The organism is Virgisporangium ochraceum (assembly GCF_016863655.1).
Classification (GTDB): Bacteria; Actinomycetota; Actinomycetes; order Mycobacteriales; family Micromonosporaceae; genus Virgisporangium; species Virgisporangium ochraceum.
On the sequence record NZ_BOPH01000007.1, the window covers coordinates 1 to 55,619 of the forward strand.

At 70.4% G+C, this 55,619-nt stretch carries 58 protein-coding genes, 2 tRNA genes and 1 other RNA gene; 32 read left to right on the forward strand and 29 right to left on the reverse strand.

The window, feature by feature from the left end:
- The first annotated feature begins 477 nt into the window (after positions 1-477).
- The 3 genes from Voc01_RS02620 (at position 478) to Voc01_RS02630 (ending at position 3,744) form a co-directional block, all read left to right on the forward strand.
- Positions 478-2,796 carry a helicase-associated domain-containing protein gene (locus Voc01_RS02620; protein WP_203925611.1) on the forward strand — a complete coding sequence of 773 codons (2,319 nt, stop codon included), beginning with the start codon at positions 478-480 and terminating at the stop codon, positions 2,794-2,796.
- A gap of 67 nt (positions 2,797-2,863) precedes the next feature.
- A complete protein-coding gene (locus tag Voc01_RS02625; protein WP_239159891.1) occupies positions 2,864-3,511 on the forward strand; it encodes an HNH endonuclease family protein in 648 nt (215 codons plus the stop codon).
- On the forward strand, positions 3,505-3,744 hold the full coding sequence (locus Voc01_RS02630; protein WP_203925612.1) for a hypothetical protein: 240 nt from the start codon (positions 3,505-3,507) through the stop codon (positions 3,742-3,744). Before Voc01_RS02625 ends, Voc01_RS02630 begins: the two co-directional genes overlap by 7 nt.
- On the opposite strand, the gene leuA is transcribed toward Voc01_RS02630, so the two are convergent.
- Both leuA and Voc01_RS02640 read right to left on the reverse strand, forming a co-directional pair.
- Entirely contained in the window at positions 3,725-5,455 is a 1,731-nt protein-coding gene (gene leuA / locus Voc01_RS02635; RefSeq protein ID WP_239159892.1) for a 2-isopropylmalate synthase, read from the reverse strand. The genes Voc01_RS02630 and leuA overlap by 20 nt on opposite strands.
- A gap of 188 nt (positions 5,456-5,643) precedes the next feature.
- Positions 5,644-6,381 carry a hypothetical protein gene (locus Voc01_RS02640; protein WP_203925614.1) on the reverse strand — a complete coding sequence of 246 codons (738 nt, stop codon included), beginning with the start codon at positions 6,379-6,381 and terminating at the stop codon, positions 5,644-5,646.
- A 196-nt stretch (positions 6,382-6,577) separates the two neighbouring features.
- Here Voc01_RS02640 and Voc01_RS02645 point away from each other — a divergent pair, with 196 nt between their 5' ends.
- The 3 genes from Voc01_RS02645 (at position 6,578) to Voc01_RS02655 (ending at position 10,048) form a co-directional block, all read left to right on the forward strand.
- Complete coding sequence (locus Voc01_RS02645; RefSeq protein WP_203925615.1) at positions 6,578-7,843, forward strand: aspartate kinase; 1,266 nt, start codon at positions 6,578-6,580, stop codon at positions 7,841-7,843.
- The gene (locus tag Voc01_RS02650) at positions 7,840-8,895 is read left to right on the forward strand and encodes an aspartate-semialdehyde dehydrogenase (protein WP_203925616.1); all 1,056 of its coding nucleotides are present in this window, start codon (positions 7,840-7,842) and stop codon (positions 8,893-8,895) included. Before Voc01_RS02645 ends, Voc01_RS02650 begins: the two co-directional genes overlap by 4 nt.
- A gap of 103 nt (positions 8,896-8,998) precedes the next feature.
- Positions 8,999-10,048, forward strand: coding sequence for a DUF5925 domain-containing protein (locus Voc01_RS02655; RefSeq protein ID WP_203925617.1), 1,050 nt, complete (start codon positions 8,999-9,001; stop codon positions 10,046-10,048).
- Here Voc01_RS02655 and Voc01_RS02660 read toward each other — a convergent pair.
- Genes Voc01_RS02660 through Voc01_RS02675 form a run of 4 tightly spaced genes read right to left on the reverse strand, consistent with a single transcriptional unit; the run spans position 10,005 to position 13,959 of the window.
- The gene (locus Voc01_RS02660) at positions 10,005-10,571 is read right to left on the reverse strand and encodes a hypothetical protein (RefSeq protein ID WP_203925618.1); all 567 of its coding nucleotides are present in this window, start codon (positions 10,569-10,571) and stop codon (positions 10,005-10,007) included. The two genes, Voc01_RS02655 and Voc01_RS02660, sit on opposite strands and share 44 nt — an antisense overlap.
- A gap of 52 nt (positions 10,572-10,623) precedes the next feature.
- On the reverse strand, positions 10,624-11,304 hold the full coding sequence (locus Voc01_RS02665) for a response regulator (RefSeq protein ID WP_203925619.1): 681 nt from the start codon (positions 11,302-11,304) through the stop codon (positions 10,624-10,626).
- The gene (locus Voc01_RS02670; protein ID WP_203925620.1) at positions 11,301-12,341 is read right to left on the reverse strand and encodes a sensor histidine kinase; all 1,041 of its coding nucleotides are present in this window, start codon (positions 12,339-12,341) and stop codon (positions 11,301-11,303) included. The genes Voc01_RS02665 and Voc01_RS02670 overlap by 4 nt, the downstream gene beginning before the upstream one ends.
- Positions 12,319-13,959 (reverse strand): DNA repair helicase XPB, encoded by a 1,641-nt coding sequence (locus Voc01_RS02675; RefSeq protein ID WP_203925621.1) that lies wholly within the window; start codon positions 13,957-13,959, stop codon positions 12,319-12,321. Before Voc01_RS02675 ends, Voc01_RS02670 begins: the two co-directional genes overlap by 23 nt.
- A gap of 71 nt (positions 13,960-14,030) precedes the next feature.
- On the opposite strand from Voc01_RS02675, the gene Voc01_RS02680 reads away from it, so the two are divergent.
- Positions 14,031-14,867: a L,D-transpeptidase family protein gene (locus Voc01_RS02680; RefSeq protein WP_203925622.1), complete on the forward strand. Its 837-nt coding sequence runs from the start codon at positions 14,031-14,033 to the stop codon at positions 14,865-14,867.
- 581 nt (positions 14,868-15,448) lie between these two features.
- On the opposite strand, the gene Voc01_RS02685 is transcribed toward Voc01_RS02680, so the two are convergent.
- The 12 genes from Voc01_RS02685 to ffs all read right to left on the reverse strand — a co-directional run bounded on the left by Voc01_RS02685 (position 15,449) and on the right by ffs (position 27,867).
- The gene (locus Voc01_RS02685; protein WP_203925623.1) at positions 15,449-15,916 is read right to left on the reverse strand and encodes a hypothetical protein; all 468 of its coding nucleotides are present in this window, start codon (positions 15,914-15,916) and stop codon (positions 15,449-15,451) included.
- Positions 15,917-15,999: 83 nt separating this feature from the next.
- Complete coding sequence (locus Voc01_RS02690; protein ID WP_203925680.1) at positions 16,000-17,097, reverse strand: ABC transporter ATP-binding protein; 1,098 nt, start codon at positions 17,095-17,097, stop codon at positions 16,000-16,002.
- Positions 17,098-17,150: 53 nt separating this feature from the next.
- Positions 17,151-18,140 (reverse strand): ABC transporter ATP-binding protein, encoded by a 990-nt coding sequence (locus Voc01_RS02695; protein WP_203925624.1) that lies wholly within the window; start codon positions 18,138-18,140, stop codon positions 17,151-17,153.
- Positions 18,141-18,150: 10 nt separating this feature from the next.
- Positions 18,151-19,116 (reverse strand): ABC transporter permease, encoded by a 966-nt coding sequence (locus tag Voc01_RS02700; protein WP_203925625.1) that lies wholly within the window; start codon positions 19,114-19,116, stop codon positions 18,151-18,153.
- Positions 19,113-20,117: an ABC transporter permease gene (locus tag Voc01_RS02705; RefSeq protein WP_203925626.1), complete on the reverse strand. Its 1,005-nt coding sequence runs from the start codon at positions 20,115-20,117 to the stop codon at positions 19,113-19,115. The genes Voc01_RS02700 and Voc01_RS02705 overlap by 4 nt, the downstream gene beginning before the upstream one ends.
- An 88-nt stretch (positions 20,118-20,205) precedes the next feature.
- Complete coding sequence (locus Voc01_RS02710) at positions 20,206-21,876, reverse strand: ABC transporter substrate-binding protein (protein WP_203925627.1); 1,671 nt, start codon at positions 21,874-21,876, stop codon at positions 20,206-20,208.
- A 107-nt stretch (positions 21,877-21,983) separates the two neighbouring features.
- Positions 21,984-23,375 (reverse strand): xylulokinase, encoded by a 1,392-nt coding sequence (locus tag Voc01_RS02715; RefSeq protein ID WP_275423680.1) that lies wholly within the window; start codon positions 23,373-23,375, stop codon positions 21,984-21,986.
- The gene (locus Voc01_RS02720) at positions 23,330-23,941 is read right to left on the reverse strand and encodes a Uma2 family endonuclease (protein WP_203925629.1); all 612 of its coding nucleotides are present in this window, start codon (positions 23,939-23,941) and stop codon (positions 23,330-23,332) included. The genes Voc01_RS02715 and Voc01_RS02720 overlap by 46 nt, the downstream gene beginning before the upstream one ends.
- 39 nt (positions 23,942-23,980) lie before the next feature.
- On the reverse strand, positions 23,981-24,574 hold the full coding sequence (gene recR, locus Voc01_RS02725; protein ID WP_203925630.1) for a recombination mediator RecR: 594 nt from the start codon (positions 24,572-24,574) through the stop codon (positions 23,981-23,983).
- A 6-nt stretch (positions 24,575-24,580) separates the two neighbouring features.
- Positions 24,581-24,916: a YbaB/EbfC family nucleoid-associated protein gene (locus tag Voc01_RS02730; RefSeq protein ID WP_203925631.1), complete on the reverse strand. Its 336-nt coding sequence runs from the start codon at positions 24,914-24,916 to the stop codon at positions 24,581-24,583.
- 40 nt (positions 24,917-24,956) lie between these two features.
- Positions 24,957-27,617: a DNA polymerase III subunit gamma and tau gene (locus Voc01_RS02735; RefSeq protein WP_239159893.1), complete on the reverse strand. Its 2,661-nt coding sequence runs from the start codon at positions 27,615-27,617 to the stop codon at positions 24,957-24,959.
- A 157-nt stretch (positions 27,618-27,774) separates the two neighbouring features.
- An RNA gene (gene ffs / locus Voc01_RS02740) (signal recognition particle sRNA small type) lies at positions 27,775-27,867 on the reverse strand.
- Between the two features lie 54 nt (positions 27,868-27,921).
- On the opposite strand from ffs, the gene Voc01_RS02745 reads away from it, so the two are divergent.
- Positions 27,922-28,009, forward strand: a tRNA-Ser gene (locus tag Voc01_RS02745).
- A gap of 30 nt (positions 28,010-28,039) precedes the next feature.
- Here the strand turns inward: Voc01_RS02745 and Voc01_RS02750 are convergent.
- Positions 28,040-28,621: a class I SAM-dependent methyltransferase gene (locus tag Voc01_RS02750; protein WP_203925632.1), complete on the reverse strand. Its 582-nt coding sequence runs from the start codon at positions 28,619-28,621 to the stop codon at positions 28,040-28,042.
- Positions 28,622-29,013: 392 nt separating this feature from the next.
- On the opposite strand from Voc01_RS02750, the gene Voc01_RS02755 reads away from it, so the two are divergent.
- The 3 genes from Voc01_RS02755 (at position 29,014) to Voc01_RS02765 (ending at position 31,269) form a co-directional block, all read left to right on the forward strand.
- Complete coding sequence (locus Voc01_RS02755; RefSeq protein WP_203925633.1) at positions 29,014-29,292, forward strand: hypothetical protein; 279 nt, start codon at positions 29,014-29,016, stop codon at positions 29,290-29,292.
- 78 nt (positions 29,293-29,370) lie between these two features.
- Positions 29,371-29,865, forward strand: coding sequence for a nucleoside-diphosphate kinase (locus Voc01_RS02760; RefSeq protein ID WP_203925634.1), 495 nt, complete (start codon positions 29,371-29,373; stop codon positions 29,863-29,865).
- Between the two features lie 216 nt (positions 29,866-30,081).
- On the forward strand, positions 30,082-31,269 hold the full coding sequence (locus Voc01_RS02765; RefSeq protein WP_203925635.1) for an aminotransferase-like domain-containing protein: 1,188 nt from the start codon (positions 30,082-30,084) through the stop codon (positions 31,267-31,269).
- Here Voc01_RS02765 and Voc01_RS02770 read toward each other — a convergent pair.
- The gene (locus Voc01_RS02770) at positions 31,250-31,705 is read right to left on the reverse strand and encodes a hypothetical protein (protein WP_203925636.1); all 456 of its coding nucleotides are present in this window, start codon (positions 31,703-31,705) and stop codon (positions 31,250-31,252) included. The genes Voc01_RS02765 and Voc01_RS02770 overlap by 20 nt on opposite strands.
- Before the next feature lie 62 nt (positions 31,706-31,767).
- On the opposite strand from Voc01_RS02770, the gene Voc01_RS02775 reads away from it, so the two are divergent.
- Positions 31,768-32,733, forward strand: a complete 966-nt coding sequence (locus Voc01_RS02775) for a helix-turn-helix transcriptional regulator (protein ID WP_203925637.1) — start codon at positions 31,768-31,770, stop codon at positions 32,731-32,733.
- A 220-nt stretch (positions 32,734-32,953) separates the two neighbouring features.
- Here the strand turns inward: Voc01_RS02775 and Voc01_RS02780 are convergent, their stop codons facing one another.
- Both Voc01_RS02780 and Voc01_RS02785 read right to left on the reverse strand, forming a co-directional pair.
- On the reverse strand, positions 32,954-33,571 hold the full coding sequence (locus tag Voc01_RS02780) for a hypothetical protein (RefSeq protein WP_203925638.1): 618 nt from the start codon (positions 33,569-33,571) through the stop codon (positions 32,954-32,956).
- Between the two features lie 13 nt (positions 33,572-33,584).
- Entirely contained in the window at positions 33,585-34,523 is a 939-nt protein-coding gene (locus Voc01_RS02785; RefSeq protein ID WP_203925639.1) for a hypothetical protein, read from the reverse strand.
- Between the two features lie 283 nt (positions 34,524-34,806).
- On the opposite strand from Voc01_RS02785, the gene Voc01_RS02790 reads away from it, so the two are divergent.
- A complete protein-coding gene (locus tag Voc01_RS02790; RefSeq protein WP_203925640.1) occupies positions 34,807-35,034 on the forward strand; it encodes a winged helix-turn-helix domain-containing protein in 228 nt (75 codons plus the stop codon).
- Complete coding sequence (locus tag Voc01_RS02795) at positions 35,031-35,594, forward strand: NUDIX domain-containing protein (RefSeq protein WP_239159894.1); 564 nt, start codon at positions 35,031-35,033, stop codon at positions 35,592-35,594. The genes Voc01_RS02790 and Voc01_RS02795 overlap by 4 nt, the downstream gene beginning before the upstream one ends.
- Here Voc01_RS02795 and Voc01_RS02800 read toward each other — a convergent pair.
- Positions 35,591-36,676, reverse strand: coding sequence for an NsdA family TPR-like regulatory protein (locus tag Voc01_RS02800; RefSeq protein WP_239159895.1), 1,086 nt, complete (start codon positions 36,674-36,676; stop codon positions 35,591-35,593). The two genes, Voc01_RS02795 and Voc01_RS02800, sit on opposite strands and share 4 nt — an antisense overlap.
- A gap of 866 nt (positions 36,677-37,542) precedes the next feature.
- Here Voc01_RS02800 and Voc01_RS02805 point away from each other — a divergent pair.
- From Voc01_RS02805 to Voc01_RS02860, 13 genes are all read left to right on the forward strand, one after another.
- On the forward strand, positions 37,543-37,815 hold the full coding sequence (locus tag Voc01_RS02805) for a DUF6284 family protein (RefSeq protein WP_203925642.1): 273 nt from the start codon (positions 37,543-37,545) through the stop codon (positions 37,813-37,815).
- Positions 37,812-38,162, forward strand: a complete 351-nt coding sequence (locus tag Voc01_RS02810; protein ID WP_203925643.1) for a hypothetical protein — start codon at positions 37,812-37,814, stop codon at positions 38,160-38,162. The genes Voc01_RS02805 and Voc01_RS02810 overlap by 4 nt, the downstream gene beginning before the upstream one ends.
- Before the next feature lie 47 nt (positions 38,163-38,209).
- The gene (locus Voc01_RS02815; RefSeq protein WP_203925644.1) at positions 38,210-38,371 is read left to right on the forward strand and encodes a hypothetical protein; all 162 of its coding nucleotides are present in this window, start codon (positions 38,210-38,212) and stop codon (positions 38,369-38,371) included.
- Positions 38,372-38,391: 20 nt separating this feature from the next.
- Positions 38,392-39,174, forward strand: a complete 783-nt coding sequence (locus tag Voc01_RS52760; protein ID WP_239159896.1) for a hypothetical protein — start codon at positions 38,392-38,394, stop codon at positions 39,172-39,174.
- Between the two features lie 77 nt (positions 39,175-39,251).
- Complete coding sequence (locus tag Voc01_RS53965; protein ID WP_275423681.1) at positions 39,252-39,383, forward strand: hypothetical protein; 132 nt, start codon at positions 39,252-39,254, stop codon at positions 39,381-39,383.
- A 100-nt stretch (positions 39,384-39,483) separates the two neighbouring features.
- A complete protein-coding gene (locus Voc01_RS02825) occupies positions 39,484-41,691 on the forward strand; it encodes a P-loop NTPase family protein (protein WP_203925645.1) in 2,208 nt (735 codons plus the stop codon).
- A gap of 143 nt (positions 41,692-41,834) precedes the next feature.
- The gene (locus Voc01_RS02830; protein ID WP_307781553.1) at positions 41,835-42,134 is read left to right on the forward strand and encodes a hypothetical protein; all 300 of its coding nucleotides are present in this window, start codon (positions 41,835-41,837) and stop codon (positions 42,132-42,134) included.
- Entirely contained in the window at positions 42,131-42,418 is a 288-nt protein-coding gene (locus tag Voc01_RS02835) for a hypothetical protein (protein WP_203925646.1), read from the forward strand. The genes Voc01_RS02830 and Voc01_RS02835 overlap by 4 nt, the downstream gene beginning before the upstream one ends.
- Positions 42,396-43,565, forward strand: a complete 1,170-nt coding sequence (locus Voc01_RS02840; RefSeq protein WP_203925647.1) for a bifunctional DNA primase/polymerase — start codon at positions 42,396-42,398, stop codon at positions 43,563-43,565. The genes Voc01_RS02835 and Voc01_RS02840 overlap by 23 nt, the downstream gene beginning before the upstream one ends.
- Positions 43,562-45,124, forward strand: coding sequence for a hypothetical protein (locus Voc01_RS02845; protein WP_203925648.1), 1,563 nt, complete (start codon positions 43,562-43,564; stop codon positions 45,122-45,124). Before Voc01_RS02840 ends, Voc01_RS02845 begins: the two co-directional genes overlap by 4 nt.
- 456 nt (positions 45,125-45,580) lie before the next feature.
- Entirely contained in the window at positions 45,581-45,724 is a 144-nt protein-coding gene (locus Voc01_RS02850) for a hypothetical protein (protein ID WP_203925687.1), read from the forward strand.
- Positions 45,721-45,945: a helix-turn-helix domain-containing protein gene (locus Voc01_RS02855; protein WP_203925649.1), complete on the forward strand. Its 225-nt coding sequence runs from the start codon at positions 45,721-45,723 to the stop codon at positions 45,943-45,945. Before Voc01_RS02850 ends, Voc01_RS02855 begins: the two co-directional genes overlap by 4 nt.
- 11 nt (positions 45,946-45,956) lie before the next feature.
- On the forward strand, positions 45,957-47,207 hold the full coding sequence (locus Voc01_RS02860) for a tyrosine-type recombinase/integrase (RefSeq protein ID WP_203925650.1): 1,251 nt from the start codon (positions 45,957-45,959) through the stop codon (positions 47,205-47,207).
- Positions 47,208-47,292: 85 nt separating this feature from the next.
- Here the strand turns inward: Voc01_RS02860 and Voc01_RS02865 are convergent.
- Positions 47,293-47,379, reverse strand: a tRNA-Ser gene (locus Voc01_RS02865).
- 60 nt (positions 47,380-47,439) lie between these two features.
- On the opposite strand from Voc01_RS02865, the gene deoD reads away from it, so the two are divergent.
- Complete coding sequence (gene deoD, locus Voc01_RS02870) at positions 47,440-48,147, forward strand: purine-nucleoside phosphorylase (protein ID WP_203925651.1); 708 nt, start codon at positions 47,440-47,442, stop codon at positions 48,145-48,147.
- A gap of 4 nt (positions 48,148-48,151) precedes the next feature.
- Here the strand turns inward: deoD and Voc01_RS02875 are convergent, their stop codons facing one another.
- The 5 genes from Voc01_RS02875 to Voc01_RS54405 form a co-directional block, all read right to left on the reverse strand.
- Complete coding sequence (locus Voc01_RS02875; RefSeq protein WP_373873779.1) at positions 48,152-49,333, reverse strand: ABC transporter permease; 1,182 nt, start codon at positions 49,331-49,333, stop codon at positions 48,152-48,154.
- Positions 49,330-49,980 (reverse strand): ABC transporter ATP-binding protein, encoded by a 651-nt coding sequence (locus tag Voc01_RS02880; protein ID WP_203925652.1) that lies wholly within the window; start codon positions 49,978-49,980, stop codon positions 49,330-49,332. Before Voc01_RS02880 ends, Voc01_RS02875 begins: the two co-directional genes overlap by 4 nt.
- Positions 49,977-51,020, reverse strand: a complete 1,044-nt coding sequence (locus Voc01_RS02885) for an efflux RND transporter periplasmic adaptor subunit (RefSeq protein WP_203925653.1) — start codon at positions 51,018-51,020, stop codon at positions 49,977-49,979. The genes Voc01_RS02880 and Voc01_RS02885 overlap by 4 nt, the downstream gene beginning before the upstream one ends.
- Before the next feature lie 11 nt (positions 51,021-51,031).
- On the reverse strand, positions 51,032-51,604 hold the full coding sequence (locus Voc01_RS02890; RefSeq protein WP_203925654.1) for a hypothetical protein: 573 nt from the start codon (positions 51,602-51,604) through the stop codon (positions 51,032-51,034).
- 145 nt (positions 51,605-51,749) lie between these two features.
- Positions 51,750-52,145, reverse strand: coding sequence for a DUF397 domain-containing protein (locus Voc01_RS54405; RefSeq protein WP_203925655.1), 396 nt, complete (start codon positions 52,143-52,145; stop codon positions 51,750-51,752).
- Positions 52,146-52,346: 201 nt separating this feature from the next.
- Here Voc01_RS54405 and Voc01_RS54555 point away from each other — a divergent pair, with 201 nt between their 5' ends.
- From Voc01_RS54555 to Voc01_RS02910, 4 genes are all read left to right on the forward strand, one after another.
- Positions 52,347-52,772, forward strand: coding sequence for a DUF6232 family protein (locus Voc01_RS54555; protein ID WP_373873780.1), 426 nt, complete (start codon positions 52,347-52,349; stop codon positions 52,770-52,772).
- Between the two features lie 87 nt (positions 52,773-52,859).
- Positions 52,860-53,738, forward strand: a complete 879-nt coding sequence (locus Voc01_RS02900) for a helix-turn-helix domain-containing protein (protein WP_275423682.1) — start codon at positions 52,860-52,862, stop codon at positions 53,736-53,738.
- A 42-nt stretch (positions 53,739-53,780) separates the two neighbouring features.
- Entirely contained in the window at positions 53,781-54,437 is a 657-nt protein-coding gene (locus Voc01_RS02905) for a response regulator transcription factor (RefSeq protein ID WP_203925657.1), read from the forward strand.
- Positions 54,438-54,535: 98 nt separating this feature from the next.
- A complete protein-coding gene (locus tag Voc01_RS02910; RefSeq protein ID WP_373873781.1) occupies positions 54,536-55,591 on the forward strand; it encodes a sensor histidine kinase in 1,056 nt (351 codons plus the stop codon).
- Positions 55,592-55,619: the final 28 nt, after the last annotated feature.

Here is a 55,619-nt window from a genome sequence, read left to right on the forward strand (position 1 = left end):
CGCCGCCATGGCCGCCGCCGCTACCGCCGCCATGGCCGCCGCCGCTACCGCCGCCATGGCCGCCGCCGCTACCGCCGCCATGGCCGCCGCCGCTGCCTCCACCGCCGCCGAAGGGGCCTTCGCCGCCACCGTCGCCGCTGTCGTTCGAGCGGCGCGGGCGCGTCTGGTTGCGGATGTCGCGGGCGTTGCTGTACCGGTCGTACCAGGTCCGGGCCCGGCCGAACCACCCGCGACGCGGAGGTTGCCGCCGGGGGTTCTGCCGGCGGGGGTCCTGCTGGTTCGGATCCGGCCCGGGCGGATACGGACCCGGTGGGAACGGGTTCGGTTGGAACGGGTTCTGCTGGAACGGGTTCTGCTGGAAAGGGTTCGGCTGCTGGGGATTGTGAGGGGGTTGCTGGTGCGGATCGCCACCAGGGCCGAATGGGTTCACGCGAACATCATCCGCGATCGGCGCCAGCGGTACCTTGGAAGGTCGAGATGGCGACGCTAACTGATCATTTACGCGGGCTCAGTGACGAGCGACTGGCCGCGCTCGTCAGGCTGCGCCCTGACCTGGTGGTTCCGGTACCGGGCGACCTGACGGCGCTGGCCGTGCGGGCACAGTCACGGCTGTCGGTCGCGCGTGCGCTCGACTCGCTCGACCGGTTCACGTTGGAGGTCCTCGACGCGGTGCGGTTCCTGCCCGCCCCGGTGTCGGTGGAGGCGGTGCTCGCGATCGCGTCGCAGTGCGGCGCCGAGCCGGCCGTCACCAGGCCGGCGCTGGCGGCGCTGTGCGACCGCGCGCTGGTCTACGGCCCCGACCACGACCTCGCGGTGGTGCCCGCTGTCACCGAGGTCAGCCCGTACCCGGCCGGGCTCGGGCGCCCGGCCGCCGACCTCGACCCGTCGGCCGCGGCGCTGGCCGCCGATCCGGCCGGGCTGCGCCGCACGCTGCTGAGCGCGCCGCAGCCGGCGCGGGCCGCGCTCGACCGGCTCACCGACGGGCCGCCGCTCGGCGTGATCGTGCCACCGCTGGCCGCCGACTCGCCCATCCGGTGGCTGCTCGACCACCACCTCCTGGTGCAGATCAACGACGACACCGTGGAGCTGCCCCGGGAGGTGGCGCTGCTGCTGCGTCGCGACGCCGGTCCGCTCGGCCGGCTGCACCCGGTGCCGCCCGTCGTGTCGCCGCGGCGTGCTTCGGGCGCCGACCGGGCCGGTGCCGGACAGGCGCTGGAGGTCGTGCGGTGGGCGGAGGCGGTGCTGGAGGCGCTGTCGGCCGAGCCGGCCGCGGTACTGCGGGCGGGCGGGTTCGGGGTCCGCGACCTGAAGCGGGTCGCCCGCGTGGCCGGGGTCAGCGAGGCCGACGCGGCGCTGCTGCTCGAGGTCGCGTACGCGGCCGGCCTGCTCGGCGACGACGACGCCGGGTTCCTGCCGACGGCCGCCTACGACGGCTGGCAGGTCTCGCCGCTGGCGCAGCGCTGGCGCACCCTGGCCGCCGCCTGGCTGACGATGCCACGCAGTGCGGCGCTGGTCGGCCAGCGCGACGACCGCGACCGTCCCATCGCCGCCCTGTCCGCGGAGGCCGAACGGCTGGGCGCGCCGGCGGGCCGCCGGGCGGTGCTCGACGTGCTGGCCGGGCTGCCGAAGAACGCCGCGCCGAAGGTCGACGACGTCGCCGAGATCCTGGCCTGGCAGGCGCCCCGTCGCACCACCCGCAGCCGCGCGGTGCCGGCCGAGACGGTGCTGGCCGAGGCCGCCACGCTCGGTCTCACCGGCCTGGGCGCGCTGACCGGCTACGCGCGCGCCCTGCTGCGCGAGCTCGACGGTCCGCTCGACTCCGACGACCCGCTCGGCGTGCGCGGCGACCGGCCGGTCCCCGACGCGGCGGCGGCGCTGGCCGCGCTGCTGCCCGCACCCGTCGACACCGTGGTGCTGCAGGGCGACCTGTCGGTGATCGTCCCCGGTCCCGCCGAGCCGACGCTCGCCGCGGAGCTGGCCCTGGTCGCCGACGCCGAGTCGGCGTCGATGCTGCGGGTGACGCCGGCGTCCGTGCGGCGCGCCCTCGACACCGGCTACTCGGCCAGCGACCTGCACACGCTGTTCAAGCGCCGGTCGAGCACCGCGGTGCCGCAGGCGCTCACCTACCTGATCGACGACGTCGCCCGCAAGCACGGCGGCCTGCGTGCCGGCACGGCCGGCGCCTACCTGCGCAGCGAGGACGAGGCACTGGTGACCGAGGTCCACGCCGACAAGCGGCTGGCGACGCTCGGGTTCCGCCGGCTCGCCTCCACGGTGCTGGTGACCCCGGCCGCACCCGGCCGGCTGCTCGACGTCCTCCGGGCCGCGGGCTACGCCCCGGTCCGCGAGGACGCCACGGGTGCGGCGGTGCTGTCCCGCCCCCGCTCGCGGCGGGCGCCCGGCCGCCCCGTCCCGCCGGCGCGACGCGACGACCCGCTGGCGATGCCGGAGCTCCGGCCGGCGCAGCTGGCCGGGGTGGTCGAGCAGATCCGGCGCGGCGACGCGGCGGCCCGGGCGCTGCGCCGGGCACCCGAGAGCGTGCGTACCGCCCCGGGCACCGGCGCTGCCGGCAACGGCGCCCACGCCACGGCGATGCAGGTTCTGCAGCAGGCGCTGCGCGACAGGTCACTGGTCTGGGTCGGGTACGTCGACGCCCACGGCTCCCCGACGAGCCGGCTGGTCCGTCCGGTGTCGATGGCCGCCGGTTACCTGCGGGCCGAGGACGAGCGCACCGAGACCCTGCACACGCTGGCCCTGTACCGGATCACCGCCGCGGAGCTGGCCACCTCGACGTGAGGTCCAAGATCGACCCTCGACGGCGCGTTGAGTAGCCAATGGTCGATGTATCGGTCATTGTGGGCTTGTGCGTCTCGTGGTCGGTGTTCTCGCTTTGGTTCTGGTTGCCGGGTGTACGCCGATCGACGGGGAGCAGCCCGGTGCCGGCAGCAGTGGCGGGGGTCCCGCCGGCAACGCGGCACCGCCGCCGGGCGACGTCAACGCCCAGCTGGCCGCGCTCACCGTCGCCTCGTCGAAGTCGATGAGCGGCTACTCGCGCGAGAAGTTCCCGCACTGGCGCCGCGTCGACGAGAACTGCGACGTTCGCGACACCGTGCTCAAGCGCGACGGCACCGGGGTCGAGGCCACCGCCACCTGCAAGATCACAAAGGGGACGTGGAAGAGCGTCTACGACGGCAAGTCGTTCACCGATCCGCAGGACGTCGACATCGACCACATGGTGCCGCTGGCGAACGCGTGGCGGTCCGGCGCCGGCAAGTGGACCGAGGAGCAGCGCACCGAGTTCGCCAACGACCTCACGCGTCCGCAGCTGATGGCGGTGTCGGCCGCGTCGAACCGGTCGAAGGGCGACCAGGACCCGTCGCAGTGGAAGCCGCCGCAGAGGGACTACTGGTGCGAGTACGCCCGCCGGTGGATCGCGGTGAAGAGCTTCTACGCGCTCACCATCACCGAGCGCGAGAAGTCGGCCCTGCAGGACATGCTGGGCTCATGCTGACCGCCGACATCGTCGCCGGACCGGGCGGCGTCATGACCGACGAGGTGGGCGTCGTCACCGGCGACCTCACCTTGCGCAGCGACGTCGTCGACGGCTCCTACGTGCTGAAGGTGCGGTACAAGGACGCCGAGGAGTGGTACACCGTCACCGGTGCCACGACCAGGGCGCGCAGGGACGCGCTCGACGCCCTGCACACCCTGGCCGTGGCGCTGCTCAACCGACCTGACGGTTGACCGCGCTGGCGATCGCGCGCAGCGACGCGGTCACGATGTTCTCGTCGACGCCCACGCCCCAGCGGGCGTCGCCGCCGCCGACCGAGCACTCCACGTAGGCCGCGGCCCGCGCGTTCTCACCCGAGGTCAGGGCGTGCTCGGCGTAGTCGAGCACCCGCACGTCGACGTCCACCGTGGACAGCGCGTTCACGAACGCGTCGATCGGGCCGTTGCCGATGCCGGTCAGCGACCGCTCCACGCCGTCGACGGTGACGTCGACCGCGAGCGACACGCCGGCCGCGCCCGTCGAGGCGGTGTACCCGCGCAGCGCCAGGCGCCGCTCGGTGAGGTACTCGCCGGCGAAGATGTCCCACATGCGTCCGGGAGCGACCTCGCCGCCCTCGTCGTCGGTGTGCCGCTGTACGACGCCGGAGAACTCGATCTGCAGACGGCGCGGCAGGTCGAGGTGGTGCTCGGACTTCATGATGTAGGCGACGCCGCCCTTGCCGCTCTGCGAGTTCACGCGGATCACGGCCTCGTACGACCGGCCCACGTCGCGCGGGTCGATCGGCAGGTACGGCACGCCCCACGCGAAGTCGTCGACCTCGACGCCCGCGGCGTCGGCATCCTTCGCCAGGAACTCGAAGCCCTTCTTGATCGCGTCCTGATGCGAACCGGAGAACGCGGTGTACACCAGGTCGCCGGCGTACGGGTGGCGCTCATGCACCGGCAGCTGGTTGCAGTACTCGACGGTCCGCTTGATCTCGTCGATGTCGCTGAAGTCGATCTGCGGATCGACGCCCTGGCTGAACAGGTTCAGGCCCAGCGTCACCAGGTCGACGTTGCCGGTGCGCTCGCCGTTGCCGAACAGGCACCCCTCGACCCGGTCGGCGCCGGCCAGCATGCCCAGCTCGGCGGCGGCCACGGCCGTCCCCCGGTCGTTGTGCGGGTGCAGGCTCAGGATCACCGACTGGCGCCGCGGCAGGTTGCGGTGCATCCACTCGATCGAGTCGGCGTACACGTTCGGCGTGGCCATCTCGACGGTCGCCGGCAGGTTGATGATCAGGGGCCGGTCGGGCGTCGGGTCGATCACGTCGATCACCGCCGAGCAGACCTCCAGCGCGTACTCCAGCTCCGTGCCGGTGTACGACTCGGGCGAGTACTCGTAGAAGATCTCGGTGTCCGGGGTGATCGCCGAGGCGTTCTTCAGGCACAGCCGCGCGGCGCTCGTCGCGATGTCGGTGATGCCGTCCTTGTCCAGGCCGAACACGACCCGGCGCTGCAGCGTCGAGGTCGAGTTGTAGAAGTGGACGATCGCCCGCTTGGCCCCGCGCAGCGACTCGAACGTCCGCTCGATCAGGTGGTCGCGGCACTGCGTGAGGACCTGGATCGTCACGTCATCGGGGATCATGTCGTGCTCGATCAGCGTGCGGACGAAGTCGAAGTCGGTCTGGCTCGCGCTCGGGAAGCCGACCTCGATCTCCTTGTAGCCCATCTGCACCAGCAACTGGAACATCCGCCGCTTGCGTTCGACCGACATCGGGTCGATCAGGGCCTGGTTGCCGTCACGCAGGTCGACCGCGCACCAGCGCGGCGCTTTTCCGATCGTGCGCGACGGCCATTGCCGGTCGGGCAGGGATACGGAATAGGGCGCCGCGTACGCGGCGTAACGATGGACGGGCATCCGGCTGGCGTTCTGCCGGGCGATGGGATCTGCGGTGGCTGCCGACATATCGGTCATGGTGGTCAAACTCCAACGGCTAGGAAGGCAAATCAGGAGATTGACCGGCGAGCGCCGAGCGACAGCAGGCGCCTACTCCGCGACGAGGTGCCGGCCGGATGGGGCCTCGTCGCGGCAGCCAAGAAGGAGTAGCGCCGTCCACATGACCCGTAGGACGCTACGTGATCCACAACAGATCTTCAACCGCGACGAGAGGATGACGCCGACGGGCGACCGGTGTTCGACGGCACCGGCGGCGCCGACGTGTTGAGCGGCGTCCCGTTCGACACCGGGCCGGCCAGGTCGGCGGTCGGCGGTGCCGGACCGGGCGCGCCGGCCAGCGTCAGCGTGCCGAACTTCGTCTTGAAGCCGGTCGGCATGCCGTCGTCGCCGTAGCAGAAGATGCCGGGCTCGATCGGCGGCGCGATCGACACCGTGGTCGGCTCCACCGAGAAGCAGGCGCCCGAGACTCCCGGCAGCGCCTGGGCGTTGGCGACCGACAGGGCCGAGTTCGGGTCGGCCAGCGCGGCCGCCCAGTCGGTGAACGGGTGGTGGACCTTCGGGTCGACGGCCGCCGGGACGGTGCCCGCCGCCCGGGCCACCCGGACGCAGCCGCCACCCGCCGAGCACTGGTAGACGCCCTCGGCGCGCCCGACCATCGACACGCTCGTCCGGCCGCTCTGCGCACCCCCGGGCACGTCGACCCGCCACGTCCCGTCGGCCGCCAGCGTCACGGTCACCGTGCGTTGCGCGCCTGCGCCGGTCCACGTGTACGCCGCCGTGAAACGGCGGTCCTTCGACGCGGCGACGCGGCGGGTGAGGTCGCCGCGCGGCCCGACCGCGGCGGCGACCGCCGACGCCTGCGAGGCGTCGGGATCGGGCGGCGGCGCCCCATCGGAACCGCAGCCGGCCAGGCCAAAGGCCGTGATGAGCGCCACGACGGGCACAGTTTTCACGGGAAACCGCGCACGCGACGCGAGAAACCACGCGCCAAACCGGACGAGACGGGCGTTCACCCGGCAATTGTCGGGCACGAGCGGGTCGGATCGTGGGACCGCCACTCCCTGCTCGTCCCGACCGCCGGTACGCTCGGTGCCGCGCTCCGGGACGGTCAGCGATATCTAGTGAGGTGACATGGCGCTCATCGTGCAGAAGTACGGCGGGTCTTCCGTTGCTGACGCCGAACGCATCAAGCGGGTCGCCGAGCGGATCGTCACCGCGCGGAAGGCCGGCCACGAGGTGGTCGTCGTCGTGTCGGCGATGGGCGACACCACCGACGAGCTGCTCGACCTCGCCTCGCAAGTGAGCCCGGTGCCGCCCGGTCGCGAGCTCGACATGCTGCTCACGAGCGGTGAACGCATCTCGATGGCGCTGCTGGCGATCGCGATCCACAACCTCGGCTACGAGGCCCGGTCCTACACCGGCTCGCAGGCCGGCGTGATCACCACGTCGGTGCACGGCAAGGCGCGGATCATCGACGTCACGCCGGGTCGGCTGCGCAACGCGCTCGACGAGGGCGCCATCGCGATCGTCGCCGGGTTCCAGGGCGTCGCGCAGGACACCAAGGACATCACCACGCTCGGACGCGGCGGCTCCGACACCACGGCCGTGGCGTTGGCGGCCGCGCTGCACGCCGACGTCTGCGAGATCTACACCGACGTCGACGGCGTTTTCACCGCCGACCCGCGCATCGTGCCGAACGCGCGGCACATCAAGAACGTGACCTACGAGGAGATGTTGGAGCTCGCGGCGTGCGGGGCGAAGGTCCTCATGCTTCGATGCGTCGAGTACGCCCGGCGGTTCTCGTTGCCGATCCACGTGCGTTCGTCGTACACCAACAAAGAGGGCACGATCGTCACCGGAGCGATGGAGGATCTTCCGTTGGAGCAGGCACTCATTACCGGGGTCGCGCACGACCGCAGCGAAGCGAAGATCACGATCGTCGGCGTTCCCGACGAGCCGGGCATCGCGGCGCAGATCTTCGGCACCGTCGCCAACGCCGAGGTCAACATCGACATGATCGTGCAGAACGTGTCGACCGAGGGCACCGGCGCCACCGACATCTCCTTCACGCTGCCGAAGGACGATGGCCCCAACGCGATGGCCGCGCTCAACAAGATCCGCGAGGACATCAAGTTCAAGACGCTGCTGTACGACGACCACATCGGCAAGGTGTCCCTGATCGGCGCCGGCATGCGGTCGCACCCCGGTGTCGCGGCAAAGTTCTTCGCCGCGCTCGGCGCCGCCGGCCTCAACATCGAGATGATCTCCACCTCGGAGATCCGGGTTTCGGTGATCTGCCGCGACACCGATCTCGACGCCGCCGTGCGCGCGGTGCACGACGCGTTCGACCTGGGCGGTGACGAGGAAGCGGTCGTCTACGCGGGAACAGGGCGGTGACCACCCTGCCGTCGCTCGCCGTGGTTGGGGCGACGGGCGCGGTCGGCACGGTCCTCTGCGACCTGCTGTCGTCACGGCGCAATGTCTGGGGTGACGTGCGGCTGGTCGCGTCGCGGCGGTCGGCGGGACGCCGGTGCGTGGTGCGCGGCGAGGAACTGACCGTCCAGGAGCTCAGCCCGGGCGTGTTCGACGGCGTCGACGTGGCGATGTTCGATGTGCCCGACGAGGTCGCGGCCGACTGGGCGCCGATCGCGGTCAAGCACGGCGCCGTGGCCGTCGACAACTCCACCGCGTTCCGGCTCGACCGCGACGTGCCGCTCGTGGTGCCCGAGATCAACCCCGAGCAGGTGCGCAACCGGCCGCGTGGCATCATCGCCAGCGCCAACTGCACCACGGTCGCCATGATCGTGGCGATCGCGCCGCTGCACTACGAGTACGGGCTGCGTGAGCTGGTCCTCGCCAGCTACCAGTCGGTGTCGGGCACCGGCAAGGCCGGCGTCGACACGCTGCTCGACCAGCTCGGCCGGGTCACGGGCGACCGCGACCTCGGCTCGCGCAGCGGGAACGTCCGTCGCGCGGTCGGCGACGACCTCGGCCCGTTCCCGGCGCCGATGGCGCTCAACGTGGTGCCGTGGGCGGGCGGCCTGCGCGATGCCGGGTGGTCGTCGGAGGAGCTGAAGCTGCGCAACGAGACCCGCAAGATCCTCGGCCTGCCCGACCTGAAGGTCTCGGCGACGTGCGTGCGCGTGCCCGTGATCACCGGGCACTCGGTGGCCGTGCACGCCGTGTTCGGCACCGAGGTCGACGCCGAGGGCGCCCGTGAAGTGCTGCGGGGCGCTCCGGGGGTCATCCTGGTCGACGACCCGGCGAACGCCGAGTTCCCGATGCCGATCGACGCGGTGGGCACCGACCCGTCGTGGGTCGGCCGCATCCGCCGGTCGCTCGACGACCCGCGCGCGCTCGACTTCTTCGTGACCGGCGACAACCTACGCAAGGGCGCCGCGCTGAACACCGCGCAGATCGCGGAACTGCTGGCCGAGGAGCTCAGCTAAAACCGGTCGCACCACGGCGGGTGATCACCCCATCCTGGTGCGTGTGACCATCCTGGATCTCACCGCTCGTAGGGAAGCGGCTCTGAGGCCTGCCGTTCCCCCGATGTCGCGGAACATTGACGGCACCGACTCGCCGGTCAGCGTCATCGACCTGCTCTTCCTCGACGAGTTCACCCGGGGCACCCAGCCGTACGCGCGGCACCGGCACCTGTCGCGTCCCAAGCCGAAGGCGCCGCTGTGCCCCGAGGGCGCGAACCTGGTCCGCATGGCCACGTGGGGCCGGCGCACCGTGTGGCTCTACACCGGCGACGGCTGGACGCTGCGCGTCTCGCGCTGGCGCGCCAGCACCGCCGAGCTGACGGTCACCGCCGCCACCGCCGACCTGGCGAAGGCCGTCCTCAAGGACGCCACCCGCGACGCCGAGCTTCCGGAGCCGCCCAAGGACGACGCGGTGAAGATCGGCTTCTGGCACTTCAACGAGGGCTACACCCGCCGCGAGCGGTTCATCACCGCCCAGCCGTGGAAGGCGGTGCGGCCCAACTACGCCGACGAAGCCGCCACCGCGCTCGACCGGTTGATGGACCTCACCGCCGACGAGATCAAGGGCCGGCTCCTGCTGCTCTACGGGCCTCCGGGCACCGGGAAGACCACCGCGCTGCGCACCCTCGCCGCGCGCTGGCGCTCATGGTGCCAGGTCGAGGTCGTCCTCGACCCGGAGCGGCTGTTCTCCGACCCCGGCTACCTGGTCGAGGTCGCCGTCGGCGAGGACGTCGACGACCGCCGCTGGCGCCTGCTCCTGCTGGAGGACTGCGACGAGCTGATCGGCGGCGGGGCCCGGCACGCGTCCGGGCAGGCCCTGTCGCGGCTGCTCAACCTCACCGACGGCATGCTCGGACAGGGCCGCGACGTGCTCGTGGCGATCACCACCAACGAGGACGTGTCGCGGCTGCACCCGGCGGTCGTGCGGCCGGGCCGCTGCCTGGCCCGCATCGAGCTGGGCGCCCTGCCCTACGCGCAGGCGACGGAGTGGCTGGGCCGCACCGACGGCGTGCAGCCCGAGGGCGCCACGCTGGCCGAGCTGTACGCGCTGCATGACGGCACCGAGCCGGTCACCGCCGAGGCACCGCGACCGGTGAGCGGGCAGTACCTGTAACCATCGGCGCCAGGGCCGCGAGCAGGAGCAGGCCGGCGACCGGCAGCAGGTCGAGCGTGGCCAGGATCGTGCCGAACCCGGCGAGCGCGACCACCGGGCTCCACCACGGCAGGCGCCCGCCGGCCGCCAGCACGACCAGCAGCACGACGAGGCCGAGCGGGAACAGGATCCCGCCGGCCTCGTCGAGCACGTCGCTACCGGGGAACTCGTACGTCGCGTAGTTACGGTCCATCTCGGCCCGGTCGGCGGCCCCCCGGGCGACGAGGATGTCGACGGCCACCACCCGGGCCATCGCCACCGCTCCGAACACGCCGCCGACCGTCGCCACGGTGGTCAGCCAGGTCCGGCGCTCGGCGCGGAGGCCCACCATGGCGACCGCCAGCAGCACCAGCGCGCCGAGGAAGAACAGGTGCCCGACGGTCCAGGCGGGTCCGGGTCCCTTGCTGCCGTCGATGCCGTCGAGCAGCCGGGTGAGGCCGTAGGCCGTCACCAGCAGCGGCCCGCCGAGGTACGCGAGTCTCATGGGGGAATCGTCGGGCGGCCAGGCCGGAAGCGGATCCGGCGCGGGAGCGACCTTAGTTGATCTTCTCCCCCTCGCGGGGGACCTCGCGTGGTACCACGAGACCGGTCTCGTACGCGGCGATGACCGCCTGCACCCGGTCCCGGAGATGCAGTTTCCCCAGCACGTTGCTCACGTGGGTCTTGACGGTGTGCTCGCTCACCACCAACGCGGCGGCGATCTCCGCGTTCGACAGCCCCCGCCCGAGCAGCCGCAGCACGTCGCGTTCGCGGGCGGTCAGCCCGTCGAGCCGCTCCGGGGGCCCACCGCGGGGCCGCGAGCGCACGAGCTCGTCGATGACCCGCCGCGTCGCCGTGGGAGCGAGCAGCGACGAGCCGGCCGCGACCACGCGTACGGCGTGCACCAGGTCGTCGCGCCGCACGCTCTTCAGCAGGAAGCCGCTGGCGCCCGCGTACAGCGCGTCGTAGAGGTAGTCGTCGCGGTCGTAGGTGGTGAGCATGACGACCCGGCAGTCGGTCTCGGCGCAGATGACGCGGGCGGCGGCCAGTCCGTCCAGTTCGGGCATCCGGACGTCGAGCAGCGCGACGTCCGGACGGTGCTCGCGCACCAACGCGACCGCGGCGAGACCGTCGGCGGCCTCGCCCACGACGGCGATGTCGGGCTGCGCGCCGAGGATCATGGCGAACCCGCTGCGCACCAGCTCCTGGTCGTCGGCCAGCACCACGCGGATGGTCACGGGATCGGCAGCCTGGCGTGCACCCGGAACCCGTCCGGGGTCGGACCGGCGTTGGCGCGGCCACCGCAGGCGGCGGCGCGCTCCCGGATCCCGATGAGCCCCCGGCCGGTGCCGGACCCTGGGCTGAGTCCCCGAGAGGTCACCGTGATCGCCAGGTCGTCGCCCCAGTCCAGCGACACCGACGCCGGTCCCGACGCGTGCTTCAACGAGTTCGTCAGTGCCTCCTGCACGATCCGGAACGCCGCGACGTCGGCGTCGACCGGCAGCGCCCGGGCGGCACCGGAGACCCGCAGGTCGACCGCCAGGCCCGCCCGCCGCACCCGGTCGACCAGGGACGGGATCGCCCCGGCCGTGGGAGGCGGGTCCCCTTTCAACACCCCCAGAACGCCGGACAGCTGGACCTCGGCCAACCGCCCCGTGTCGGCGATGGTGTCGAACGCGCGGGTGGCCGCGGCCGGATCGCGACCCACCACCGCCGCGCCCGCCTCGGCCTGCACGATCATGACGCTCACCGCGTGTGCGAGCACGTCGTGCATGTCACGCGCGATGCGGTTGCGCTCCTCGGCGGCCGCGCGCGACGCGTCGGCGAGCGCGCGCGACCGGTTCGACCGCGCCAGCGTCCCGAGCAGGTACGCCGCCAGCGGCAGCCCGACCGTGAACATGAACTCGGCCGCGTCGTTCTTCTTGAGGATCAGCGACGCCGGCGGGAACGTCAGGATGATCGCCCACAGGAACGCCAGCCGCTGCCACCGCTTGCCGAGGTCGGCCACGGTGTAGATCGCCACCAGCGCGCTGTACTGCAGCATCTGTCCCGGCCGGTGGTGCAGCGACACGAGCGTGGCGAACAGCGCCACGGTCACCGCGACGCCGAACGGCCACCGGCGCCGCCAGATCAGCGGCACCACCGCGCCGACGTTGAACAGGCAGCCCCACACCGTGACGTGGCCGGGCGGTGACGTGAAGAACGGCACCGACATCGGCACGGCCACCGCGAGGGTGATCGCGACGTCGCGCCTAGCTGAGGACGTCGTCAGCATCGACGATCGTGTACGCGTAGCCCTGTTCGGCGAGGAACCGCTGGCGGTGCGCCGCGTAGTCGGCGTCGATCGTGTCGCGCGAGACGACGGTGTAGAAGTGCGCCTGGCGTCCGTCGGCCTTCGGCCGCAGCACCCGGCCGAGCCGCTGCGCCTCCTCCTGCCGCGAGCCGAACGTCCCCGACACCTGGATCGCCACGGCCGCCTCGGGCAGGTCGATCGAGAAGTTGCCGACCCGCGAGATCACCAGGGTCTTCAGTTCGCCGGTGCGGAACGCGTCGAACAGGCGCTCCCGCTCCTTGTTCGTCGTCGACCCCTGCACGATCGGCGCGTCGAGGAACTCGCCGATCTCGTGCAGCTGGTCGAGGTACGCGCCGATCACCAGGATCTGCTCGCCGGGGTGCTTCTCGACGAGCGCCTTCACCACCGGCAGCTTCGACGGCACCGTGGCCGCGGCCCGGTACTTCTCCTCCTGCTCGGTCACCGCGATCGCCATCCGCTCCTCCTCGCTGAGCGTGACGCGCACCTCGATGCACTCGGCCGGCGCGATCCAGCCCTGCGACTCGATGTCCTTCCAGGGCGCGTCGTACCGCTTCGGTCCGATGAGCGAGAACACGTCGCCCTCACGCCCGTCCTCACGCACCAGCGTGGCGGTGAGGCCGAGCCGGCGGCGGGCCTGGAGATCGGCGGTGAACCGGAAGATCGGCGCCGGGAGCAGGTGCACCTCGTCGTAGATGATCAGGCCCCAGTCGCGGGCGCCGAACAGGTCGAGGTGGGTGAACACGCCGTTGCGCCGCGTGGTGAGCACCTGGTACGTGGCGATCGTGACCGGACGGATCTCCTTGCGCTCGCCGGAGTACTCGCCGATCTCGTCCTCGGTGAGGCTCGTGCGGGCGACGAGTTCGCGCTTCCACTGCCGGCCGGCGACGGTGTTGGTCACGAGGATGAGCGTCGTCGCTTTCGCCACACCCATCGCCGCGGCGCCGACCAGCGTCTTCCCGGCGCCGCAGGGCAGCACCACGACCCCGCTGCCGCCGGCCCAGAAGCCGTCGACCGCCTCCTGCTGGTAGGTGCGCAGCGTCCAGCCGTCCTGGGCCAGTTCGATCGGGTGCTTCTCGCCGTCGACGTAGCCGGCCAGGTCCTCGGCGGGCCAGCCGACCTTGAGCAGCGCCTGCTTGAGCCGTCCGCGCTCGGACGGATGCACCGCGATCAGGTCGTCCTCGACCCGGTCGCCGAGCATGCCGGCGAGCTTCTTGTTCTTGGCGACCTCGACCAGCACGGCCTTGTCGAGCCCGCGGAGCGCGAGCCCGTGCGTGGGGTGCTTGACGAGCTGCAGCCGGCCGTACCGGTCCATCGTCTCCGCGACGTCGACCAGCAGGGAATGCGGCACCGGATACTTCGAAAACCGCAGCAGCGCATCGACTACGCTCTCTGCATCGTGGCCGGCCGCACGTGCGTTCCACAGCCCGAGCGGGGTCAGCCGGTACATGTGCACGTGCTCGGGCGACCGCTCCAACTCGGCGAACGGCGCGATCGCCATCCGGCAGGCGAGCGCGTCCGGGTGGTTCACCTCGAGGAACAGGGACTTGTCGGACTGCACGATCAGGGGGCCGTCGTTCACCGGACAAGTGTGCCGCACCGCGGAACCTTGTACGGGGTGTCACACGTCCTAACGGGTGAGGAGGTGCGTCGATGCGTCGTTGGTTGATCGCCGCCGCCGTCGCGGCGGCCGTTCTGTCCGGAGGCGCGGCCTACGCCGTGGCCGGGCCCGGCGGCGCCCCGCAGGGCCGTGTCATGTCGTATGAGACGCCCACCGCCGCGTCCGTGGCAACCACAGCTTCGCCCTCTGGCGCGCCGCCTCCTTCATCTGCTCCCCCGGTGGTGGTGGCCGCGTCGTCCGCTTCCACGAAGCCCGCGGCCGGCTGTCCGGTGGGCGAAAAGCAGCGCGAGGTCGAGGTCTCGCTCGCCGCGATCGGCAAGTACGGGCCCGTGGTGGTCGACGGCCAGCAGACCCCGGCCGACTGCGCGACGATCGTGGCGTTCCAGAAGCGCTTCGGTATCAGCCCGTCCAACGGCCGCGCCGGTCCCACCACGTCCGACGTGGCAAGGCGGATCGCCGCCAGCCTGACCCCGGCCGAGCGCGCGAAGTGCCAGCCGGCCGCCAGCGGCCTGACCGCCTGCGTCAACCTGACCCTCCAGACCACCTGGGTGATCAGGTCCGACGGCACGGTCGCCTGGGGTCCGACGGTCGTCCGCACCGGCTACAAGGGCTACGCCACCAGGGTCGGCCGGTACACAATCAACGAGCGCACCCTGAAGGAGTGGTCGATCCCGTACAAGGTGTGGCTCCCGTACTGGCAGCACTTCACCGCCGGCCAGGGCTTCCACGAGACCACCACATACCTGCACAACATGGGCAACGGCTCCCACGGTTGCGTCAACCTCTTGAGGTCCGACGCCAAGGAACTGTGGAACCTCCTCCAGTACAACTCCACCGTCCACACCTTCGGCCGCCGCGCCGGCACCTGACCCCGCCCGCGCCCCCTGACGCCCGGCCACCCCGAACGTGTGGCCCGCTACGGCCGTGAATCCCTGGTGTCCGAACCCCTGCCGTGACCCCTCATTCCACCGGCCCACCCCGGAGCCGCCTCCTACCTCGCCGCCAGGCTCTCCCGCAGCGGCACCCGCCCGACCCCGGTCCACGGTGCCCGCCCGACACCCCGCGCCGCCCGCCCGCCCCTTCGCGTCGCCCGCCCGACCCCGTCGCGCCGCCCGCCCTGCCCCTTCGCGTCGATCTTGCAGGTATGGCCCCTGACAAACCACTCGATATACGGGCGTAAGGGCGGCCACAACTGCAAGATCGACGCGAAGGGGGTCGGGCGCGCGAGCAGCCCGGCGCGTGGCCGGCCCGGCGCGTGGCCGGCCCGGCACGCGGCCAGCCCGGCACGCGGCCAGCCCGACACGCGGCCAGCCCGACACGCGGCCAGCCCGACACGCGGCCAGCCCGACACGCGGCCAGCCCGGCACGCGGCCGGTCGGGTGGGCCTTGCGCGGTCGTGGACTCCCGTACGCGGCCGGGCGGGTGCGGGAGTCCACGGAGCGCTACGGGGTCAGCGGCCGCCGCGGTGGGGGCCGCCGAAGCCGGGACCGCCGCCGCCACCCGGCAGGGTGCCGTTCTCGGCGGCCTTGTAGATCGCGTCGGCTTCGGCCTGGGTCAGCTTGCCGTCCTTGACGGCCTGGTCGAGGCGGGTCTTCAGGGCCGCCAGCCGGTCGGCCTTGTTGGCGGCCTGCTCCTCCGTCTGGATCTTCTCCAGCGCGGCCTTGACCTTGGCCTGGTCGACGCCCAGTTCCTTGGCGAGCTTCTCGGCCAGCTCGTTCTGACGGGCCTCTCGGTCGGCCTGGCCGCGGCCGGGCTTGCCTGCGTCCGCGGACGACGAGGCCGACGGAGAGGCCGAGCCGGACGGCGACGGATCGGCGAGAGCCGCGTTCGGGCCGGCCAGCGCGAACGCCAGCAGCGCACCGGCACCGGCGACGCCGAGACCGGCGAACGTGACCTTGCGGCGGATGGAACGGGTCATGGTGAATGCCTCCCAACAGGTGATCCGCACTGGACTATCCGGTGCGAACCTGTCGGGAGGCTGTGCTGAGCTTATGAATGTGGCTACATGTGCGGGTCGAAGTTCGACAGGTCCAGTTTGTCCGGCATCACGATCTCGTCGTCGCCGGCCGGCCTGACCACGTCGGCGCGTACCTCGTGGGGCTTCAGCACGCCGCTGCGGATGTCCTCCGCCCAGTGGCACGCGACCCGGTGGGTACCGACGTCGCCGATCGCACGCAGCGCCGGACGCTCGTCGGCGCACCTGGTGGGCTGGGCCCACGGGCAGCGGGTGTGGAAGCGGCAGCCCTTCGGCGGGTTCGCCGGCGAGGGCAGGTCGCCGGCCAGCAGGATGCGTTCCCGCTGGTCTTCGACGTCGGGATCCGGCACCGGCACAGCCGACATCAGCGCCCGGGTGTACGGGTGCAGCGGCTCGGCGTACAGCTCGTCGCTCGACGCCTCCTCGACCAGCGCACCCAGGTACATCACGCCCACCACGTCGGCGATATGCCGCACGACGGCCAGGTCGTGGGCGATCACCAGGTAGGTGAGGTTCAGCTGGTCCTGCAGGTCCTCCAGCAGGTTGATGACCTGGGCCTGGATCGACACGTCCAGCGCCGAGACGGGCTCGTCGGCCACGATCAGGTCGGGACCGAGCACCAGCGCCCGGGCGATGCCGATGCGCTGCCGCTGTCCACCGGAGAACTCGTGCGGATACCGCGACAGCGCCCAGCGGGGCAGGCCCACGGCGTCGAGCGTCTCGGCGACGCGCTGCCGACGGTCGTCGCGGCCCTTTCCGATCCCGTGCGCGGCGAGCCCTTCGATCAGGATCGACTCGACGTTCTGGCGCGGGTCGAGGCTCGACAGCGGATCCTGGAAGATCATCTGCATCCGACGCCGCATCGCGCGGAGCTTGACCGGGCCGATCCCGGTGATCTGCGTCCCGTCGAACGTGACGGTGCCGCCGGTCGACGGGGTCAGCTGCAGCAGCGCCCGGCCCAGCGTCGACTTGCCGCAGCCGGACTCGCCGACCAGCCCGTAGGTCTTGCCGCGGGGAATGGACAGGTCGACGCCGTCGACGGCCTTGACGAAGCCGACCACCCTGTCGAAGATCACGCCGCGCGTGATCGGGAAGTGCACCTTGAGGTCCTTGACCTCCACCAGCGGGGTCTCAGGGGTCGTCGGGGCGTCGTCGGAGGCGTCCTTCGAGAGCGAGGTCACTTCGCTGCCACCTCCCGCTCGCGGACCGGGTTGACGCACCGGAACGCGTGCGTCGACGTCTCGTGGAGCAGCGCCGGCGGTTCGCCGACACACGCGTCGACCGCGTTGAAGCAGCGCGGCGTGAACGCGCACCCCTCCGACCACGGCAGCACGTCGCGCATCGAGCCGGTGATCGGGGTCAGCCGCTCGCCGCGGGGCGAGTCGAGCCGCGGGATCGAGCCGAGCAGCCCCACCGTGTACGGGTGCTTGTGCTCGCGGAACAGCACCCGGCGGGGCGCGGTCTCGACCACCCGGCCGGCGTAGAGGACGTTGATCGTCTCGCACATGCCCGCCACCACGCCGAGGTCGTGCGTGATCATCAGAAGCGCTGTCCCCGAGTCCCGGACAAGCTCTTTGAGCAGTTCGAGGATCTGCGCCTGAATGGTGACGTCGAGAGCGGTGGTGGGCTCGTCGGCGATCAGGAGCCGCGGCGCGCACGCCACCGCCATCGCGATCAGGGCGCGCTGGCGCATCCCGCCGGAGAGCTGGTGGGGGTACTCCTTGAGCCGCCGGTTCGGGTCGGGGATGCCCACGCGGTCCAGAAGCGAAGCGGCCTCCCGGCGCGCCAGTTCGCCCTTCATGCCGCGGTGCCGTTCGAGCACCTCGGTGACCTGGACCCCGATCGGAACCACCGGGTTCAGCGACGACAACGGGTCCTGGAAGATCATCGCGACGTCACGGCCGCGGATGTCGCGCAGGCTGGTCTGGTCGAGCTCCAGCAGGTTCATGCCGTCGAACTCGGCCCGGCCACCGATCCGCACGCCGCGCGGCGGTAGCAGCCCCATGATCGCGAGTGACGTGACGCTCTTGCCGCATCCCGACTCGCCCACCAGACCGACCACCTCACCGGCGTCGATCGAGAACGACACTCCGTCGACCGCGTTCACCGGCCGCTCGCCCTTGCGGGCGAACACGACCGACAGGTCGCTCACCTCCAACAACGCCACGCGGACTGCCTCACTTTCGCAGCTTGGGGTCGAGCGCCTCACGCATCGCCTCGCCGAGGAGCGTGAAGCCGAGAGCGGTGATGATGATGCCGAAGGCGGGATACAGGGCCAGGCCGATGCGGATGTCGAGGTACGGCTGGGCGTCGGCGAGCATCACGCCCCATTCGGGCGCGGCCGAGTCGGGGTTGCCGAGGCCGAGGAACGACAGCGCCGCCGCCTCGATGATCGCCGTCGCCAGGGTCAGCGTGCCCTGGACGAGCACCGGCGCCAGCGAGTTCGGCATCAGGTGCGAGATGGCGATCTTGTTGCGCTTCACACCCAGCGCCGTCGACGCGAGCACGTAGTCGCTGTTCGCCTGCGCGATCATCGACCCGCGCAGCAGCCGGGCGAAGATCGGCACCGAGATCGTGCCGACCGCGATCATCACGGTGAGCAGGCTCGGGCCGAGGATCGCCGCGATGGTGACCGCGAGCAGCAGGCTCGGCAGCGCCAGGAAGATGTCGACGACCCGCATGAGGAAGCCGTCGAGCCGCTTGCCCCACTTGCCGCCGAGGGCGAACGACGCGCCGGCCAACCCGCCGATGAGCGATCCGACCACGAGACCGAAGATCGTCGCGACCACGCCGACCCAGAGCGTCTGCCGGGCGCCGACGATCATCCGGCTGAACTCGTCGCGGCCCTGGTGGTCGTAGCCGAGCCAGTGCTCGGCCGACGGGCCGGGGATCACGCCACGCCCGCTGGACACCTCGCCGTTGGCGATGCCGATCGGGTCGGTGGGGCTGTACGGAACGAAGAACGGGCCGATCAGCGCGATGAGCACGAACAGCAGCAGGATCCCGGCGCCGATGAGCGCGGCCGGGTTGCGGCGCACCCGACGCAGCGCCTCCTGCCACAGGCTGCGGCCCTGCTCCTCGGGCGCGCCGGCGAGCTCGCTGAGCCGGTCGATGCGCTCCTTCTTGCGGCCTACCAGGGTCATCGCACCCTCACTCTCGGGTCGATGATCGTGTACGAGACGTCGACTATGAGGTTGATCAGGACGTACACCACCGCGATCAGCATGATGAAGCCCATGAGCACCGGATAGTCGCGCCGGTCGATCGCCTCCACGATGAACGAGCCGATGCCGCTGAACGCGAATACCGTCTCGGTGAGCACGGCGCCGGAGAGCAGGCTGCCGGTGAGAAGTCCGATCGTGGTCGCGACCGGCAGCATCGCGTTGCGCATGATGTGCCGGCCCCGGACCACCTTGCGGGTGAGGCCCTTGGCCTCGGCGGTGCGCACGAAGTCCTCCTGCAGCACCTCCAGGACACTGGCCCGGGTGATCCGCACGATCACCGCGAGCGGGATCGACGCGAGCGTCAGGGCGGGCAGGATCAGATGCATGAGGGCGTCGACGGAGGCGTCCCATTCACGGGTCAGGAGACCGTCGAGCACGAAGAACCCGGTGACGCGCGTGGCGTCGATCGTGACGTCCTGCCGGCCGGTGGTCGGGAACCAGCCGAGGTTGACGGCGAACACCTGCTTGAAGATGTAGCCGAGGAAGAACACCGGCGTGCAGATGCCGAGCAGGCCCACGCCGACGGTGACGCTGTCGAGCCATGATCCGCGGCGCCGGGCGGCGAGGTAGCCGAGCGGGATGCCCAACCCGATCGCGAAGATCAGCGCGACGATCGTGAGCTCGATCGTGCCCGGGAACCGCTCGAGGAACTCGGTGGTCACCGGCCGCTTCGTCGCGATCGACGTGCCCAGGTCGCCGGTGAGCAGACGCTTCATGAACCGGCCGTACTGCACCCACAGCGGCTGGTCGAGACCCATGTCGTGCCGGATCCTGGCGCGCAGCTCGGGAGTGCCGCGTTCGCCGAGGATCGCCGTCTCCGGGCCCCCGGGCAGCCGGTGCAGCCACAGGAACAGCAGCAGCGACAACCCGAACAACGTCGGTATCAGCTGCAACAGCCGCCGGACGATGAAGCGGAACATGTCACCTACTCACTGGGAACCGGGGCATTCGCGGAACTTGGGCTGCCGTCCCGAGGGACGACAGCCCAAGACCTATATGTGGTGTTGCCTACTTGACTTCGGCTCCGACGAACCGCTCGTCCGTCAGCGGACTCGGCTTGACGCCCGTGACGTTCTTCGCCATCACCAGCGACGGCGGACCGTGCGCGACCGGAACACCCGGAACGAAGTCCGAGATCTGCTTGTTCAGGTCCTTGTACATCCCGAACCGCTTCTGGGCGTCGGCTTCCTTGTCGGCCGCGGCGAATGCCTCGAACAGCGCCGGGTTGTTGAAGCCCCACTCCTGGGTGGCGTGGTCGAAGAACGTACCCAGGAAGTTGTAGGCGTCGCCGTAGTCACCGGTCCACCCGAGCAGGTGGATGTCGTGGTCGGTGGTCGCCTGCACGCCGTTGAGGTAGTCCGGGCTCCACTTGGCCGGAACCAGCTGCACCGTGATGCCCACCTTCTGCAGGTCGGCGGTGATCAGCTCCTGGATGCCCTTGGGGTCCGGCATGTACGGCCGGGTGACCTCGGTGGGGTACCAGAACTTCAGCGTCAGGTTCGGCACGCCGGCCTCGGCGAGCAGCTGCTTCGCCTTGTCGACGCTGTACTCGTACTTGGTGACGTTCTCGTTGTAGCCCTCGAGGCCCGGCGGCATGAACTGCGTCGCCGCGGTGGAGCCCTCCGGGTACTTCGCCTTGACCAGCGCCTCACGGTTGATCGCGTGGGTGATCGCCTGGCGGACCTTGACGTTCGCCAGCGCGCCCTTCTGCGGGCCGTTCTGGTTGATCGCCAGGTACAGGATGTTGAACGCCGGGCGGGTCAGGACGTTGAAGCCCTCGCTCTTCAGCGCGGCCACGTCGGCCGGAGCCACCAGGTCGTAGCCCTGGATCTCGTTGTTGCGCAGCGCCTGCTTGCGGGCGTTGAGGTCCGAGATCGTCTTGAAGATCAGGGTCTTGATCTTCGCCTTGTCGCCCCAGTAGTTCTCGTTGCGCTCCAGCGTGACCGTCTTGTTCGCGGTGTCCCACTTGACGAACTTGAACGGGCCGGTGCCGGTCGGGTGCTCCATCGCGTACGGCGGGTACTTGATGTCGTCGGCCGAACCGGTGATCTGGTTGGCGTTGTACTGCTGCAGCGCCTTCGGGCTGGAGATGGAGAACGCCGGCAGCGCGAGCGCCGACGGGAACTTGCTCGTGACCTTCGTCGTCTCGATGACCGCGGTGTCGTCACCCTGCGCGGTGCACGACTTGAAGAGGCTCGTGGTGAGGTCGGCGCTCTCGTTCTTCTCGTAGCCACCCATGATCGTCTGCCAGTAGTAGGTGACGTCGGGGTTCTGCATGAGACCGGTCGACTTGTACCAGCGGTCGAAGTTGTAGCAGACCGCGGCGGCGTTGAACGCCTCGCCATCCTGGAACTTGATGTTCTTGCGGAGCTTGAAGGTCCACTTCAGACCGGACGAGTCCGGCTCGAAGCTCTCCGCCAGGCCAGGCACGATCTTGGCGCCGCCCTCTTCCGGCCGCACCAGCGTCTCGTAGATCTGCCGGGTCACCCGGAACGACTCACCGTCGCTCGTCAGGGCCGGGTCGAGAGCCTTGGCGTCGCCCGCCACGCCGAAAACGAGCGTCTTGTCGCTGGAGCTGCTGCTGCCATCGTCCTCGCGGTCGCTTTCGGCGCACCCCGCGAGGACGAGGGTTACGGCCGCCGCGACCGCGATCCCCGCCCGCAGTCTTCGTGCACGCATCGAGTTTCACCTCTGCTATTCATCGTGACTGTCCCCGATGGGGGCACCTTAATCCGCGTTCGGTGCTGCGGAGAACGGCGCCCGGGCGCCTGGTATCAACTCGTGTCCTAAAGTGTGGGCTCCTCAGGCACACCCTCCGTAACGACCGTCTCCGCGAGCACTGCTGCACCGGCCAGGGTCGCCTCGGGCACCGGGCGCCGCGTCCAGTCGCCGCCGTCGGGCGGCGCCGGCCAGTCGCGGTACATCACGTCGGCGGCGGCTCCGCCGGTCACAAATACCTGTGGACGCGGTGCGCGCACCGCCGTGAGCAGCGGGACCCGGGCGGCGCTCGCCGCGGCCAGACCGTCGACGACGGCGGTGAGCAGGTGCTCGCGGGTGGTGGCGAGCGTCAACCCGGAGAACCCGCCGCGGGGCTGGTTCAACGTGGTGCGGTCACCGGCCAGGTACGGCCGGAAGCGGACCCCGCCAGTGTCACTCTCCGTGCCTAGTTGCTCAATCAAGGCGTGGAAGTCGGCCGATTCGAGGTCGGGGAACAGCGTGCGCTGCGCCCACGCGAACGTGGTGCCGACGCTGGCCAGCGTGGCGACCGCGACCCAGCGCCGGCCGACCCCGAGCGCCCGGGTGAGCAGGCGGGGCATCGGGCGCGGTTCGTCGATCAGCATCGCGAGGACGTCGGTCGAGCCGACGGAGTTGACCAGCAGCCCGGGCTCGTCGCTGTCGCACTCGGACATCGCCGCGAGCATCACAGCGCTGCCGTCGAGGCAGCCCGCCTGCATCGGGACGCCCGCCGGCAGCCCGAGTTCGGCCGCCGCCTCCGTGCGCAGCCGGCCGACGACCCGGTTCGCCTCGTGCACCTCGGGTAGCTGGCCCGCGTTTCCACCGGCGGCTTCGACCAGATCGGGCTCCCAGCCGTCGAGCGTGGTGGTGCGGTAGACGCCCATGAACGACGCCTGTGACGGGTCGATCACCCGCTCGCCGGTCATGCGCCGGTGCAGCCAGGTGGTGAGTGCTCCGACGAGGTCGGCCTCCTTGAGCCGCTCGGGCTCCCGGTCGGCGTACCAGCGCCAGGTCGTGGACGCGATGCCGCCCGGGTACGGACGGTTTCCGGTGACGTCGAGCAGCCGCTGCCGCCCGATCTCACGTTCGAGGTGGCGCGCCTGCTCGACGCTGCGCCGGTCGGCATGTGTCACCAGCGGGGTGAGCGGCTCTCCGGCCTTGTCCATCGCGATGAACGCGGGCCCGAGCGTGGTGAGCCCGATCAGGTCGAGGCTGTCGGGCGCCAGTTCCTTGACGGCCGCGACGATGCCACCCCAGACCGCCTCCGGGTCGATCTCGACCCGCACCCCGTCAAGGGTGGTCTCGTACTTGTGCCGCACCGGCCCGCCGGTGACGGCGCCGTCGGTGAGGACCGCCGCCTTCACCGACGACGACCCGACGTCGAGCGCGAGAACCTTCAGAGCGTGTCCAGGGTGGCCGGGTCGAGGGTGACGTCGACCCACGTGTCGGGCCCGACGGCGAGCGGGAACGTGTGCTCCGCGCCGGCGGCGCCCTCGACCATGCGCACGCTGCCGTCCTTCTCCAGCACCTGCACGATGATCAGCGGGAACGGGCCGTCGTGCCGGCGTGACCGCTTGAGCTCGACCCGCCAGTAGCACGGGATGCCGGCGTCGGCGTACAGGTCGGGCTTCGCACTCCGGTCGAGCAGCGCCGTCGACGGCGAGACGACCTCGATCGCGGTGAGGACCGCGGCGACCGGCACCGCCCCGGTGAGGCCGCGTAGCTCGGCGGCGTCGACGACGACGATGTCGGGCACCGGGCCGTCCTTGTCGGTGACGCGTACGGCGAGCGTGGCGAGCGCCCGCGCGCGGTGCGGCTCGACCAGTGGGTCGAGCACCTTCTGCAGCTCGTAGGCCACGATCTGGTGCAGTGGCGCCGGTGCCGGCGACATCACGAGAGAACCCCCGAAGACCTGGTAGCGGTTACCGTTCTCGGGGAGCGTGAAAAGGTCGTCGACCGTGTAGGACGGCATGGTTTCCGGTATCGGCTCGATCAGCTGTGCGGTCATGGTGAACCCTCCCCAGGGACTGGGGACTCGTCTCACGCATCAGATCTGGCGGCGGCCCTCGAAGGCCCGGCCGAGCGTGATCTCGTCGGCGTACTCCAGGTCGCCGCCGACCGGGAGACCGCTGGCCAGCCGGGTGACCTGAAGGCCCATCGGCTTGCACAGGATCGCCAGGTAGGTGGCGGTGGCCTCGCCCTCGGTGTTCGGGTCGGTGGCCAGGATCAGCTCCTTGACCTCGCCGGTCTGCAGGCGGGTCATCAGTTCCCGGATGCGCAGGTTGTCAGGGCCGATGCCCTCCAGCGGGTTGATCGCCCCGCCGAGCACGTGATAGCGGCCCCGGAACTCGCCGGTCTTCTCGATCGCGACGACGTCCTTGGACTCCTCGACCACGCAGATGGCCTCGTCGTGCCGGCGCGGGTCGCGGCAGATGCGGCACTGTTCACTCTCGGCCACGTTGAAGCACGTGGTGCAGAACCGCACCTGGTCCTTGACCCGCTGCAACGCCATCGCGAGCCGCTTGACGTCGACGGGGTCGGCCGACAGCACGTGGAACGCGATGCGTTGCGCGCTCTTCGGTCCGACCCCGGGCAGCCGCCCAAGCTCGTCGATCAGGTCCTGGATGGCGCCTTCGTACACTCCGCCCTACATCCCGGGCAGGCCGAGACCGCCCATACCCTGTGCGAGCGGACCCATCTTCTCCTCGGCCAGCTTGCGCATGTTCGCCGATGCCGCGCTGAACGCCGCCACGACGAGGTCCTCCAGCGACTCGAGGTCGTCGGTGTCGACCGCCTTCGGGTCGATGCTGACCGCGGTGACCTCGCCGCCACCGGTCATGGTGACGCTCACCAGGCCGCCGCCGGCCGTGCCGGTGACCACTGCCTCGGCAAGCGCCGCCTGTGCCTCGGCAAGCTGCTGCTGCATCTTCTGGGCCTGCTGCATGAGCTGCTGCAGGTTCGGTGCTCCACCGCCGGGTTGCACAGGGGGTCTCCTTCGATCAGCGCTTTCCGTCGAGGGTAGTTCAGTCGATGCGCTCGGCACCGAGGTGCTCCCGCAGGAGCCGCAACGCCTGCTCCTCGCTGGTTTCGCGCACCACCGGCCCGTCTTCGTCGACCGGCTCGTCGCCGGGGTCGAACCCGTAGTCGGACTCGTACACAGGCGGTTCCTCGCCCCAGGCCGCCGGCGCCGTCTGGCGCGCCCCGGGCGCGGGACGGCCGGGCGCCGGAGGCGCCTGGCGGGTCGCGGTGGCAACCGGTGCCGGCTGGGCCTGCGGCGCCTGCCGCTGCGGCGCCCGCGCCCGTGCCGCCTGCGCCGCGGACTGCGCGGCCGACTGGGCGGGTGACCGGGCGGCTTGGGCCGCCTGTGCCCCCGACTGGGTCGCCGATTGGGCCGGTGCTTCCTGCTGGGCGGGTGCCGTTCGGGTCGCGGTTGCGGGTGCCTGGGTCATCGCGGCAGTCGCGGCATGGCCGCCGCCGGGCACGGTCGCGGCATGGCCGCCGCCGGGCACGGCCGCCGTCGGCCAGCCGTCGTCGCCGGTGGGTGCGCCAGCGGTGGGACGTGGTGTGCCTGCCCGGTCAACGGGCGCCGCCTGGGCATGCGGCGGCCCGGACGGCTGGGACGGCGCCGGCCGGGCATACGAGGACTGGGCGTACGGGGACTGGCCCTCGGGCTGGGCGTGCATGGGTTGGCCGTGCGCGGCCTCGGATTGCGTGCCCTGGGTTGGCATCGGCTGGGCCTGCGCGGGCGGTGGGGCCTGCGCGGGCGGTGGGGCGGGCTGGGCCGGTTGCCCCGACAGGGCCGGGGACTGGCCGGCGATCTCGCACCGGATCGACCACCGTCCACCGATCATGTCCGCCACCGCGTCGGTGAGGGTTTTCGGGCTGCTCGACAGCATGTTGGCGTGGACCTGGTGCTGGAACAGCAGAACCAGCGTGCTGCCCTCGACGTCGCGGACGGTCGCCTCGCGGGCAACGGCCCACTCGCGGACGCTCTTGCGCCGGACGGCGGTGAGCACCTCGTCCCAGACGCGCCGGACGGCTGCGGCGTCGAGGCCGCCGCTCTCCGCCGGGGCGGGCTGTTCCTGGACCTGTGGGGGCTGCGCGTGGGTCTGGGGCTGGCCCTGGGGCGGCCCCTGCCGCGGGTCGGGCCGGGCTTGGGGCTGGGGTTGCGGCTGGGGTTCGGACTGCTGCTGCCACGGGTCCGGCTGGGTTCGCGGTTGGGCTTGCGGCTGGGCCGGGGTTTGGGGTGGCCGGGGCTGGGACCGGGTTTGCGGCTGGGGTGGGGACTGCGCCTGCCACGGGTCGGGCTGGGTTTGCGGCTGCACCTGCGTCTGCTGGGCCGGCGGTGGTGGAGTGGCCGGCTGGGCGGGCGGTGGTGCGCTCCGGGGAGACGCGTCAGCCGTGGACTGGCTCGGGTCCCCGTACGAGGACGTGGTGGTCGCTCGGGAATCGGCCGTCGCCCGTCTCATATCCTCCGCGACGGCGGCCGCAGCGGCCGGCGGACCGTCGCCATCGGCGCTGGCCGCGCCCAGGCGGCGTTCGAGGCGCTCCATGCGCTGGAGGAGGGCGCCCACGGAGTCGTCGGCGCCGGGGAGGAGCATGCGGGCGACGAGGATCTCGAGGAGGAGACGCGGGGCGGTGGTGCCGCGCATCTCGGTGAGACCGTCGTGGACGATGCCGGCGCACCGGGTGAGCGTGGCGAGGCCGAGGCGGCTGGCCTGCGCGGTGAGGCGCTCGAGCTGGTCGGCCGGGTAGTCGAGCAGGCCCTTGCTGGCGGCGTCGCGCACCTGCTGCAACACGATGAGGTCGCGGAGGCGTTCGAGCAGGTCGCTGGCGAAGCGGCGCGGGTCGTGGCCGGCCTCCATGACGCGGTCGATCGCGCAGTACGCCGCCGACCCGTCGGTGGCGGCGAGGGCGTCGCACATCTCGTCGAGCAGGGCGGCGTCGGTGACCCCGAGCAGCGCCACGGCGCGGCTGTAGGTGACACCCTCCGGACCGGCGCCGGCGATGAGCTGGTCGAGGACGCTGAGCGAGTCACGCGCGCTGCCGCCGCCGGCGCGTACCACCAGCGGGAACACCGGCGGTTCGATGCTGATGCCCTCTCTGCCCGCCAGCTCCTCGAGATAGGGGCGCAGCGTACCGGGGGGAATCAGCCGGAAGGGGTAATGGTGCGTGCGGGACTTGATCGTGCCGAGCACCTTCTCCGGCTCGGTGGTGGCGAAGACGAACTTCACGTATTCCGGCGGCTCCTCGACGAGCTTCAGCAGAGCATTGAAACCCGCCGACGAGACCATGTGCGCCTCGTCGATGACGTACACCTTGAACCGGCTGCTCACCGGCGCGAAGAACGCCTTCTCCCGCAGCTCGCGGGCATCGTCGACACCGCCGTGGCTGGCCGCGTCGATCTCGATGACGTCGATGGAGCCGGCCCCGTCGGGCGCGAGGGCCACGCAGCTGTCGCAGACCCCGCAGGGCTCCGGCGTGGGGCCCTTCTCGCAGTTCAGGCTGCGCGCGAGGATGCGGGCACTGGACGTCTTGCCGCAGCCGCGCGGTCCACTGAACAGGTAGGCGTGGTTGAGACGGCCGCTGCGCAGCGCCTGCATCAGCGGCTCGGTGACGTGCTCCTGCCCGATGACCTCGGCAAACGTCCGCGGCCGGTACTTGCGGTAGAGCGCCAGTGCCACCTCAGGCCCTCCTTCGCGCGCGGGATGCGGCAATGCCCGCCGGCTACGGTACCGCTCGGGTCGGACAGTCCTGAGGGGTGGCGGTGCGCCCCGGCCCGTGCCAACAGCCTGGGCCCGGCCCGGCCGCCCTGGGCGGCCTCGGGATGCCGCAGGCATGAAAAGGCCTCCCGTGCACCCGACAGAGCCCGGGTACCCTTGCTGCCTTCCGGCCCTGGGGGAGTTTGCGGGATGAACGTCGCACAGGAGGTTGGGTCGAAGTATACCCGCTTCGCACGACGGTCTGCCGACCGGTATCCTTCTCGACGGAGGATTCGCCTAGAGGCCTAGGGCGCACGCTTGGAAAGCGTGTTGGGTTCACACCCTCACGAGTTCGAATCTCGTATCCTCCGCCATTTCACCGCTCCCGGTGGGTTACCGGTGAGCTACCGGTAGACGGCGATCGTCAGGTCGCCGCGGTCCGGGTGGTACGAGTGGTCCAGCACCCAGGTTCCGGAGAGCGACGACGCCAGGTCGGCCGCCTGCCCCGGTGTCAGGTACAGCTCGTCCGGGTCGCGGGCCGACCCGTCCCGCAGGGCGCTGAGGAAGGTCACCGCCAGCGCCACCCGGCAGCGCTCGTACAGCGCTTCGGCCAGCCGGCGGTAGTAGAGCGGGTCGTCCGGGTCGGCGAACTGGAAGATGCCGCTGGCGAATACGTAGTCGGCCACCGGGAAGTCGACGGCGTCGGGGGCTATGACGCGGAACTCGTCGCCGGCGGGGAGAAGGTCCCCGTTCATGTCGAGGCCCAAATACGTGAAGGGCGGATCGAGCGAGGCCAGGAAATCGCGGAGCGCCCCCGTTCCGCAGCCGAAGTCGACAACCGAGCCACCCCGGTACCGGGACGAGCGCACCAGCGCCTCGAACCGGACGCGTTGGCCTTCGGCGCTGCCCCATCCGTCGCGCCAGTAGGGCTCCTGACCGGCCGACAGTTCACGGTGGAATGACGTGATGGCGCCGATCCGGGTCATGGCGGAAGTCTGCCCGACCCGCTCGTGCCGCGCCGGCACAGGGCGGCCCTATACTCGGCGACGCTTTCGCCGATCGCACCACCCCGCGGTCGAGCAGCGTCAATGCGCGACCCCGCACGGATCGGTCCGTGACCGGCCGCGTTCCAGCCACCACCACTTCATGGGGCGTCATTGCCATGTCCGGAAGACTTCTCCTCCTCATTCCTCTCATTGCCCTGCTGACCGCGTGTTCGTCGCCGGAAAAGACCGCGGGCCCCGCGAGTCCGACGACTTCCGGGAGCGCCGGGGTCGACAACAGGTCCGTGCCTCCGACGGCATCGGCCACCACAAAGCCGGCCACCACAAAGCCGGCCGGCACCTCGACGCCGACCGCGGTGGACGACGGTTGCCCGGTGTCGGCGAGCACCCTTCTCGCCGCTTTCACGAAGGTCAAGAACGAGTACGCGGCCACGACCGGGTTCACCGACCTGCGGTGCCACGGCGGTTTCGCCACCGCCCTGCAGAAACTGAAGACCGAGGGCGAGGCGGAACCGGCCACGTTTCTCTTCCGGTACACGCGGGCCACGAAGACGTGGGCCGTCGTCACGGCCGGATCGAGCGACATCTGCGACGGCGTCGAGATGCCCGCGGAGACCCGCAGAAAGTTCCCCATCTGCGACTCCGGCTCCTGAACCCACCCGCGATCTTGGGCGCACGTGCACGCTATAGCGTGTACGTGAGTCCAAGGTCCGAGATATCAGGGAGCCAGTGTGACCACCGTCGAACGAACCCTTGTCCTTCTCAAGCCCGACGCCGTGATGCGTGGGCTCGCGGGCCGGGTGCTCCAGCGTTTCGAGGATGCCGGATTCAAGATTGTCGGCGCCAAGATGAAGCAGATGGACGCCGACATGGCCCGCAAGCACTACTTCGACCTGGAGGAGCGCTTCGGCAAGTCGGTCTTCGACGTCACCGCGGGCTTCATGCAGCAGGGTCCGGTCATCGCGCTCGTGCTCGAGGGGGTCGAGGCGGTCGCCACGGTGCGCAAGCTGGTCGGCTCCACGTTCCCTAACCAGGCCCCGCCCGGCACCATCCGCGGCGACTTCGCCCACACGTCGAAGGGCTACACCGAGGCCCAGCACAAGGTGGCCGCGAACCTCATCCACGCCTCCGGCAACGTCGAGGAGGCCAAGTACGAGGTCGAGCTGTGGTTCAGCGCCGACGAGCTGCACGACTACCAGACCGTCGCGGAGAAGTACACGTTCTGAACGCGGGCCCACCGGTACGTCGGCCCGGAGGACATCCCGGCCGGGTCCACCGCGCGCCCGCCGGGAGCCACTTCCGACCAATTGGAGCGTGTGGCAGGTCCTTAACGGACGCTAAGGTGGGCTCGGCTCCTCGATCAGGCAGCCGCCGTGAATGCGCCAGCGCCAGACCCCGCGCGCGCTGAAAAGCCGAAACACCGCGCCTGATGGAGTTGTGCCATGTTGTCCGCCCCGGCCCGTCCCGCTCAGCGTCTGCAGGGTGTCGCCAGTTCGCCGGTCCGCGACCTGCTCGCGCTCATCAACCGGCCCGAGGTGATCTCGTTCGCCGGTGGCCTGCCCGCACCCGAGCTGTTCGACGTCGACGGGATGCGGGCGGCGTTCGACCGGGTGCTGTCGGGTCCGCACGCCCGCCGCCACCTGCAGTACGCGCCGACGGAGGGCAACCCCGACCTGCGCGCGCTGGTCGCCGCCCGGATGTCGGCCCGCGGCCTTCCCACCGAGGCCCGCGATCTGCTCGTCACCACGGGCTCGCAGCAGGCGCTCACCCTGATCGCGACGGCGTTGTTGGACCCGGGTGCGACGGTCGCGGTGGAGCAGCCGACCTACCTGGCCGCGCTGCAGTGCTTCCAGCTGGCCGGTGCGCGCATCGTGCCCGTGCCCAGCGACGAGCATGGGATCGACCCGGAGGCGCTGGCCCGGGTGCTGGCGGCTGAGCGTCCCCAACTGCTCTACCTGGTCCCGACGTTCGCGAACCCGACCGGGCGGACCTTGACCACCGACCGCCGCGCGGCTGTGGCCGCGCTGGCGGCCGGGCACGGCACCTGGGTGGTCGAGGACGACCCGTACGGCGAGCTCCGCTACCGCGGCGCGGCGGTGCCGGCGTTGGCGGCGGAACCGGCCGCCGCCGACCGGGTGCTGCACCTGGGCAGCTTCTCCAAGGTGGCGGCGCCGGGTCTCCGCCTGGGGTGGGTGCGCGCGCCGGAGGCGTTGCTGCCGTCGCTGACCGTCGCCAAGCAGGCCGCCGACCTGCACACCTCGACGATCGACCAGGCCGCCGCGGCGGCCTATCTCGCCGACACCGACCTCGACGCCCACATCCGCACGCTGCGCGACGCCTACCGCGCCCGCCGCGACGCGATGATCGCCGCGATGCCCGCCACCGCCCCGGCCGGCAGCACCTGGACCGACCCGGACGGCGGCATGTTCACCTGGCTCCGCCTCCCCACCGGCGCCGACGCGACCGCGCTGCTCCCGGGTGCGCTGGCCGCCGACGTCGCGTTCGTGCCCGGCACCCCGTTCTACGCGGCCGGCCCCGACCCGGCGACGCTGCGGCTCTCGTTCACCACCCACACGCCCGAGGAGATCGCCGAGGGCATGCGGCGGCTGGCTACGGTGCTGCGCGGGTGAACTCCATGACCCAGTTCGACTCCCAGGTCTCTCCGCCGTCGGCGGAGAACTCCTGTTCCCAGCGCGGCGAGCCGGTGGTCACGCCGGTCCAGATGTAGTGGACCCGCACCGGCGTGCCCTCGTGTACGTCGTCGCCGTAGAAGTCGCCGCGGTCGCCGTCGAAGGTGCCGGTCACCGGGGGTTCGAGGGTGCCGCGCTGGCTGTTGGACCAGTACAGCGACCACTCCTTGCGCTCCGTGTCGAACAGGCGCAGCGTCATCCCGCGGGTGCCCCTGGTGGGGAACACGATCTCGTCGAAGTTCCCGCCGCCGTCGAAGACGCTGTGGCACGTCGCGGTCGCCGGGAAGGTCTCCCACTCCTCGTCGCCGGCGAGGCGGGTGCGCAGGCGGCGGTTGACGACGGTCCAGGAGCCGATGAGGAAGTCGAAGTCGTTCATGCCGGGATCCTGCGGCCCTATCCCTGACATCTTCTGTCAGCGGGACGCGGCAGGATGTGCGCGTGCGGGCCAGCCGGTTGTTGTCGTTGCTGTTGCTGCTGCAGAACCGCGGCCGCACCAGCGCGGCCCAGCTCGCCGCCGAACTGGGTGTCAGCGCGCGCACCGTCTACCGCGACGTCGAGGCGCTGGCCGCCGCCGGTGTGCCGGTCTACGCCGAGCACGGCCCCACCGGCGGCTACTCGCTGCTCGACGGCTACCGCACCCGCCTGACCGGTCTCACGGCCGACGAGGCCGGGTCGCTGTTCCTCACCGGCCTGCCGCGTCCCGCGGCCGAGCTGGGCCTGGGTGCCCAGGTGGCCGCCGCCGAGCTCAAGCTCACCGCCGCGCTGCCGACGCCGTACCAGGAGGCGGCGGGCCGCATCAGGGAACGCTTCCACCTCGACGCGCCCGGCTGGTACCGGCGCCGGGACGATGTGCCGCACCTGCTCACCGTGGCCGACGCGCTGTGGCGCGACCGGGTCGTCGAGGTCCGCTACCGCCGCTGGTCGCCGTCGCCGAAGGTGGTGAGCCGCCGGCTGCACCCGTTGGGGCTCGTCCTCAAGGCCGGTGTCTGGTACCTGGTCGCCGGGAGCGGGTCGCCGCGCACGTACCGGGTCTCGTCGATCGTCGAGGCCACCGTCCTCGACGACGGGGCGACCCGGCCGCCCGGTTTCGACCTGGCCGGTTGGTGGCAGCGGCACGTCGAGGAGTACGAGCGTGCCGCGACGGCGCCGACCGCCGTGGTACGCGTGTCACCCGACGCCCTCCGCGTTCTGCCGGAGATCTTCGGCGACCGTCCGGTGACACCACCCGACGGGGACGGCTGGCACCGGGTCACGATTCCGCTCGACAACGTGGCCCACATGGCGGCCGGCCTGCTCCGGCTGGGCGCGGAGGCACAGGTGGTGGCGCCACCGGAGCTGGTGGAGCACATGGTGGCGACCATCGAGGCGATGGCGCGCCTCTACCCGCGCTCCGCGCGGGACTGAGAGAACGCGCTCCGCGCGGGACCGGGAGAGAAAGAGCGGTGGCGGCGGGATTTGAACCCGCGGAGGGCTTGCACCCTCACACGCTTTCGAGTTCTGCCCGTCAGCGTTCAGGGCCGTCCGGCACGGTGTCGCCCCAGGTCAGTTGCGCGCTCCTGGATCGCGACGGACAGAGTCGAACGAGCATGAACGAGACGGAAACTGAGACGGAGAGAGGGCCTCTCTAGGCGCCTGGCGCCTGCGCTTCCAGCGATTGGTTATCGCCGTTTCCGGGGGTTATCTCTGCTCGATTCTCGGCATTCGAGCGCCGCCATCTCGCGGAGGGGGCCGCTGGTGTCCGTCGCGGCGCATCTGTTAGGTCGCGATCCGCAATTTGGAGAATCCGATCGAAGATCCAAACCAGTCGAACAAACCGGACGACAGCGAAGACCATTGCCCACTCGAAGACAAAGCGGATACTGATTGGATCCTTCTCCTGATCTAATGCCATGCAGAGGTAGCATAGAAGCGATGAGAGTCCCGCCATTACCAGCAAGCCACGCCAATTCCTGCGCAGCTCGTTGCCGTAAAGCACACGAATCGCTTTCGATCGGTCGCCGCTGGCTGATTGATAGATCGCCAGACCGATGGCCGAAAGCCCGCCGAGCGTAGCAATGACCGCCCCCGATCCGGAATACACATCGGAGCGTCGGTCGGACTCGATCCATGAGAGGAAGTCGCCACTTCCGGATTGCCTGATGATCAATACGTGGCCGGCCACCACCACCCCGGCAAGGAGGTAGTCGAGGCTTGGCCGGTCGGACAGCACTCCGTTGAGATCAACCCGCGTGAGCCTCGACATCGGTCCCCCTGTCTCAGTCTGGCACGTCGGCTGCCAGCCTCAGCTCGTCCTCGAACTCGGCGGCAACCTCCATTATGACCAGGACGGCTGACAAAATTTTGATGGAGTGGCCGGCTTCATCAACGGCAGGAACGCGCCTTTTGGCCGTTATGTGATGTTCAACAAACTCACTGAGGCGGGAGTGCTCTGCTCCACCTGGATCACTGTAGATCAGCCGTGCCCTGGCGACGGCTGCGGCACCTGGCATGACGTCCTGAAGGTCCCTCAGGTCGTCCAGGAGTCGCGAGCGGTCCTCGTCCCTCGCATCGCCTCCGCCACGCGGAATACTGATGGTCATCGTCACTCGGATATCGCCGCCGTACTCCGCGCTTGCAGCCCTCAGGAATCGCGCGAGCCGACCAGTCTTCTGCTGAAGCACGGCAGCCCTATTCTGGCCGATCCGAATCTCGACCTTTGCTGCGCCGCTGGCCGTGGAGAGCTTGTCGACCTCGGCCTTTGAGAGGACTGGCCGCACCACGACTGGCTTAGTGAACAGTTTCAGTCCGTTAATCCACGTCTCTAACGACTTGTGCGTGGGTGACGACACCGACCCCTGCATGATTCCGACAAGGTTTCCGTACGGCAGAAAAGCGATTGCGGTAGTCTCCAGGTAACCCTCAGACGCCTTCGACTCAAGCTCGCGCCAGTGCCCTGTGGCCATATCCATTACGGAGAGCCATTCGCCCGGCTGCTTTACTCGGTGCAGTAAAAGGTAGTCCTCGTCCTCGTGGGTGTGGACGGTTCCAACCAAGATATTCCCTGCTTCGCAGGTCCGTTCATCGATCTTGGCGCGCGCGATCTCGCCCAAGATCTCAGCCCAGTTGCGCTGCCCTACGCGTACCTGCTGGCCAGAGTCCGCCTCTACGACCTCGTAGAACTGAACCGTTCGCTCTTTCATGTTCAGACGCGCCAAGCCAACCCTCCCCTTCGATCTCGCGGAGAATACCTTAGGCGCACGCCCCCATGCCTCAAGCCGGGATGCGTTTGCGCATTTGGTGCAATACATATTTGTGATCCGAATTCGCGTTCGATTCAAGATCGATATCCAGGGCCGTACTGCCGTCCATTAGGTGGCACCGGTTGCGAGGCGCTTGGAAACCCACGGTCGACATTCGAGCGCCCCGGTCGCCCGCTAACCCAGAGGGACCATAACTGGTACGTGCCAGTTCGACGCGTCAAGGTTAACCTTGGCGTTCATGGGCGAGGTGACCGAACGGGTTGAGGGTGCGCTTCGTAGCCGCATCGCGCAGGGCGACTACAAGCCGGGTGACAAGCTGCCCTCAGAGCGAACCCTGGTCGACGAACTAGGCGCTGGCCGGACCACCGTGCGCCTGGTGCTGTCTAAGCTCGCCGCACAGGGCCTCATCGAGGCACAGCACGGCCGTGGCTACTTCGTGTGCTCGCCTAAGGAGCCTGCTCAGTGACCGATGACCGACCGGACTCGATGCGGTGGACCGTCTACGGCGAGCGCCCGATCTACGAAAACCGCTGGGTGCGCCTGAACCTCGTTGACGTGCAGCCGCCCGGTGGCGGGGAACGCTTCGAGCATCACGTGGTGCGCCTGAACCCGGCGGTCATCGCCGTCGTGGTCGATGACGACGACCGGGTCCTCATGCTCTGGCGGCACCGGTTCGTGGGCGACCAATGGGGGTGGGAGCTGCCGGGCGGCATCCCCGAAGAGGGCGAGGACCGCGCCGCCGCAGCTGCGCGAGAGGTCGAAGAGGAGACCGGCTGGCGGCCTGGCCCGATGCACCGGATTGCGGCCTACCAGCCGATGAGTGGAATGGTCGACTCGCCACACGAGATCTACTGCGCGCGTGGCGCTACACGCGTCGGAGAACCGGCGCTGTCCGAGGAAGTTGGCCGCATCGACTGGGTTCCGCTGTCCTCGGTCCGACAGCTGGCCGACAAGGGCGAGCTACTCGGATCCGGCACGTTCGTCGGGCTGTTGCACGTGCTGGCGTTCGGAACGCCGACCGACTAGCGACCGTCCGGGAGCAGGCCCGCCAAACGGTCAAGGCGGCGCCGCTGACGCAGTGAGCCGGTTCGATTGACGATAAGCCGCGCCTGCTGTGCCTGGTGCTGTGCCTCGGCAATCTCGTCTCGCGCGAAGTGCGCTTGAGCGAGACCGATGCGTAGCCCAGCGGCGGCGCGGGTGAACGTGCCGTCCATGCGCTCCAGAGCGCCGTACAGGTCACCGATCGCGTTGCCGTCGCCCAACATCGCCAGCACGTTGCCGCGCCACCGGGCGAGGTGCGCCCCGTTGAGGAAAAGGCCGGACACGTCTTCGTCACGCTCGTCGCTGCCGTCCGGCAGCGCGGCGGCGGCGAGCTCCAACGCGGCCCGGCCGTCACGACCCGCGCCGGCTAGGGCGCAAAGCTCTGCCTCCGCAGCCCGTAGCCAGGCCGTCAGCCGCGCGGGCGACTTGCCGGCCGCCGTGTTGAGGGCCTCTCGGATCAGTTCGACCGCCAGCTCCGCGTGGCCCAGGTCGACCAACACGTAAGCCTGTTCGCCCATTGCGTGAGCGAGAAGCGGTGCGCTGCTGGCTTCCTCGGCGGCGCGGCGGGCCGTTTCGTAGTGACGCCAAGCTCTGTCGACCGCGCCAACGTCGAGCGCCTGCCACCCCGCGAGGGTAGATGCGCTCGACAGGACGCGGGCGACCGGGCGCCGGGCTCTTGGCAGCACCGCGTAGGCCAGCGCGTCATCGAGCGCCTTGAGATGAGCGCGCATCTGTTCGGCAATGGCAGGCGCACCAAGCTGTCTGTCCATCGTGCGCATCAGCTCCGTTTGCTGCGCAAGGGTTTCCGCCATTCGGTGGTCGATGGATTCGGCCAGCGCGATGCGCTGCGCCAGTTCCGTGTACGCGTCGGCCAGGTCGACGCCGGGCGCGTCGTCATCGAACAGTTCGGCGTCGGTCAAGCCGAAGATGCCGCGCAGAACGGCGCGGTAGTCCGCGCCGATCGAGCGCCGGCCGTTCTCCCACTCGGAGACGTAGACCTTGAGGCTCGCTGGCGTGACGCTCAGCGTGCCGGCCGCCCGTAGCCGCCGCTCGATCTCGCGGACCAACCGCAGCTGCGACCAGCCGCGGGCCTCTCTCGCACTTCGTAGCCGGCTCATCCGCCCTCGCTCGGAGTCATCGATCAACGACGCTGGGGACAACAATGCCGCACCGGCCAGTGCTTCGACAAAGGTTAACAGTCCTCAGTTAACCCCTGTGAGCTGTCACTTTGCCCATCGGCGCGGTTGAGTAGGTGGCACAAGACAAGCAGGCGAACCAAGACCATCCGGAACCTTCCATTGACAACTGGTGCGCACCAGTTACACACTCAACTGGTGCGCACCAGTTGGACGGAGCGCACCGCACGGCTCCAGCCGTGGCCAGTGCACGGCAGACACCAGGGAGACAGGCGCCACCTCGTGGCGCGGTTCCTTGCTGCCCTCGTTTGTTGACAACTCCACAGAGGCAGCGTTGACCGGGCTGCACAGCGAACGGTCAGGCGCCCTATCTGCCCCGCCGGAAGGCGGTGATGCGGGCGGCGCCAGCAAGACAGCGACAGGGCTACGCCGTGAGCGGTAGTTACCTCGCATTGAGCCGCATGGCGGCCGACGCCGGTAGGTCCCGGCCGAGCGAGGCGAGCAAGACCGGAAGCCCTTCGTTGCAAACAGAAATCCAGACCGCGAGGCGCTTGATGCGTTGCGGTGTAACGGCTTCCCGGCCTGCCGGTGCTGCGACTATCGCCGCCGGCAGGCCGGGCCTCAATCGACCTGGAGGTGTTGACCCGTGTTGCTGGCTTCCACCGTGCGGGTGACGGCCCGCAAGAGCGCCGTGTGGCGCACGTGCGGACGGTGTTCGGTCCTGTCCCCGCTGGCCCCTGATGAGACCCGCTGCCGGGCGTGCGCGCCCGGTGGCAAGACCTGTGGAAAGGCGAGCCGTGGCAAGCGGTAGCGAGGCGGACCCTACGGGTCCGAGTCCCGCTGACCTCGCCGCGATCGAGCGCGAATGGCCGCTGATCGCGGCCGAGCTGGCGTTGGTCGACGCCGAGATTCAGGTGTTGACCGCCACGCGCGGCCCGTCGCCGCTGGACTGGCGCCGGTTCCGCCGGGCCGAGCAGCGCGCGTTGCGCGAGGCGTTCGCGTTCGTAGCCGCAGAGCAGCGGCACTCCGACGACCCCCGTAGCCCGATCGAGAGCGAGGAAGCGGCATGAACACGATGACCCCGGCACAGGTGGCGGCCCGGTTGCGGATCCTGGCGGACCTGCTGGACGTGACCACCGGCCCGCCGGTCCCGCTTCGGCTGTACGTGAGCCTGGACGTGTCGAAGCACTCCACAACGCTCGACCAAGACAGCCGCGTTGCCGCGGTAACCGCGGTCGCTGACGCGCTCGGGATGACCGCCGAACCGGTCAAGGCCAACGGCGGCTGGTGGGAGCACATCGCGACGGAGCACGGCGATAGCTACACGGTGCGTGTGCACACCGACATCACCGGCCCGCAGGTGTGCGCGTGCGGCGTGGCCTGCACCCACGGCGGCGCGCTCGCCGCTGCCGCCTGATCCCGGCCCGACCCCTCGAAGAGAGACCTCCTGAACGGAGAAACCCCATGGGAAACCTGAAGAAGTTCGCGATCGCTGCGGTGGTCGTGTTCGTCATCGCCTACAACCCGTCCGGTGCCGCTGCCGTGCTGCAGATGCTCGGCGGGCTGTTCGTTGACCTCGTTGACGGCGCGGGCGCTGTCGCGGTCGACCTGAACGGCGGTCAGTGATGGCCGCCGCAACGGTCCGGATGACCGGCCGCGGATGGGCCTACATCGGCGCCACGCTCGGCGGCGCCGTGTCGGTCGCGGCGAACGTCGCGCACTCGTACGTGCCGCCGGCCGACGCCCGCCCCGGCTGGTCGCCCGAGACCGGCGCCGTCATCAGCGCCGTGTTCTGGCCGGTGGCGCTGTTCGCCGCGGTCGAGATCCTCGCCCGCGTGCCGTGGCCCGCTGGCGGACGCTGGCTCGCGGCCCGCTTCCTCGGCCTGCTCCCGGTCGCCTTGGTCGCCGCGTTCGTCTCCTATCGGCATCTGTCCGGTCTGCTCGCGCACTACGGGGAGGACCGGCTGACCGTCGCGGTCGGCCCGCTCGCGGTCGACGGTCTGATGGTCATGGCGACCGCCGCCCTGATCGCAACCGCAACCCGACGCGGCGCCGCCGCCGCGCTCGACACGCAAGCCGCAACGGTCATCGAATCGGCCGCGCCGGTCGAGGTGCCCTCGGTCGACCTCCCGGCGGCCGAGGACGCGCCGCCGACGCCGGCAACGAACGCCGCGCCGGCCGGCAGGTCGACCACGCGGACGGCCCGGCCGCGGACCTCGCGCCGGCCGCCCTCGGCGGTCAAGGTCGAGAAGGCCGCCGCGCGGATGCCCGGCGCCACCGTGGCGGCAATCGCGGCGAAAGCTGGCGTCAGCGAGACCACCGTCCGGCGGTACCTCCCGGACAACTTCTCGGCGCCGGTTGCCGCCACTCTGCCGCCAGCAAACGGCACCTCACCTGCGGTAACGCCCGTGCTCGCGGACGCCGCGTAGTTCCCTCGCTCGAACCCACCCCGACCGCGATGACGCGGTCCGAGCCCTGCCACATCTTCGCTGTTTGGAGGCCCGTCATGGGCAAGCACACCAAGTCGGACAACGCCCCGTCGCAGTTCATGACCTGCCCGATGTGCAGCGGCTCGCGCCGCCGCGACGGCAAGACCTGCACCTGGTGTCACGGCAACGGCAAGGTCCGTTCCCGCTAGCTCCGCCCGGCGGCGCGGCCCTGAGGCCTCGCAAACCACGTACCGCGCCGCCGGCCCCTTGTCCCGATCCACCCGAAGGGCTTCACGGAGGACCCTCATCATGACCAACGAGAACGGCGACCGCGACCCGATCGACTGGGAGCGGTACGAAGAGGAGATCGGCGGGCCGGGCGCCGCCGATGTGGTCGACCTGGACAAGGCGCGGCAGCGCCGCGACCACGGCGACCAGGTCGACGCGGACGCCGGGCCGGACGGCAGCGCCGGGCCGGTGCTGGTCGACAGCGTGGCCGCGCAGCGTCGACCGAGGTTCACCCTGTCCGGGCTCCGCGACGCCAAGCGCCGGCCGATCGTGCCGGGCTGGCTGCGGTCGCGGGCCGAGGCGACCGGCAACGCCCTGTGGGCGTTGGAGCTGGCCGGGCACACGCTGGCCTATCACGGCATCCGGATGCCGAAGTACGCCGCCAAGGTGACCTGGCGCGCGCCGCGCGGCGCCGTCCGGCTGGTGGTCACCTACGTGCGGTGGTGGTTCGACCGGGAGGGCGAGGTGTTCCGGCAGGCGTCCGCCCGCGAGGAGGACGCCGACCTGTACCTGAAGCTGGCCCGGCAGCGTGACCGGCGGGTGCGGTGGCGCGGCATCGTGACCGTGCCGGTCGCCCTCGCCGTGTTCCTCGCGCTCGTCTGGCTCGCGACGGCCGCGAGCACGCCGACCGTGTGGGCGGCGCTCGCCGCGCTCATCGTGGCGTGCGGCGTGGTCGGCACCCCGGCCGACAAGCCGTTGCTCGACACGGCGGTGGTCCGCACGGACGCTGCGCCGCTCACGTCGGCTGAGGTGGTCCGGGCGTTGTCGACGCTGCGGATCGTCGGCATCGACCGGGCGATCCGGGCCGGGGACACCGGCAAGCGGTGGTTCCCCGCACCGATCCAGCGCGACAACGGCGCCGGCTGGCGCGCCGAGGTCGAGCTACCGCGCGGCGTCACCGCGACCGAGGTCGTGGAGAAGCGCGAGGAGCTGGCGTCCGCGCTGGCCCGGCCGCTCGGGTGCGTGTGGCCGGAGGCGAACACGGACGTGCACCCCGGCCGGCTGGTGCTGTTCGTCGCCGACCGGGACATGTCCCGGGCCAAGCCGGTTCCGTGGCCGCTGCTCAAGACCGGCCTCGTGGACCTGTTCAAGTCGTTCCCGTTCGGCACCGACCCGCGCGGGCGCATGGTGCCGCTGACCCTCATGTTCGCCTCGATGATCATCGGGTCGATTCCCCGCATGGGCAAGACGTTCACGCTCCGGCTCGCCCTGCTCGGCGCGGCATTGGACCCGCGTGCGTGGCTGTACGCCTTTGACCTCAAGGGAACCGGTGACCTCGCGCCGCTGGAACCCGTCTGCCACAGGTACCGCGCCGGTGACGACGACGAAGACATCGAGTACGCCATCATTGCGATGCGCGAGGTGCGGGCCGAGCTGCGGCGCCGGACGAAGGTGATCCGGGAACTGCCGCGTGACCTGTGCCCGGAGAACAAGGTCACCCCGGAACTGGCCGACCGCAAGACGTTGGGCCTGCACCCGGTCGTCATCGGGGTGGACGAGTGCCAGGTGTGGTTCGAGCACCCCAAGTACGGCGACGAGTTCGAAGAGATCTGCACCGACCTCGTGAAGCGTGGCCCGGCCGCCGGGATCGTGCTCATCCTGGCAACGCAGCGACCGGACGCCAAGAGCCTGCCGACCGGCATCTCCGCCAACGCGGTGCTGCGGTTCTGCCTGAAGGTGATGGGCCACACCGAGAACGACATGGTGCTCGGCACGTCGATGCACAAGACCGGCATCCGGGCGACCATGTTCTCCCGGCGTGACAAGGGCATCGGCTACCTCGCCGGTGAAGGCGACGACCCGCAGATCGCACGGACCGCCTACATCGACGGGCCGACCGCCGACGCCATCGTGACCCGCGCTCGCGCCGCGCGGGAGCGCGCCGGCAACCTGACCGGCCACGCCGCCGGGCACACCGTCGACACCGTGGCGGTCCGGCGGGACACCCTGCTTGACGACCTGGCCGTCGTGCTCGGCACCGGCGAGGCCAAGGTGTGGACCGAGACCGTGTTGGAGCGGCTGGCCGGGCTCCGCCCGGACGCCTACGCGGGCATGACCCGCGACCAGTTGACGGCCGCGCTCAAGGTCCACGGGATCAAGACCAAGCAGGTCTGGGGCACCGACCCCACGACGGGCGAGGGCGCCAACCGGCGCGGCATCGACCGTGCCGACATCACGGCCGCGATCACCAAGCGTGACCGCGAGCAGGGCGGTCGGGCCGCGTCCTGACCCCTCCGGAGGCCGCTAGGTCTAGCACTGGCACCCGCTAGACCTAGCGGCACCGCTAGCGCCTCATTCATTCCCTGGCCAGCGCCCTAGCTTCTAGCGGCGCTGGCCGTCTACACCCCGAAATCGGCCCGTGGAGGCACTTCGTGAACCCCGCGCTCCTGCTAGCTAGCTTCATCCTCGCCGTCACAGGCGGTTACGCACTGTTGTGCGCCGCCGCGCCGTGGACGCACTGCCGCGCCTGCTCCGGCACCGGCCGCAAGCCCGGCCGCGCCGGCAAACTCCTGCGCTCGCCGTGCCGACGCTGCGACGGCACCGGCATCCGCGTCCGCATCGGACGCCGCGTCTTCACCTGGGTTGACCGGGAGTACCGGCGCGGCACCGCACCCGACCACACGAGCACCGGCCGCGCCCGGCCGTTCGACCGGGGAGGTGCCGAGCGGTGACCCGCATCCGCGCCTTGCTCCGTGCTCGCGTTGAGGCGGTTGCGGACCGCATCCACGCGCCCGGCGACGCCCGTGCCCGCGCTGCCGGGCTGACCGTCGAGCGGTTGCCCGGCGGGCGCCGGCGCATGTCCGACCCCCGCGTGCCGGTCTGGCTCGAACGGCGCCGGCAACGCCTCGCCCGCACCGGCGGCGACCCGCTCGATCGGGCGCTCGCCACCGGTGCACACCGGCCACGCGCCGAGGCCCACGCGGCGAACCGCGATGACGTTCCTCGACTGGCGTGACCACGCGGTCGGTCCGCTCGCGCCGTGCCGGTTGTGCGGCCGTCCGGCGCTGATGCGCGATGCGGACGGCCGTCCGTGTCACAAGATCTGCGCCGAGCACCGGCACGGCAGCGCGCTTACCGGCGAGCCGGGCGCGCTGCCGTTGCCGGACAACGCTTCTGCCGCTTCACAGGAGGTGAAACCCATGGACCACAACCCGTTGCTGACGGCTGCACTGACGTGCGCGGCGCGCGGCTGGCACGTGTTCCCGTTGCGTCCCAACGACAAGCGGCCCGCGTTCCCGGACCACGCCGAGGAAAACTGCGCCGGATCGGAGCGGCGCTGCGCCGCTGCCGGGCGGCATGTCGGGTGGGAGGAACGCGCCACCGTCGACCCCGACCGGATTCGCCGGGCGTGGACCGTTGCGCCGTACGGCATCGGGGTGGCCTGCGGACCGTCCGGGCTGGTGGTCGTGGACCTGGACATGCCCAAGCCGGGCGCCACCGTCCCGGAGCAGTGGCGGCTACCCGGCATCAACGACGGCACCGACGTGTTCGCCGAGATCTGCGACCGGGCCGCACAGCCCATCCCGCTGAACACGTACACCGTGACCACCGGCAACGGCGGTACCCACCTGTACTACCGGCACCCGACCGGCGAACCGTTGCTACGTAACACATCCGGTACGCGAGGCAACGGTCTGGGGTGGCTGGTCGACACCCGCGCGCACGGCGGGTACGTCGTCGCCGCGGGCAGTTCTGTCGACGGTCGCGCCTACACCGTCACCCACGATGCCGACGTGATGGCCCTGCCTGGCTGGCTCGCCGACCGGCTACGGCCGTCCGATCCGGCGTCGTCCGGACGGCCGGTCGTGGTCGACATCGGCACCGGCCGCCGCGCGGCCTACCTGCAAGCCGCGATCGACCGCCAGGTCGAACACCTACTGGCCGCGACCGGCAACCGCAACGACGCGCTGTACATCGCCGCGCAGAACCTCGGCCAGCTCGTGGCCGGTGGCGACCTGGACGCCGCGCACGTGACCGCGGTGCTGACCGATGCGGCCGAGCAGCTCGGGCTGCACCGCGACCCGCCCGCCGGGCAGATCGCGAAGACCATCGCGTCCGGGCTGCGGGCCGGTGCGCGCCGGCCACGCCGGGCGGCGGCATGACCCGCCCACAGGTGCAGGTCGGCACCGGTCCGGAGACCATCCGCGTGCTCAAGGCCGCGCTCGTAGATGGCATCCTGCCGCACACCTACGTGTCGGCCGGTGCGCTGGTGCACATGGAGACCGTCTCCGGTGACCTGGCCACCGGCGCCGCCGATGAGGACGCCCCGCTCCCTGTTTCAGCCAGTCCGCTCAACCCCGCCGCGCTCGCCGGTCTGCTGGCCGAGCACGCGCACGTGTTCCGCGTTCGCACCCGCAAGGGTGAGAACGGCCCGGAGATGTTCGAAGAGGAGGTGACCCCGCCCCGCGAGATCCTGTCTTCCGTGCTGGCCGGGAAGACCTGGCCGAACGTGCCGCCGCTGCGCGGCGTGATCGGCGCGCCGGTGCTCCGGCGCGACGGGACGCTGTTGCAGCGGCCCGGCTACGACCCCGCCACCGGTCTCTACCTCGCCGCACGGGTCGACCTGCCCGAGGTGCCCGAGCAACCGACCGCGGAGCAGGTGTGCAAGGCGCGCGAGTTCCTGTTGGGCCGGTTCCTGCGTGACTTCCCGTGGAGCAGCGCGGCCGACCGGGCGAACTACCTCGCACTACTGGCGACGCCGATCCTGCGGCACTACACCCGGTCGCTGACCCCGTTCGCGGTCATCGACGCCACCATGCCCGCGTCCGGTAAGACGATCCTCACCGGCGGCCCCGGCATGCTCTACGGCCAACGCGTGCTGCCGTGGACCTACAGCGAAGAGGAGTTGCGCAAGACCATCACGGCCGTACTCGCGCAACAGGTCGGATGCGTGGTGTTCGACAACCTGGCCGAGGGCACCGTCATCGACTCCGCGATCCTGGCCCAGCTCGTCACCGGCGGAGTCTGGTCGGACCGGCAGTTGGGATCGTCGCGCACCGTCGCGACCATCAACGACCGGCTCTGGATGGCCACCGGCAACAACCTGCAAGTAGGTGGCGACATGGCATCGCGGACCGTCCGCGTCCACCTCGACCCGAACATGCCGCGCCCGGAGCAGCGCGACCAGTCCGGGTTCGGCATCCCGCACCTCGACCAGTGGATCACCGTTCCGGCCAACCAACTCACCGTGCTCTGGCACCTCCTGGTGCTCGTGCTCGACTGGACCCGCAACGGCGCACCTCGCGCCGCCGGCATGTCGATGCGGCAGTTCACCCCGTGGGCGCAAGCCCTCGGCGGGTTCCTCGCCCACCACCACGTGCCCGGGTTCCTCGCCAACGCCGAGGAAGTACGCGGGGTAGACGAAGACGAAACGCGCTGGCGCGCGTTCCTGTCCTGCTGGCACGACCGGCACGCCGGCCGCGAGATGACCGCCGCGGACCTACGTCGCGACGGCGAGCCGGACCACACCGGCGGGGACACGTTCGATGCGTGGGACGGGCAGTTCATCACCACGCACACGGGCAAGCTGCCCAACCCGCTCGCGCTCGGCCGGCTGCTGACCGGGCAGGTCGGCCGGTGGCGCGGCCCGTACGTCATCCGCGCAGGGAAGAACGACCGGGGCGACCGCAACGTGTTCTGGGTCGAACGCCACGACGGCTGACCGGACGCGCTTCAAGAGCGGCTGAAACATCTCCGCATCTCCGCAACGCCGCACAACCCCTGAGCGACCAGCGGAACGACCCTGCGGAGATAGAACCGGTCGACGGTCGCCCATCTCCGCAACTCCGCACGATCACCGGACTTGCGGAGTTGGGCCAACCCGACTCCGCAAGATCTCCGCACCCACGTTCCGCAGCTCACCGGACGATCCTGCGGGGTTGCGGAGATGCGGAGATGTTTCAGCCCTTCCAGCCACAAGCAGCGCCGGCCGCCAAACCCTCTCAATCCGATCGGATCCATAGGAAGACACCAGCGACCCACAGATCTTGGCTACACGGGCCGTACAGCGGGCGCTCAGACCGTCTCTGACGCGTTGAGCGCTCGCTGACCCAGCAACCCGGCCCACGGACGGAAAGGCCCCACCGTGCGAATCAGGCTGCACGGCACCTCGGCAGAGATGACGGCCACCCTCGCCGCGCTCGCCGTGGCGCTCGACATATCCGAGATCAGCCGGCCGTACCCCGACCGGCACCCGTCCAACAGGACCCGCACCTACCTCACGGCCACCCCGCGAGGCGACCGAAAGGAACGCGACCAGTGACCACCCCGAACCTCCCGGCCAGCTCGCCGCGAATCCTGCTCAAGGTCGAAGAGGCCGCCCGCGTGCTCGGCATCGGCCGGACGCTGATGTACAGCCTCGTCATGAGCGGCGAAGTCGAGTCCGTTCCCATCGGCCGACTTCGCCGGATTCCGGCCGACTGCCTCACCGAGTACGTCGCGCGGCTGCGCGCCACCAACCAGGTTCAGCCCAACGCCGCATGAGGAGACCAACGGTGGGACGACGGCCCAACGGAGCATCGAGCATCTACCAGGGCGGCGACGGGAACTGGCACGGTCGGGTAACCGTTGGCGTCAAGGACGACGGCACGCCCGACCGGCGACACATCCAACGCAAGACCGAGGCCGAGGTCATCCGCGCCGTCCGGGAGTTGGAGAAGCAGCGAGACGCGGGCAAGGTCCGCAAGGCCGGTCAGCGTTGGACGGTCGCCAAGTGGCTCACCCACTGGGTCGAGAACATCGCGGTTAACGCCGTCCGCGAGAACACGATCTCCGGCTATCGCGTCGCGGTCAATCGGCACCTGGTGCCCGGCATCGGCGCGCACCGGCTGGAACGGCTGCAACCCGAGCACTTGGAACGCCTATACACGAAGATGCAGGCCAACGGCAGTTCGGCCGGTACAGCGCACCAGGTGCACCGAACCGTGCGGACCGCGCTTAATGAGGCGGTACGGCGAGGCCACATCACGAGCAACCCCGCGACGCTGGTCAAGGCCCCGCGACTCTCGGAGATGGAGGTCGAGCCGTACACGGTCAAGGAGGTCGGTCGACTGCTGGCCGAGGCCGGGCAGCGCCGGAATAGCGCGCGGTGGGCAATCGCGCTCGCGCTCGGCCTGCGCCAGGGCGAAGCGCTCGGCCTGAAGTGGTCCGATATCGACCTCGAAACCGGCACGCTGGTTGTCCGTCGCGCTCGACTACGGCCCCGTTGGCGGCATGGCTGCGACGGGAAATGCGGTCGCAAGATGGGCGGCCATTGCCCCGCGAGAATCGCCCTTCGGACCGAAACGGCCGACACGAAATCGCGCGCCGGCCGCCGCGCGATCGGTCTTCCGGGCCAAATCGTGAGCCTGCTCCGCAAACACCAGGAAATCCAGAACGGCGAGCGGGAGACCGCCGGCCAGCTCTGGCGAGAGGGAGGGTGGGTCTTCACGACGCCGACCGGCGAGCCGCTGAACCCGCGGACCGACTACACGGAGTGGAAGAGGCTGCTCAAGGCCGCCGGCATCCGCGACGGGCGCCTACACGACGCCCGGCACACGGCGGCGACAGTGCTGCTCATCCTCGGCGTCGCCGAACGGGCCGTGATGGGCATCATGGGCTGGTCGAACACCGCGATGGCCGTCCGTTACCAGCACCTCACGGCGAAGGTCCGGACGGACATCGCGAAGCAGGTCGACGGGCTGCTCTGGCGCCCGGACGACCTGGGCGACGACGGCCAGGGCGGCGCGCTCGTACCGGTCACGTAGCGCTCAACTGAGACGGAAACTGAGACGGCGACAGGAAACGGGCCGGTCCTCATGAGGACCGGCCCGGCATCGCTACTGCTCAGAGCGGTGGCGGCGGGATTTGAACCCGCGGAGGGCTTGCACCCTCACACGCTTTCGAGGCGTGCTCCTTAGGCCACTCGGACACACCACCGCCGAGTAGGTTACCGGACCCGGCCCGTGGGCCGCACCGGGGGCTGGCAGGATCCAGGGCATGAGTACGCATATCGGTGCCGCCCCTGGTGAGATCGCTCCCCGCGTCCTGATGCCGGGGGATCCGCTGCGCGCCAAGTGGATCGCGGAGACCTTCCTGACCGACGCGAAGTGCTACTCCACGGTGCGGAACATGTTCGGGTTCACCGGCACCTACAACGGCGTGCCGGTGTCGGTGCAGGGGTCGGGCATGGGTATGCCGTCGGCATCGATCTACGCGCACGAGCTGATCAACGAGTACGGGGTCACGACGCTGATCCGCGTGGGCACGTGCGGTGCCCTCACCGCCGACCTCAACCTGCGCGACGTCATCGCCGCCAGCGGGTCGAGCACCGACTCGAACATGAACCGGTTCCGGTTCGACGGGCTGATCGACTACGCGCCCGTGGCCGACTTCGGACTGCTCCGCACAGCCGTGGACAAGGCCGAGGCCAGGAACATCGCGATGACCGTCGGTCCCATCCTCGCCGCCGACGCGTTCTACACCGACCGGCCCGACCTGTACGACCGGCTGGCCGAGTACGGCGTGCTCGCCGTCGAGATGGAGTCGGCGGCCCTCTACACGATCGCCGCCCGGTACAAGGCGAAGGCTCTCACCCTGTTGACGGTCAGCGACAACCTGAAGACCGGCGAAGCGTCCAGCGCACAGGAGCGGCAGGAGACGTTCGCGCAGATGGTCGAGGTCGCGCTGGACACGGCGATCGCGTAGAGAACTAGACTGCCAGCGCCTCCGTCGGTGACAGCCGGGCCGCCCGCATCGCCGGGTAGAGCCCGGCCACGCCGCCGATCACGAGCGTCGCGAGGGCGCCACCGGCAGACGCCCACAGCGGCACCACGGTCGGCCACCCCTGCATGAGCGCGTACGTGCCCGTCACCAGCACACCGACGAACACCCCGCCGAGCCCGCCGAGCAGCGACAGCAGCAGCGACTCGGCCAGGAACTGCGTGCGGACCTGTCCCCGGGTGGCGCCGAGCGACCGGCGCAGCCCGATCTCGGCCCGCCGTTCCAGCACCGAGATCACCATCGTGTTCGCCACGCCGACGCCGCCGACGAGCAGCGCCACCGCCCCGAGGCCGAGCAGCAGCCCGGTGAACGCGTCGTCGGTCACCTTCGCCGCGGTCAGCGCGTCCGACGGCCGGGACACCTTCACCTCCGACGGCGCCGACGGGTTCGCGGTCGCGCCGAGCACCGCCTGCACGTCGGTCACGTAGGCGGGGTCGGTGCGGGTGTAGACGGTCGTCGGGTGGCCGTCGAAGCCCAGGAACTCCGACGCGCCGGTCCACCCGACGAGCACCGCGCTGTCGAGCTCGCGGGCCAGCGGCACCGGCGCCAGGACGCCGACGACGGTGCACCACACCCCACCGACCAGCACCTGCTGGTCGGGGCCGGCGGCGGCGACGCCGAGCCGCGCGGCGGCCGCCGATCCGAGCACCACCGCGGGGTACCGCGACGAGGCGGAGTTCAGCCAGGTGCCGTTGGCCACCGTGGCGCCGACCACGGACAGCAGGTCCAGCCGTGCCGCGTACACCGCGATCCCGTTCGTCTGTGCCGTCGGGATGCGGTCGTTGCGGTACGCGTTCGCGTCCGACAGCCGCCCGACGGCCGACACCGACTCGACCGGCCCGATGCGTCCGATCATGTCCACGGCTTCCAGGGGCAGCGCCGAGTCCTCGCCGAACATGGTCTGTCCGGGCGCCACCGTGAGCAGGTTCGTGCCCAGCGCGTCCAGTTGTCGTTGCACCTCGGCGCGTGACGACGACGAGATCCCGACCACCGACACCATCGCCGCGATCCCGATCGCGATGCCGAGCGCCGACAGGAACACGCGTAGCGGCCGGGTCCGCAGCCCGACCCCGCCGACGCGGAGCACGTCGGCGAACGACAGCCGGTTCACAGGACGCACCCGTCGCGCATCGACACCTGCCGCGGAAGGCTGTCGGCGATCTCGCGGTCGTGGGTGATGACCACCACCGTGGTTCCGGCGGCGTTCAGGTCGCGCAGCAGGTCCATCACGCCGCCGCCGGAGGCCGTGTCGAGGTTTCCGGTCGGCTCGTCGGCGAGCAGCAGCGCGGGGTCGCCGACGACCGCCCGCGCGATCGCCACCCGCTGCTTCTCGCCGCCCGACAGTTCGTGCGGCCGGTGCCGCAGCCGGTGTCCGAGGCCGACCCGTTCGAGCGCCGCCGTGGCACGGCGCCGTCGTTCGGTGCGGCGCACGCCGGCGTAGAGCAGGCCGTCGGCCACGTTGTCGAGAGCGTCGGTTCCGGCCGCGAGGTGGAACTGTTGAAAGACAAAACCGATAGTGGACGCGCGGAGCGCCGACAGCCGACGGTCGATCATTCGGCCGACGTCGTGACCGGCGATGAGCACGGTGCCGCCGGTGGGCCGGTCGAGCGTCCCGATGACGTGCAGCATCGTCGACTTGCCCGACCCCGACGGTCCGACGATCGCGACCAGCTCGCCCGCGTCGACGGTCAGTGAGACGCCGCGCAGCGCCTCGACTCCGCCCGGGTAGACCTTCGTGACGTCCTTCAGCTCGATCACGATGGCATCCCCACGGTCATGCCCTCGGCGATACCGTCGCCGGTGATCTCGACCTTGCCGCCGGAGAACAGCCCGGTCTCGACCCGCACGATGCGCGTGCTGCCGTCGGCCTCGATCACCTGGACGCCGTAGCCGCCCTCGGCGAGCGCGAGCAGTGCGGCGACCGGCACGGCGAGCACGTTCTTCCGTTCGGACACCGTGAACGTGACGTCGACGGTGGCCCGGTCGAAGCCGGCGATGGACTTCTGGTCGGCTTCGGCCAGCGCGACGGTCACCTCGATGTCGGTGCTCGCCTCGTTGTTGCCCGACGCCGGCGTGATCACCGTGGCGACGGCGCTGATGGTGCCGTTCGCGGTCTTGCCGTCGGGCAGTTCGACCGTCACCGCCGCGCCTTTGACCGCGAGCCGCTGGTCGGCGACGTCGAGCGTCACGGTGACGACGCGGCTGGTGCCGCTGATGGTGAGCAGGTTCCCCTGCGCGCTGCCACCGACGGCCGCCTCGACGCCGCTGACCCGCACCACCGTGGAGGCGAACACGACCCGGCCGAGCTCGACGGTGCCGGTCTCCTCGAGCCCGAGGTCCTCCTGCCATTCCCGCACGGCGGCGGCCGTCGACGAGGTGTACTCCTCGTCGACGGTGAACCCGTCGTATCCGAGGGCGGCGAGTTCCGACTCGAACTGTTTGACGTCGGCGCCTTCGAGGCCCGACCGCAGTTCCCGGTAGGCGGGCAGGGTGCCGTACAGGAGGACGACCGGCGTGTTGTCGACCCGGTAGACGGTGTGGCCCCGCTGCAGCACCGTGCCGGTCTCGGGCAGCCAGGTGACGGTGCCGTTGATCCGTCCGGCGACGGCGTAGTCGGTGCCGTGGCCGAGGGTCCCGTCGACCTCTTTCCGGTCGTAGAGCGTGGTGCGGCCGATCGTCGCCGTTCCGGGCGGCTTTGCCGCGCTCTTCGGGGTCCCCTCGTTTCCACCCCCGAACCCGAACGCGGCCGCGGACGCCGCCCCCACGACGGCGACCGCCGCCACGACCGCGACCGCCACGCGCCCGAGCCTCACGAGCCACCGCCCGTCTGCTTCTGGCCGCCGTCGCCGGGCCGCGTGGGCATGTACTGCTCACACTTGGCGTGGGCGTCCTTCCACTTCTGGCTCTCCGGGTCCATGTCCCCGTTCTGGTCGCCCTCGATGCGGATGCCGCCTTCGGGCTGCGGGTCGGGGAAGTCGGGGTAGCCGTTCTCCCGCATGCACTGGGAGAACTTGCGCATCTTCTCGAGGTCTTCGTCGCTGAGCTTCGGCGGTTCACCGCCGTTGGGGAGGTGCTGCTTGCACTTCTCGTGTGCGGCCTGCATCTTCTCCCGGTCGACGGGTTCGGCGTCGCCCTTCGGCATGCCGAAGCTGACCCTGCCCTCGCCGTCGACCTGTGGATCGGGCATGTCGATGCCGTTGTCGCGCATGCACTGGGCGAACTTCGCGGTCTGCGCGGCGAGGTCGCCTTCGGACTGCGTTCCGGTGGTGGCCGAGGCCTTGCCGTCGCCGGCGGAAGCTACGCCTTCACCGTTGTTGTTCTCGCCGGCGCAGCCGGTGAGAAGCAGGAGGATGGCGGCGAGCGCCAATAGCGGTCGTCTCATGGTGGCGATTCCACGCGCCCGGCCATAAGACGGCCGTCAGCATCCGCTGGATGCAGGTGGCGCCGGCGGGCCATCCGACACGATTGAGCCGAGCCATCCCCGGGGCGACCCACCCCACGAACAACCCGGCCCGACTTCCGGCGTACTACGAGGTGAACCGGTCCTTCCTGATGGCGTCTGTGAATGTGCTCCAGGACGCTGCCGTGAACCTCAGAACCGGCCCTTCGGGGGTCTTCGAATCTCTAACCAGTACCGCTCCTTTCCCGTCCAGAGCCGCCTCCACGCACGACCCCGACTCGCACCGCGAACTTCGACGCCACTCCGGCTCAGATAAAGACGTCACGTGCGAACTCCTCACCCTGGTCCCCACCCAGCTGTCACGACCTCCGATGCCCGACCGACAGATTGTTTTCAGCGCCGGCAACCCGCCCTGCCGTACCGCTATCAGCGGTACGGCGGTTGCCGACGTTAAAAACGGTAGCAAGTCCGATGAGTTTGTGGTTATCACTTCTGCACCACGCGCCCCATCGGTCCTGAACATGGCGCATGCCTAGTCAAATCAGACAGGCCAACCGCCAGGTATCACATCGACATACGTCGCCGTCGGCATCTAATTGCCGCAATCTGCGGTACCGCAGATCGAAGTATGGCGATCACGCAAAGTGGCCGTCACACTACGCAGAAAGGGAGCCACATCCATTGGCGATCTTAGCTCTTTCCCTGCTGATCCCTGGGAGCCATCATGCGAACTCTCTACCGAGACGAGTCGGTCCACGTCACGGATCGAACGTTCAGCACCAGTGGTCGCGTTTCATCGTGCACGGAGATCACGAAATTGGATCATGTATATGTGGTCCGGGTACGGACCGCGTCCGGCATGCCGGTTCTCAGGCAGGTGTGGCCAGCCGCGGTCGCCGCCGGCGCCCTGATCGCGAGTGGAGCGTACGGCATGCACCACGGCGCACCGCCCCCGTTGTTCACCCTGCTCACGGCCCTGCTTACGGCAAATGTGGTGCTGACCATCTGCCGGCGGCGTGTCCGGCCGACGAACGAACTCTGGGCAGTGGTGGGCGACAAGCACGTTTGCATGTACCGGACAACCAACATTCAGGTGTTCGGGCAGGTCCGTCGAGCGGTCATTCGCGCGAGGGAAGCACAGCGACCCTGATTTAACAAGATGGACCGCGCGGCGACCCAGCGGTAACCTTTCATTGCAGCCGTACCTCAGTTAGCCGAACAGCTACCGGAGGGCTACATGTCGATCCAAGCACCGGCGGTAGCGCGACGTCGGCTCCGCTTGGCTCTTCGAAGACTCCGGGAAACGAAGGGCATGACGCAGGGTGAGGTCGCCAGCAAACTGGAATGGTCGCTGTCCAAGGTGAACCGGATCGAGATCGGCGACGTGACGGTCTCCAACACCGATCTCCAGGCTCTGCTCCGCCTCTTCGAGGTCGACGATCAAAACGCGATAGAAACGCTCTCGGGTCACTGCCGGAGTGCCCGCCAACGCGGGTGGTGGGACGAGCCGGCGTACCGGAGTCTGCTCCGCCCCACGACCATCGAACTCATGCAGTTCCAGAGTCAGGCTGCGACCATCTTCTCGTTTCACTCGGCGATCTTTCCCGGTGTGATTCAAACCCGGGCCTACGCCGAACACGTTCTCGCTTTCTGGGCCGGCGAGCTCTCCGACGAGGAGCGCGCCGCCAGGTTGGACGTGCGAATGAAGTGGCGGACGCATGTCTTCTCGCAGCCGCGCCCACCGCGCCACGTCCTCGTGGTCGACGAGTCGATCGTGGGCCGCGAGGTGGGCGGGCCGCACGTGATGATCGGCCAACTGCGGGAACTGCTGCCGAGTGGTCACGATCCCAACATCGACGTGCGGGTCCTTCCGTTGCGCGAGACCGCTTTCCTCGCGGCCGCCGCGCCTTTCATGCTGGTCGAGATGGGCGACGGCGACGCGATCCTGTACCGCGAGTCGTACCTGTCCGACGAGCTCGTCGACCATCCCGCGGTCATCAAGCGGTACCGGGAGGTCGTGGAACAGGTCCTCGACACGGCCCTCAGCGTCGAGGCGTCGGCTCGGCTCATCGAGGCGTGCGTCGCCGCTCTCGTCTCCTCGCTGGACCGGCGCTGAGCTTTACCCCGTTCTTACGGCTCGGGAGGGCAGTATTGGGCCGTGCGGGTGCTGGTGGTGGAGGACGAACGCCTCTTGGCCGACGCGATCGCGGAGGGCCTTCGTCGGGAGTCCCTCGCCGTCGACGTCGCGTATGACGGGGATGCGGCCCTCGAACGCATCGGGGTGAACGACTACGACGTCGTCGTGCTCGATCGGGATCTTCCGCACGTGCACGGTGACGACGTCTGTCGCGCCGTCGTCGACGCGGGTGCCACGGCGCGGGTGCTCATGCTCACGGCCGCGAGCGGGATCCGGGACCGCGTCGACGGGCTGGGCATCGGGGCCGACGACTACCTCGGCAAGCCGTTCGCGTTCGCCGAGCTCGTGGCGCGCGTGCGCGCCCTGGGACGGCGGGCCCGCCCGGCGGCGCCGCCCGTGCTCACCAGGGCCGGCGTGCGGCTCGATCCCGCCCGGCGGGAGGTGCGGCGCGACGACCGGCCGGTCGCGTTGTCACGCAAGGAGTTCGGCGTGCTGGAAGAACTGCTGCGGGCCGATGGCGCGGTGGTGAGCGCGGAGCATCTGTTGGAGAAGGTGTGGGACGAGAACATCGATCCGTTCACGAACGTCGTCCGGGTCACGATGATGACGCTGCGCCGCAAGCTCGGAGAACCCGGGTTGATCGACACCGTGCCCGGGTCGGGTTACCGGCTCCGGTAAGGCGCACGCGGCTCACCATCCGCACCCGGCTCACGCTCCTGTGGGGCGGCCTGTTCCTGGTCGCCGGCACGATCCTGCTCGGCCTCACCTACCTGCTGGTGCGCAACAGCCTGAAGGGTCCCGGCAGCGTCGCCTTCAAGGACACCCTCTCCGGACCGACGCAGACCGCCCCGCCGCCCGGCGCCGTCGGCAGTGCCGGTGTCACCGGTGTCGCCCCGAGCAACCAGCTGCTCCCCGACGAGTTCCGCAAGGTCGTCGTCCAGGGGCAGTTCGACGCGCTGAACAGCATGCTCCTGTGGGGTGCGGTCGCCCTGGCGATCGTGGCCCTCATCGGCATGGTGTTCGGCTGGCTCATGGCGGAACGCGCACTCCGTCCCCTCGCACGCATCACCGAGACGGCCCGGCGCGTCGCCGGCCGGAGCCTGCACGAACGCATCGCGCTCGACGGGCCGCGCGACGAGATCAAGGAGCTGGCCGACACGTTCGACTCGATGCTCGAACGGCTCGACCGGGCCTTCGACAGCCAGCGCCTGTTCGTCGGCAACGCCTCGCACGAGCTGCGCACCCCGCTGGCGATCAACCGGACGCTGATCGAGGTGGCCCTCGGCCGCGCCGACACGCCCGCGGAGGTGCGGGTGCTCGGCGACGCGCTGCTGACCGTCAACGCCCGGCAGGAGCGGCTCCTCGACGGTCTCCTCACGCTGGCGCAGTCGGAGCAGGAGCTCACCGTGTACGAGCCGGTCGACCTGGCCGACGTCGCCGACCACGTGCTCGACCAGACCCCGCTGAACAATCTGACGCTGCACCGGAACCTGGCGCCGGCGCCCACGATGGGCGATCCGGTGCTGCTCGAACGCGTGGTGCAGAACCTGGTGCAGAACGCGGTCGCCTACAACGTGCCCGACGGCTGGGTCGAGGTCGCCACCGACGCGGGCGGGATCACCGTGACGAACACCGGGCCGGTCGTGCCGGCGTACGACGTCCCGGCGCTGTTCGAACCGTTCCGGCGCCTGCGCGACCGGGTGGGGTCGGCGAAGGGAACGGGGCTCGGACTGTCGATCGTGCGGTCGGTGGCCCGGGCGCACGGCGGTTCGGTCACGGCGGTGCCGCGCGACGGCGGTGGGCTCGTGGTGCGCGTCACGCTCGAAAACTAACGACCGGTCGGTCGTAAATCGGTTAGGC

What these genes read in the sequence shown, in the direction of transcription:
- Voc01_RS02620 (WP_203925611.1), top strand. Translation starts at nt 478, where the DNA reads ATGGCGACGCTAACTGATCATTTACGCGGGCTCAGTGACGAGCGACTG.
- Voc01_RS02630 (WP_203925612.1), top strand. Translation starts at nt 3,505, where the DNA reads ATGCTGACCGCCGACATCGTCGCCGGACCGGGCGGCGTCATGACCGAC.
- leuA (WP_239159892.1), bottom strand. Translation starts at nt 5,455, where the DNA reads ATGTCGGCAGCCACCGCAGATCCCATCGCCCGGCAGAACGCCAGCCGG.
- Voc01_RS02645 (WP_203925615.1), top strand. Translation starts at nt 6,578, where the DNA reads ATGGCGCTCATCGTGCAGAAGTACGGCGGGTCTTCCGTTGCTGACGCC.
- Voc01_RS02655 (WP_203925617.1), top strand. Translation starts at nt 8,999, where the DNA reads ATGTCGCGGAACATTGACGGCACCGACTCGCCGGTCAGCGTCATCGAC.
- Voc01_RS02660 (WP_203925618.1), bottom strand. Translation starts at nt 10,571, where the DNA reads ATGAGACTCGCGTACCTCGGCGGGCCGCTGCTGGTGACGGCCTACGGC.
- Voc01_RS02670 (WP_203925620.1), bottom strand. Translation starts at nt 12,341, where the DNA reads ATGCTGACGACGTCCTCAGCTAGGCGCGACGTCGCGATCACCCTCGCG.
- Voc01_RS02680 (WP_203925622.1), top strand. Translation starts at nt 14,031, where the DNA reads ATGCGTCGTTGGTTGATCGCCGCCGCCGTCGCGGCGGCCGTTCTGTCC.
- Voc01_RS02685 (WP_203925623.1), bottom strand. Translation starts at nt 15,916, where the DNA reads ATGACCCGTTCCATCCGCCGCAAGGTCACGTTCGCCGGTCTCGGCGTC.
- Voc01_RS02700 (WP_203925625.1), bottom strand. Translation starts at nt 19,116, where the DNA reads ATGACCCTGGTAGGCCGCAAGAAGGAGCGCATCGACCGGCTCAGCGAG.
- Voc01_RS02705 (WP_203925626.1), bottom strand. Translation starts at nt 20,117, where the DNA reads ATGTTCCGCTTCATCGTCCGGCGGCTGTTGCAGCTGATACCGACGTTG.
- Voc01_RS02710 (WP_203925627.1), bottom strand. Translation starts at nt 21,876, where the DNA reads ATGCGTGCACGAAGACTGCGGGCGGGGATCGCGGTCGCGGCGGCCGTA.
- Voc01_RS02720 (WP_203925629.1), bottom strand. Translation starts at nt 23,941, where the DNA reads ATGACCGCACAGCTGATCGAGCCGATACCGGAAACCATGCCGTCCTAC.
- Voc01_RS02750 (WP_203925632.1), bottom strand. Translation starts at nt 28,621, where the DNA reads ATGACCCGGATCGGCGCCATCACGTCATTCCACCGTGAACTGTCGGCC.
- Voc01_RS02765 (WP_203925635.1), top strand. Translation starts at nt 30,082, where the DNA reads ATGTTGTCCGCCCCGGCCCGTCCCGCTCAGCGTCTGCAGGGTGTCGCC.
- Voc01_RS02770 (WP_203925636.1), bottom strand. Translation starts at nt 31,705, where the DNA reads ATGAACGACTTCGACTTCCTCATCGGCTCCTGGACCGTCGTCAACCGC.
- Voc01_RS02780 (WP_203925638.1), bottom strand. Translation starts at nt 33,571, where the DNA reads ATGTCGAGGCTCACGCGGGTTGATCTCAACGGAGTGCTGTCCGACCGG.
- Voc01_RS02790 (WP_203925640.1), top strand. Translation starts at nt 34,807, where the DNA reads ATGGGCGAGGTGACCGAACGGGTTGAGGGTGCGCTTCGTAGCCGCATC.
- Voc01_RS02810 (WP_203925643.1), top strand. Translation starts at nt 37,812, where the DNA reads ATGAACACGATGACCCCGGCACAGGTGGCGGCCCGGTTGCGGATCCTG.
- Voc01_RS02815 (WP_203925644.1), top strand. Translation starts at nt 38,210, where the DNA reads ATGGGAAACCTGAAGAAGTTCGCGATCGCTGCGGTGGTCGTGTTCGTC.
- Voc01_RS52760 (WP_239159896.1), top strand. Translation starts at nt 38,392, where the DNA reads ATGACCGGCCGCGGATGGGCCTACATCGGCGCCACGCTCGGCGGCGCC.
- Voc01_RS53965 (WP_275423681.1), top strand. Translation starts at nt 39,252, where the DNA reads ATGGGCAAGCACACCAAGTCGGACAACGCCCCGTCGCAGTTCATGACC.
- Voc01_RS02825 (WP_203925645.1), top strand. Translation starts at nt 39,484, where the DNA reads ATGACCAACGAGAACGGCGACCGCGACCCGATCGACTGGGAGCGGTAC.
- Voc01_RS02840 (WP_203925647.1), top strand. Translation starts at nt 42,396, where the DNA reads ATGACGTTCCTCGACTGGCGTGACCACGCGGTCGGTCCGCTCGCGCCG.
- Voc01_RS02845 (WP_203925648.1), top strand. Translation starts at nt 43,562, where the DNA reads ATGACCCGCCCACAGGTGCAGGTCGGCACCGGTCCGGAGACCATCCGC.
- Voc01_RS02850 (WP_203925687.1), top strand. Translation starts at nt 45,581, where the DNA reads ATGACGGCCACCCTCGCCGCGCTCGCCGTGGCGCTCGACATATCCGAG.
- deoD (WP_203925651.1), top strand. Translation starts at nt 47,440, where the DNA reads ATGAGTACGCATATCGGTGCCGCCCCTGGTGAGATCGCTCCCCGCGTC.
- Voc01_RS02890 (WP_203925654.1), bottom strand. Translation starts at nt 51,604, where the DNA reads ATGAGACGACCGCTATTGGCGCTCGCCGCCATCCTCCTGCTTCTCACC.
- Voc01_RS54405 (WP_203925655.1), bottom strand. Translation starts at nt 52,145, where the DNA reads ATGTTCAGGACCGATGGGGCGCGTGGTGCAGAAGTGATAACCACAAAC.
- Voc01_RS54555 (WP_373873780.1), top strand. Translation starts at nt 52,347, where the DNA reads ATGCGAACTCTCTACCGAGACGAGTCGGTCCACGTCACGGATCGAACG.
- Voc01_RS02900 (WP_275423682.1), top strand. Translation starts at nt 52,860, where the DNA reads ATGTCGATCCAAGCACCGGCGGTAGCGCGACGTCGGCTCCGCTTGGCT.